Here is a 57,671-nt window from a genome sequence, read left to right as displayed (position 1 = left end):
TATTTCGTCAGCACGCAGGTGCTGTTTTAAGTGGTTTCGAGCTCTTAGTGACCGCAAAGGGGCGGAAGGGAACGGCGAAGACTCCTGCGGGATGAACATGACAGGTGAGGCCCCGGAAGGCGCCAGCCTGAGGAGACTCAGCGCATGCCCGCGGAAAGCGAGCCGTTCCCTGGAGCCCCTTTCTCCACACAATATCTCGAAGTCGAGTCTTACAATAACCGGCTTATTACTTAATAACGGTAATGTTAAGAATAGGATCAAAAAAACCGCACCGTCTATTTTGCTCGGTGCGGCTTTTATAGGCTTTATATTATCGAATGAACTCTTTACCACCCATATATGGACGAAGTACTTCAGGGATCTCTACAGTGCCATCCTCCTGCTGATAATTCTCAAGAATCGCTGCTACTGTACGTCCCAGGGCAAGCCCGGAGCCATTTAAGGTATGAACAAATTCTGGCTTTCCTTTCTCTTCACGACGGAAACGAATACCGGCGCGGCGAGCCTGAAAGTCTTCGAAGTTAGAACAAGAACTGATTTCACGATACGTCCCGTAGCTTGGAATCCACACTTCAATATCGTATTTCTTAGCAGCCGTGAACCCAAGATCACCTGTACACATACTCATCACACGGTATGGCAGTTTAAGGAGCTGCAGAACCTTCTCAGCGTGACCCGTGAGTTCTTCCAGCACCTGATAAGACTCCTCAGGTTTAGCGAGCTGAACCAGTTCCACTTTATTGAATTGGTGCTGTCGGATCAGACCTCTTGTATCACGGCCTGCAGACCCTGCTTCTGAACGGAAATTGGTACTGAAAGCTACAAACTTCTGTGGCAGGTTCTCACTGGATAGGATCTCTTCACGATGGTAGTTCGTGACCGGAACTTCTGCTGTTGGGACTAAGAAATAGTCCCAGTCTTCAATTTTAAATGCATCCTCTTCAAATTTCGGAAGCTGACCGGTTCCTGTCATAGAGGTGCGATTCACAAGTTGAGGAGGAAGCATTTCCTGATAGCCATGTTCATCCGCATGTAAATCCATCATGAAATTTAATAGTGCTCGCTCCAGACGGGCCCCGAGTCCTTTATAGAAAACAAACCGGCTGCCCGTAACTTTCGCGGCACGTTCGAAATCCAGAATATCGAGATCCGTTGCTACATCCCAGTGAGCTTTGGCTTCAAAATTAAAGTCCGGCAGTTCTCCCCACTGTTTAGCTTCCACATTATCTTCTTCATCTTCTCCAACAGGAACACTTTCATGGGGAATGTTAGGAATAGAAAGGAGCAGGGTTTCTAATCGTTCTTCTACCTCTTTTAGTTCAGCATCCAGATTCTTGACGCGATCTCCTACTTCACGCATTTCTTTAATCTTGTCATCCGCGTCCTGCTTTTCCTTTTTCAGTTGAGATATTTCTTTAGAGACTTCATTACGGCGAGCTTTTAACTCTTCCGTCTCTTGAATCAGCTCCCGGCGTCTTTCATCCAAGTCCCCAAAGGCATCCAGTTCGGATAAGTCCTCACCGCGTTTATTTAACTTCTGCTTCACTTCTTCAAAATTCTGGCGTAAGTACTTCATGTCCAGCATGTGGATCCTCCTCATTTAAATTATTTAATATAAAAAGCTCCCGTCCCTTGTAAATAAGGGACGAGAGCTTGATTATGCTTCCCGCGATACCACCCAGGTTGAAGATTGAAGATCAATCTTCCGGCTTAACTCATAACGGTGAGCACCGGTTCGACTTACTACTATTCAGTCGAACACTCAAGGATGGATTCACACATCTTTTTCATCAGTTCTCACCAGCCACTGACTCTCTTAAAGAAAAAGGATGACGCTACTAATTCCTATCATCGCGTTAATTATTAGTTATTGTGTCTAATAACATTAGCGGATATTCAATCATAATGCAAGTGATTTTTTAGACTCTTCCACCATTTTAACAAAATGAGCGGTCATTCGATGGTCTTCGGTCAATTCGGGATGGAAGGAACAAGCCAGATAACCATCCTGCTGAGCAGCTACAATATGTCCATTATACGTAGCTAATACTTTACCGGATTCACCTACTCTTTCAATATAAGGAGCACGTATAAATACGGCATTGTATCCTTCAGCCACACCTTCGATATCGAGATCCACCTCAAAACTTTCGCGCTGCCTTCCGAAGGCATTACGGCGCACATGGATGTCCATCAGACCTAAATGTACGTCATACGATCCATCAATTTCTGAAGCAAGCAGAATTAATCCTGCACACGTACCGAAAATCGGTTTTCCCTGTTTTCCGAAATCATGAAGTGGCTCTAGAAAATTATACTTGTCAATGAGACGTCTCATTGTGGTGCTTTCACCACCGGGGATAATGAGACCATCAATATTTTCAAGCTGTTCAACTTTTTTCACTACGACACTTTCTGCACCTGAAGCTTCGATGGAACGTACATGCTCACGGAAAGCTCCTTGAAGTCCTAATACACCGATTGTAGTCATGATGCATGTCTCCTTTAATCTATCCTAAATCATTCAACGATCGTAAATATAAACAAAGAAGGAACCGCGGATAAGGGCTGTCTCAAAAAACCCTGATCCGCCTGTTCATTATTTATTGACTGCGGTCCTGCATACGCTGATCCGCAGCAAGAGTAGACATTTCCATGCCCTTCATAGCTGTGCCCAGACCTCTTGAAAGTTCGCCAATCAATTTATAGTCATCATAATGCGTAGTAGCTTCTACAATTGCACGAGCAAAGCGTTCCGGGTCGTTGGATTTGAAGATACCTGAGCCCACGAATACGCCATCTGCGCCAAGCTGCATCATCAATGCTGCATCAGCAGGGGTAGCGATTCCACCGGCTGCAAAGTTTACGACAGGGAGGCGCCCTGCTTCACGGATTTCCATAAGCATATCAAATGGAGCTCCATTATCTTTCGCATAAACCATTACTTCATCTTCAGATAAACCGCGAAGATGACGAATTTGAGACTGAACTTGTCTCATGTGACTAACGGCTTCTACGATGTTTCCTGTACCAGGTTCCCCTTTAGTACGAAGCATGGAAGCTCCTTCACGGATTCGGCGTGTAGCTTCTCCCAAGTTACGGCATCCACATACGAATGGAACGGTATAATCGTCCTTTTTGATGTGATAAACGTCATCGGCTGGCGTGAGCACTTCACTTTCATCGATATAATCGACACCTAAAGCTTCCAGTACACGTGCTTCGGTAATGTGCCCGATACGAGCTTTTGCCATGACCGGAATAGAAACAGCATTCATAACGTCTTCCACGATACTTGGATCAGCCATCCGAGCTACGCCTCCAGCTGCACGAATATCCGCTGGTACGCGTTCAAGAGCCATGACGGCTACCGCTCCCGCTTCTTCAGCTATTTTTGCCTGTTCAGCATTTACAACGTCCATGATGACGCCGCCTTTTTGCATTTCTGCCATTCCGCGTTTTACGCGATCTGTACCTGTTTGTGACATAATATATTCCTCCCTGAATCGACTGTATATTATCAATCATTTGCATGATGTGAATCCAAAATTCCTTATTTACTATTGTAACTCAAAAAAGCCTAAAATCCTACCAAATAAATTGGCATTAACTGTTAGAACCAACTTTTCACCATATCTACAGCTCCAGTGAAAATATCGCTAAAGAACTCACCGATTCCGCCTATCATCAGCATAAACCAACTGGATTTTTCAACCGCTCCGGTTGTTACCAAATCTACGGAATTGTGGTTTTCAGATAATAGATTATCATAGGATTCTTCTCCATTGTAAACAAGATAAGCCGAGCCTACTTTGGCTCCTTTTTCAATAGGGGCCACAAGCTTTCCATCCTCATCCAATTGATCTTCCGAAAGGTTATATTCTATGGAGTATTGTTCCTCTTCCCCATTTTTAATCAGCGTTTGAAGATCTGTATTGGTTTCTACCTCTACCTGATCCTCTTTTCCTTTAGCTACTTCAACTTCAGATTCACCTTCCAGTTGATAGCCTGCCTCATACAGCGTCTTCTCCTGGAAATGCTGAAAACCGTAATTAAATAATTTTGCTGTCTGCTGGAAACGGGAAGCTCTTGAATCAGTCTTCATAACCACTGCAATAAAGCGCTGACCATCTTGTTCAGCTGTCCCTGTAAACGTGTTGCCTGCGAGTTCTGTGTAACCCGTCTTTAAACCATCAACCCCGTCGTAACCAAACTGGGATAGTGCGCCTGGCATATCTGGTAACATCCAGTTCCAGTTTGTAATCGTCTGGCCATCAAATTCGGCCGTTGGCTGACTCGAGTAATCTAAAGCTTCAGGATAATCATTAATTAAGTGGTAGGCAAGAAGTGCAGAGGATCGTGCTGAGAGCATATTGGTCGCATCAGGAGCTGTTCCTTCAGGATAATTATCCCCCAGGTGAGAATTATTCAATCCAGTGGAATTAACGAATTCATAATCCGGAAGTCCCATTTCCTTAGCTTTTTCATTCATCATTTTAACAAATTCCGCTTCTGTACCTGCAATCAATTCGGCAAGTGTAATGGTCGTCGCATTATCCGAATTGATGGCCATCGCTTTATACAGATCGCGTACTTTATAATCTTTATTCATTTTCAAGCCGACGCCGGAGAATTCAGGATTAGCTGATATATCGTAAGCGTATTGGCTGATTTGTGTAGTGGTATCCCAGCTGATGCTGCCGTTCTGTATCGCTTCCATAACGAGGTACTCTGTCATCATTTTCGTCATACTAGCTGGAGGTAGAGTAAGGTCTGCCTCTTTTTCATATAAAATCTTTCCAGAATCAGCATCTACTAGAATAGCAGATTTCGCTTCTACATTAACTGTAGCCGCGTATGTATTCCCTGGATTCATCCAGATTGCGGACATGCTCAAAATAAAGGCCATCATGACGGCCAGGGATGTTTTAAAAACTTGTTTCAACTTTCTCGACCTCCACCCACAAATTATGTATTATACCCTCGTTATTTTATCATATGGCTTAACAAAAGAATAGACAGGGAAATAGTCCCTGTCTATAAAAATGACTCAGATTAAATGGAGTAGTTTGGTGCTTCTTTTGTAATTTGTACATCGTGAGGATGGCTTTCACGCAAGCCTGCTCCGGTAATTCTTGTGAATTTGGCATCCGTCCTCAGAGCCTCGATCGTCGGGGTTCCGCAATACCCCATTCCAGAACGTAAACCGCCCATCAGCTGGTGAAGCGTATCCGCAAGAGGTCCTTTGTACGGCATACGTCCTTCGATTCCCTCTGGTACGAGTTTTTTGGCTTCCTGACCACTTTGGAAGTAACGGTCTTTAGAGCCGGATTCCATAGCTCCTACAGATCCCATTCCACGATACACTTTAAAACGGCGTCCCTGGAAGATTTCGGTTTCTCCTGGACTTTCTGACACACCAGCGAGAAGACTTCCAAGCATCACCGCATGGGCGCCTGCCGCAAGAGATTTTACAATTTCACCTGAATATTTAATACCGCCATCGGCGATAACAGGTTTGTTGTATTTCTCTGCTTCCATCGCACAGTCGTGCACGGCAGTAATCTGTGGAATGCCTACTCCGGCCACAACACGGGTTGTACAAATGGATCCAGGACCAATGCCTACTTTGATCACATCGGCTCCTGCTTCAATTAGTTCGCGTGTTGCTTCTGGTGTACCAACGTTTCCGGCGATAATATTCATAGAAGGATACTTGCTTCGAATACGCTTCACTTGGTCGATTACGCCCTGGGAATGGCCGTGGGCCGTATCAATAACTAAAGCGTCCACTCCAGCAGAAACAAGTTTATCAACTCTTGTCATAGCATCTGCTGTGACCCCGACGGCAGCAGCGCAAAGCAGACGGCCTTGTTCGTCCTTCGCCGAGAGTGGAAATTCGATAACTTTCTCGATGTCTTTAATGGTGATTAGACCTTTTAGGATTCCTTCGTTGTCCACTAAAGGAAGTTTTTCAATTTTGTATTCCTGAAGAATCTTCCCGGCTTCCTCAAGCGTAGTTCCAACAGGTGCTGTTACCAGATTTTCGCTTGTCATCACTTCACTGATGGCCATGGAATAGTTATCGATGAAGCGCAGATCGCGGTTGGTAAGGATCCCCACCAACTTCTGTTCTTCCTGGTTATTCACAATCGGTACACCTGAGATTCTGAATTTACCCATCAGGTGCTCCGCGTCGAAGACCTGATGTTCAGGAGTTAAGAAGAAAGGATTCGTGATCACGCCGCTTTCGGATCGTTTTACACGATCGACCTGCTCGGCCTGTTCTTCGATCGACATATTTTTGTGAATGACACCGAGACCGCCTTGTCTCGCCATTCCTATTGCTAAACCGGCTTCTGTCACTGTGTCCATTCCTGCACTGAGAACGGGCATATTCAGTTTTAAGGTGGGCGAAAGCTCTGTAGCTAATGATACGTCACGCGGTAATACATCTGACTTTGCAGGCAGTAGAAGCACATCATCGAACGTTAAGCTTTCTTTCTCAAATTTATCTGCACGCATGCTTGATCTCTCCTTTTATTCAAATAGTTTGGGTAAAGGTGGGGAATAATAACCGATAACTATTTAAATTACTATCTTATTGTTATTTACAATACGACAATGACTGTTGTTTTTCAACCATAAAAAAATACCATAAATCCCCTGTCGGAACTGCTTTCCAGACGCTTTCACGGAGCACGATGTAGGTAAAGCGCTTTCTGCTTTACTTGCAAAAATGAAGATAAACTTGATGAAAGGAGAGGCGCTCCCATGCTTAAGGAAGAAACCATTCTTAATTACTTACAAGTAACCGCTCATACAAGACCATTTTTACTGGCCTGTTACGAACATATAAACAATCCGAGAGCTTCTCACCATGCCTACCAGAACGCTGAAAGATTTATATATGGTTTAAATCTGGGAAGTGACTACTGGGAGTCTGCAAAAGCGACTCCTTTGAGTGTCCAGCCGCTCCTTTTTTATTATGGACTCAATCACTACTTAAAGAGCTGCCTTCTAACGGTAGATCCAGGCTATCCAGCTACAGCCAAGGTTTTAGCTCACGGTTTGTCGACCAGAAAAAGAAAGAAACAGCATTACCGCTTTTTAGAGGATGATATTCGAGTCCAGCCCCATGGACTATTTCCTCATGCAGCAGATCATCTGTTCCAATTTACCTCGTCAAAAGAAAAAATCTCAATGGATGAATTGCTGCGTCCCTTAGAAGCTATGGCTCCCATCTACGCCTTTAAAAACTTAGAGCATCCGCCCGTAAATGAACACTGGCCTCCGCTACTTGCTTACTTTGCCGTTCTGTATAACTTAAGCATGCTAGTTCGCTACGAAGGAGAATGGTGGGGAGAAATGCAGCAAATGAGGGATCGGGAGGACTATGTATTTATCATCGAATTTTTAAAAAGTGCCAGCGACCAGATTCCTATGTTAATCTCCGCATGGTTAAAAAAACAGCTGACATCTGTTCTTTGATATCAGCTGGATCTTTCGTTACTCCAATATTTCTTCTATATGTAAGTGCATATGTTCTTTTAAGTGATAAATTTCTCCATCCTCTTCTAAACGAATCATCGGTCTTGTGGGATGAGTTTGATCTACAAAGACAATTTCCGCTCGCCGATTGTTGGACAGTCTTATATTCGTGCCGGTTGAATAATTGGTCAGTCCTTTCACTAAAACTTGAATCACGGTGTGATCATAGCGTCCGAACTGTTCCTTCAGAATATTCTCGAGGACTTGAAAAGGAGAATGCTTTTGGCGATACACACGTTCCGAAGTCATGGCATGGTACATATCACTAACCGCAATGATCTGACTATAGGATTGTATTTTGGTATGGTCCAGTCCAAGAGGATAACCGGTTCCATCCAATCGCTCGTGATGCTGTAAAATGGCAAGCTTGGCGGGACGGCTCAACGCCTGAATGTTTTCTACCAGACGATAAGAGTGTGCAGGGTGGTGTTTAATTTGTTCAAACTCCCGTTCTGTGAGCGGAGCCTGTTTATCTATTACTCGTTGATCGACTCTGGCCATTCCGGCATCACTGAGTAATCCTGCAAGCCCTACTTGAATCCACTCCCCGTATTCATAGTCCATTTTATAGGCTAGATAAGCGGCCATCACACTCATCGCTACACTATGGTGATAAAGGTAATCCCAGCTTGATGAATAATGATGAAGTCTGAAAATCTCCTGCTTCTCCTGAACCGCACTTTCTAATAAAGGCTCGATTACTTTACGGATAGCCTTAATATCCAGAGATCCTCCTGCCCGCCAATCCGAAAACCATTTCTTATAGGAGTGAACGGCATGTACGTACTGGTCGTGAAAGGTGAGGTTCTCACTTGACTCCATGGATCCATAAGGCTTTGTTTCAATCGGTTCCTCATCTACTGGTTCTTCCGGAACAAAAGGAGAACCATCTGAAAGTTTGTTCGCAACTTCTACGGATTCAATTAGAAATTTCTTTAGCACTTGAATATGTATAGGATGAACTAACGTGTTTTTAGGAATAATTGGATTTTTAGTACGGCCCATCACATCTTTTGTTATTAAAGCGCCCGTAACCAATTGGGAAGGGTGCACCCGCATATCATTTTCCGCCTCTCTTAAAAGGAGTATAGCTATCGTAATCCACTAAAATATCTTAAAAAAAAGCCACCTGCCGTAAATTTCGACAGGCGGCTTGGCATTTCCCAGCAAACGGGGGAGGTTATTCTTCAGGAGTGTCGTCCACTTCGTTAGAATCCTCTGATGATGTTCCGTTATCTTCATTCTTTTCAATGGCTTCTTCAATGATTTCTTCTTCTTCTTTTTCAGACTCCACACGAGCTACCGTGGCAACTTCTTCTCCGTCTCCAAGACGGATCAAGCGGACACCCTGAGTATTCCTTCCGGTTTCAGAGATACTTTCAAGCGGCATCCGGATCAGCACTCCACTTTCCGTGATGATCATGATATCTTCTTCACCATTCACGGCCTGGGTAGCGACCACATAACCATTTTTCTCGGTAAGGTTACACGTAATAATTCCTTTACCGCCCCGATTAGTAATGCGGTAATCCGTTGCCGGAGTCCGCTTCCCATACCCTTTGCTAGTGACGGTAAGTACCTGCAGGTCGTCCTCCAGGATTTCCATGGATACAACGCGGTCGTCGTCTCTAAGTGAGATTCCTTTCACACCCGCAGCCGTACGGCCCATTGCACGAATCTGATCTTCGTTAAACCGGATGAGATAGCCATTTCTAGTACCAATCATGATATCCTTTTGACCATCTGTCAGTTTCACGGAGATCAATTCGTCGTCTTCCCGAAGTCCAAGGGCAATCAGACCGCCGCGGCGGATATTCGCAAATTGGGAAAGGGTTGTCCGTTTGGTGATCCCGTTCCTAGTTGTGAATAGCAGGTACCAGTCATCAACGAAATCTTCTACGGTAATGACGGCGTTAATCCACTCATCCCGCTCAATGTTCAGCATATTGATAATGGGAATCCCTTTAGCTGTTCGGCTGAATTCAGGAACTTCATAGCCTTTAGCTTTATATACTTTACCTTTATTGGAGAAGAACAGCAGCGTATTGTGGGTGGAAGTGGACAGTAAATGTTCCACAAAGTCCTCTTCGTGTGTGCCCATTCCCTGTACACCACGTCCGCCTCTGCGCTGTGAACGGTACGTGTTAGCAGGGAGACGTTTGACATAACCTTGATGCGTCAAGGTTACAATAACCGTTTCTTCCGGTATTAAGTCTTCGTCTTCAATAAAGTCACTGCCGCCCAGCACAATCTCAGTACGGCGTTCATCGTTAAAGCGTTCTTTCACATCTTCGAGTTCTTCCCGGATTATTTCCAGAACTTTCTCTTCATCAGCAAGGATAGCTTTCAATTCAGCAATCAGCTTCATGAGATCCTGGTATTCGTTTTCAATCTTCTCACGTTCTAAACCAGTCAGACGTTGGAGGCGCATATCCAGAATAGCTTGAGCCTGGCGATCAGATAGCTCATAACGCTCCATCAAACCGCTTTTGGCAATGTCTGTGGTTTGTGATTCACGAATGAGCGTAATCACTTCGTCTAAATGATCCAGAGCTACACGAAGTCCTTCCAGGATATGAGCTCTCGCTTCCGCTTTACGAAGTTCATAAGCGGTTCGACGCTTGATCACTTCTTTCTGGTGCTCTAAATAGTATTCCAGGCACTGTTTCAGGTTCAATACTCTTGGATGACCATTCACCAGAGCCAGCATATTAATACCAAACGTGGATTGAAGAGCCGTCATCTTGTAGAGGTTGTTCAACAGCACATTCGGATTAGCATCCCGGCGTAATTCGATCACGACGCGCAGACCATTACGGTCGGACTCGTCCCGAAGGTCCGTAATGCCGTCAATTTTCTTGTCGCGGGCAAGATCTGCTATTTTCTCAACAAGACGAGCTTTGTTCACTTGATACGGAAGTTCCGTAACAATTAAGCGTGCTTTCCCATTCGCCTGTTCTTCGATTTCAACATTTGCCCGGACAGTAATGGATCCTTTTCCAGTTTCATAAGCTTTGCGGATACCGCTTAGTCCAAGGATTTTCCCAGAGGTTGGAAAGTCTGGACCGTAGATGTGGTTTTCCATCAATTCCTGAATGGTAATATCCGGATCTTTACTGACGGCAAGTACAGCATCAATCACTTCACCCAGCTGATGGGGAGGAATATTCGTAGCCATCCCTACCGCGATACCGGAACCACCGTTCACGAGTAAGTTCGGGAATTTGGCAGGCAAGACAAGAGGCTCCTTCTCTGTACCGTCATAGTTGTCATCATAATCAATCGTATCTTTATTGATGTCGCGCAAAATCTCCATGGAGATTTTGGACATTCTTGCTTCCGTATAACGCATTGCGGCAGCGGCGTCGCCGTCTACAGAACCGAAGTTTCCGTGTCCGTCTACGAGCATGTAACGGTAGTTAAAGTCCTGAGCCATACGCACCATCGTATCGTACACGGCCGAATCACCGTGCGGGTGATATTTACCGATTACTTCCCCTACAATACGGGCAGATTTTTTGTGAGCTTTATCTGAGTGCATGCCTAAATCATGCATCGCATACAAAATCCGGCGGTGTACAGGTTTCAAACCATCACGGACGTCAGGCAAAGCACGCGCCACAATAACACTCATGGCATAATCCAGGAAGGATGTACGCATTTCCTGGCTTATATTAATTTCCTGCACGCGTGGGCGTTCGGGTTGATCCACCATTCTATTTACCTCCTAATAACCTATAAGGGGAGAAAAGCTTCTATGAGCCTTTCCCCATCCATTTACACTGTTTCTATTTTTATCGTGACGACCATTCGTTTATTTCTTATATATCCAGGTTCTGGACATATTGAGCATTTTCCTCAATGAAGTTACGGCGTGGTTCTACCTTGTCCCCCATAAGAATATCAAAGGTTTCATCTGCTCCAATCGCGTCTTCCAGACTCACTTGAAGCAGCGTCCTTGTCTCGGGATCCATTGTTGTCTCCCAGAGTTGTTCCGGGTTCATTTCTCCTAAACCTTTGTAACGCTGGACGCCTGGTTTTGGAGAGTTTGGCAGCTCTGCAAGCATGCTATCAAGCTGCTTATCACTATACGTATAATAAACGGCTTTTCCCTGCTGAATTTTATAAAGAGGCGGCTGTGCGATATAAATGTAGCCATGCTCAATCAAAGGACGCATATAACGGTAAAAGAAGGTTAGAAGAAGCGTTCGAATGTGAGCGCCGTCCACATCAGCATCCGTCATAATAACGATTTTATGGTAGCGGGCTTTCGAAATATCGAAATCCTCTCCGATTCCTGTACCAAGTGCTGTAATGATCGCACGAACCTCATTATTCGACAGGATTTTATCCAGACGGGCTTTCTCTACGTTAATAATTTTCCCGCGCAGAGGTAGAATCGCCTGGAAATGCCGGTCCCGGCCCTGTTTCGCAGAACCCCCGGCTGAGTCACCCTCAACCACGTAGATCTCTGAAATACTGGGATCTTTAGACGAACAGTCCGCTAACTTACCAGGAAGGTTGGAAACTTCAAGCGCATTTTTACGGCGGGTAAGCTCACGTGCTTTCTTCGCAGCCATACGGGCTCTGGAAGCCATCAGTCCTTTTTCCACTACAATTCTTGCCATGTTTGGATTTTCAAACAAGAATTTAGAAAAGCCTTCTGAGAAGAGGGCATCGGTAACTGTACGAGCCTCACTATTTCCGAGCTTCGTCTTCGTCTGCCCTTCAAACTGGGGATCCGGGTGTTTGATAGAGATGATCGCCGTCAAGCCTTCTCGAACATCATCCCCTGTTAAGTTCGGATCGGTTTCTTTGAACATATTATTTTTACGTGCGTAATCGTTAATCACACGAGTGAGGCCGGTTTTAAATCCGGATTCATGGGTTCCGCCTTCGTACGTATGAATATTATTCGCATACGAATAAAGATTGCTGGCAAAGCCATCATTATACTGAAGGGCGATTTCAATAGAAATGTCATCCTGTTCACTTTCTATTGAAAATGGTTCGTGGAGCACTTCTCTTGTACGATTCAAATGCTCGACATAGGAACGGATGCCGCCCTCGTAGTAATAACTCACCGGCTCTTCATCTGTTCGCTTGTCTTCAATCGAAATTGTTAAGCCTTTATTCAGAAAAGCAAGCTCCCGTGTACGAGTTGCCAACGTTTCAAAATTATATTCCGTAGTTTCTGAAAAGATTTCCTTATCCGGTTTAAACTGAATGCGTGTACCTGTAATTTCGGTATCACCGATCACTTTCAAATCTTCCTCCGGCACTCCTCGGTGGAAAGCCTGGTAGTGAATCTTGCCATCACGGTGGACGAATACTTCAAGTTTTGATGATAGAGCATTCACAACGGATGCCCCTACACCGTGGAGTCCTCCAGAGACTTTATAGCCTCCGCCACCGAATTTTCCTCCAGCGTGAAGAACCGTCATAATGACCTCTACAGCAGGACGGCCTGTCTTTTCCTGAATGCCTACCGGAATTCCGCGGCCGTTATCGGTCACTGAGATGCTGTTATCTTTCTCAATGATCACTTGAATCTGATCACAATGACCCGCCATCGCTTCGTCAATACTGTTATCTACAATTTCCCACACAAGGTGATGCAGTCCTTTTTCGTTCGTCGAACCAATATACATTCCCGGGCGTTTACGAACCGCTTCCAGCCCTTCCAGTACCTGTATCTGGCTCTCATCATAGGATTCTTTTTCAATTATGTCTTCCTTCATGGTACTCACCTACATTTCTCAAGTGGTTTTACTTATGAACTCTCTCAACGGACGATCTTCTCTTACCCACCTGACTCTTCTGAGAAGTCTTCCAGTTTATTTAACGTGGTCTTCATATTAGCTCTCTTCTTCAACGTGAATACGGAAAGCGGACTGAAATATATATAATCATTTGTGATCACAATGGCTTTCACATGGTCTTCTTCTGTTTCCACCACGCGTCTGTTTTTGCGCTGATTAAAAATCATTTCCTCGATAATAGAGGACGATGACATCAAACTGTGATCAATAATCGCTACTACATCTTTTGATTGGATGACATGATCGTCACCGATATGAATGAACAATTTGCCACCTCATTTCTCTACTTCAATCGTTCCTTCTTTAACATGAAAGATCTCTGCATGCTCCAAAGCTTCATGTTCAATGCCATCTATACTAGTCGTTGAAACAAAGGTTTGAACTTTTCCCTGGATGGTATGAAGCAGATGGGATTGCCGGTGATCGTCCAGTTCGCTGAGTACATCATCCAGAAGAAGAATAGGGTACTCGCCGACTTCACTATGAATGAGTTCAATTTCTGCAAGTTTCAAAGACAGAGCGGTCGTTCTCTGCTGTCCTTGTGAACCATAGGTCTGAACATCTTTTCCATTCACATAAAATATAAGATCATCCCGGTGGGGACCTGCAAGCGTAGTCCCCCTTTCAATTTCCTTTGTTTCAACTTCCGAAAATTTTTCCATGCATATTTTCTTTATTGTGTCCAAATTCATATCCTCTGATACTTTGACACTTGCATTATAGGAAATATCGAGTTTTTCTAGTTTCCGGCTGATTCCTTCATGGATGGGAGTAGCCCATGAACGGAGCAGCTGCATAAACTTGAACCTTCGATCAACAATTGTCGCTGCATGCTCCGTCAACTGCTCCGTCAATACGCCAAGCATCGTCCGGTCAGCGCGTGGCTTGCGCTGCAAATCTTTCAGCAGGTGATTACGCTGACGGAGGATCTTCTGATATTGTCCTAAATGATAGATATACGTCGGTTGAATCTGTCCGATTTCCATGTCGATAAACCGACGACGCACCTGAGGGCTTCCCTTGACCAGGTTAAGATCCTCAGGTGCAAACATAACGACATTCAAAGCACCGATGTAATCACTAAGGCGCTTTTGTTCAATATGATTTAATTTCGCTTTTTTCCCTTTGTTCGAAATGACAATCTCGAGAGGAAAACGGCGATTCCGTTTAAATATACTCCCTTTTATTTTACCATACTCGGCGTCCCATTGTATTAATTCTTTATCCCTCGGGGTCCGGTGTGATTTTGTAAAGGCTAAAGCATAGATCGCTTCCATCAAATTGGTCTTTCCCTGGGCGTTTTCACCAATTATGACATTTATCTTATGATCGAATGTCAGGGACAATTGATCATAATTTCGAAACGACCGAAGCGACAGCTCATGAATATACATAAGTCAGGTTCATTTCACCTTATTCTTCACGTACAACCGTGAAGCTGCCAAACTCTTCTATTTCGACTGTATCTCCCAGGTAAAGCTTGCGCCCACGACGGTTTTCTAATTCTCCATTTACAAAAACTTCAAATTCACTAAGGAATAATTTAACCATTCCACCAGATTCCACAACGTTGGATAATTTTAGAAACTGACCAAGTGGGATATATTCCGTTGATATTTCAATACGTTCGCTCATTTTCATTCACCCTATTCCATGAATTCACCTTCTTTTTATTTTACTAAAGATGAAGGTGTAAGAAAAGTCCAAGAGATTTATTCTGTTTCAGTGGCTCACCATAAGAAAAGGCACCGCTATGATTTTCATAACAGCGCCTCTTAAAACTAGTACTATATTCGAATGATTAACATACCCTTTATACTAACACGATTTTTATAAATCAGTAGGTTCGGACAGGCAGGATCAGCTGAAGAATTTGTTCATCATCTACAGGACGGATTAAGAAAGGACGCATCGCTCCCGTGAATTCTACTTTTACTTGATCGTAATCCACAGCTTTTAAAGCATCCATCATATACTTAGCACTAAAAGAAATCTTTAGATCTTCTCCGTTCACATCATCTGCTGTTACTTCTTCAACCACATTTCCTACTTCAGGTGAGTTACCTGTAATTTCAAGGTGGTTGTTTTCTTTCGTAACTAAACGAACGACGTTATTACGATTTTCTTTTGCTAATAAAGAGGCCCTGTCGACAGATTGAAGCAATTCTTTTGTGTCGATTTTCACGATGGTTTTGCTTTGTTCAGGAATTAAACGCGAGGTCTCTGGATAATTCCCTTCCAAAAGTCTGGATAAGAAGTAAAGGTGCTTGGTGCGGAACAATACCTGGTTATCCGTGACACTTACTTCGATCGTATCTTCTGAATCATCAAGAATTTTATTCAGTTCCGTTAAGCTTTTACCTGGAATGACAACCGGAGGCAGATTCTTGCCTTCTGGATTCTCCAATGGAATCTTCCTGGATGCCAGACGATGGCTGTCCGTTGCAATAAACTCGAGCTCTCCATTTTCGATCCGCACATGAACACCTGTCAAAATAGGTCTGGTTTCAGAAGTGGAAACCGCAAATACTGTTTGACGAATTAAATTCTTTAATAGATCAATAGGCAGTTCAAAGCTATCCTCGGTATGTAACTGAGGAAGCTGCGGATATTCTTCAGGATCCTGTCCATTCAAATGGAATTCAGCATTACCTGAGCAAATGGTAACATTTCTGTAATTGTCACTTTCGATTTCAACCGTGTTCTGCGGAAGTTTACGAACGATATCAGGGAAATACTTAGCCTGCAGTACTAGACTCCCTGGTTCAATGTTTTCCACATAAACGATTCCATCTTCTTCTTGTGGAATGAACGATTCGATCGAAATATCCGAATCACTCCCGGTCAGTTTTACACCTTCTTCACTAACTTCTAATTTCATTCCAGTCAAAATAGGGATGGTCGTTCTTGATGAAATAGCTTTCATGACATCCTGAACGCTTTGCATCAACTGCTCCCGCTGAATTATAAATTTCATGAATACCTTCCTCCTAGTGAACCTATATTATATATTTATTTTTTATTAATAAACCGTAATAGTAATAGTATGCGCTGTGGATTTGTGGATAACAGGTTTCAAACCAAACAACTCATGGTTATCCACATGTGTATAAGCTGTTGATGGATATGGTACGGTTATTCACATTATCCACTTAGGTCTTCAGCTGCTCTTTTATTTCATCCAGTTCTTTTTGAAGCTGCTGATCGGCTGCCACCATTTTAGAAATCTTCTCATGAGCATGGATGACGGTCGTGTGATCACGTCCTCCAAATTCTTCTCCAATCTTCGGTAAAGAAAAATCGGTTAACTCTCTTGATAGATACATAGCGATTTGACGCGGAAAAGCAATGGTTTTAGTTCGCTTCTTTGCTGGAAAATCTTCTAATCTAACATTATATTTCTCTCCAACCATTTCCTGAATGGCTTGAATCGTAATCACTTTAGGCTTAGAGCTTGGAATGATATCTTTCAACGCTTCAGCTGCCAGAGAAGCATTAATATCACGATTAATCAAAGACGAATAAGCGACCACTCGAATAAGAGCTCCCTCCAGCTCACGAATGTTTGTATCGATTTGATTAGCGATATAAAGCATCACTTCGTTTGGAATATCCAGTCCTTCTGCCTTGGCTTTCTTGCGCAGAATAGCAATCCTTGTCTCTAAATCCGGTGGCGTAATGTCCGTAATCAATCCCCATTCAAAGCGGGAGCGCAGCCGATCCTCAAGAGTCGGTATTTCTTTAGGCGGCCGATCACTGGAGATAACGATCTGCTTGCTTTCCTCATGAAGTGTATTAAACGTATGGAAGAACTCTTCCTGGGTCTGTTCCTTACCGGCAAGAAACTGAATATCATCAATTAAAAGCACGTCTACACTGCGGTATTTATTACGGAAGTTGACGGCTTTATTGTCTCGAATTGAATTAATAAATTCATTGGTAAACTTTTCAGATGATAAATAAACGACTTTCGCATTTGGATTATGATCCAGCACATAATGGCCAATCGCATGCATCAGGTGTGTTTTTCCAAGTCCGACCCCACCATAGATAAACAGCGGATTGTAAGCTTTTGCCGGCGCTTCTGCCACAGCTAGAGATGCTGCGTGGGCGAAGCGGTTTCCTGAACCGATCACAAATGTATCAAACGTATATTTAGAGTTCAGCATACTTTGCGGTGTCTCTTCGTTGCCATTGTTTTTCACATCAGGAATCTTCTTCGAGGACAGCTTCACATCATCCATCGATTCTTCTTTCGTTTCCGGAATAATAAATTTTGTATCTAACTCTGCTCCCGTTACCTCATAGAGCGTTTCCGTGATCAATCCCTCATATTGATTCTCAAGCCAGTCTCTGGCAAATTCATTCGGAGCTACAATCGTCAGGGTATTTTCGCTAAGAGAATCAGCTTTGGTAGCCTTCAGCCACGTTTCGAAGCTTGGCTTACTGATTTTTTCTTTAATATGCTCCAAGGTGTTATTCCAAAGTTCGTGTATGTTCTCCAAATTGTGTCACCCCTTTCTCTATAAATGGAAAACAAAAAAACCTTTCGTTCTCTTTTTCGAACGTAGCAAAAGGATCGAAAGGTTGTTGTATAAGTTTTGTATACTCTTTATCGTTAGAAAACTTCTAATTTCAATGTGGATGTGAGATTCGCGACATATAAGACTTATAGAAAGTTATTTTCACTATCCACATTCCTGTGCATAAAAGCATATACAAGCGTGTTAATAAATGTCCACACGTTATCCACAATCTGTGGAAAAGATTTTAAGCACTCAGAAGTCATTCACGCTTAAACACAAATATAATACCAAATAAAAACTGGAGTTGCAATGATTTAGGGGAACTTATCCACAATTACCACACCTTGTAGACAACAACTATCCACAACACTATATTTTGTGAATACCTTGTCGATATTTGGTGTGGACAGTCAGCTGGAGTCGAAAAAAATATACACACAGCCTGTGGATGTTCGCTGAATGTATTTTATTTTCCCTTATTTCACTTAAAAAATCAACGAGGTGTTATAGTACACAAACTGTTATATAACGGAGTAGATATAGGTAGATCTGGAGAAGAACGTGAAAAGGACATTGACAGAATGAAGATACGTTGCTTATAATTATTAGGACTGCCTTTTAGAAGTAAGTTATGGAATTATTCCTCAGGAGGTGTATATATAATGAAACGCACATTTCAACCAAATAATCGTAAGCGCAAAAAAGTACACGGCTTCCGTACGCGCATGAGCAGCCCAAACGGCCGTAAAGTAATTGCTCGTCGTCGTCGTAAAGGAAGAAAAGTTTTATCAGCCTAGGCCACTGAAAACCTCAGTGGTCTTTTTTTCTAGTTAAGATTGTCTTGCGGAGTCGGGTCTCTATAATGAGATCCACTGCGCTTTTCTAATGTTCAGGGCGTGAAGGTCTGACTGGCATTTAGCGCTTTATATTTTTGGAGGGAGTTCTATGAAGAAAGAATATCGAATTAAAAAGAATGAAGAATTCCAAAAAGTATTTCAGCATGGTCAGTCGTTCGCGAATCGGCAACTCGTCCTTTACTATTGGAAGAAAAAAGACCAGGCTCATTTTCGAATCGGCCTCTCTGTCAGTAAGAGGATTGGGCCTGCCGTGGTCCGAAACCAGGTGAAACGTTACTTAAGACAAGCCTTTCACGAACTGGAAGATCAAATTCATCCTCAGTATGACTTTGTGATTATTGCTAGAAAACCGACTAATTCTATGAACTTTCATGAAACGAAAAAAAGCTTGATCCATGTTTTATCAAGGTCAAAGCTATTGAATAAGAAAAAATAAGCCATCATCTTATAGAATTATTCTATGAAATAATGCTACACTGATGTATGGACAGAAAATTAATTTTAAATGAATAGCCAGAGGGATTCAGTAAGGAGGAAGGAACGTTGCGTAACAAAATAATAGCATTGCTTGCTATGGCAGGTGTGCTTACGTTCTTATCCGGGTGTACCCAGGTCAATCAGGATATCACCGAGGATAGTACAGGATTCTGGAATGAATATATTGTTTTTCCATTATCTAAGACGCTCTTGTATTTCGCAGATCTGACAAACGGAAGTTTTGGATTGGCGATTATTATCGTGACCATCATTATCCGTGTATTGTTACTACCGTTAAACGTTAAACAACTGAAAAGTTCAAAAGCTATGCAGGAAATTCAGCCGGAACTTAAAGAATTAAGAGAAAAGTATTCTTCTAAGGATGCACAGACCCAGCAAAAACTTCAGCAGGAAACGATGCAGCTTTTCCAGAAAAATGGAGTTAATCCTTTGGCAGGATGTCTGCCTATTATTGTGCAAATGCCGATATTAATTGGTTTCTACCATGCCATTATGAGAACATCTGAAATTCAAACGCACAGCTTTCTATGGCTTCAACTCGGGGAATCCGATCCATTCCTTGCGATTCTTACAGCTGCCACAACTTTCTTACAGCAGAAACTGATGATGGCCGGCGGAGCCGCAGCGCAAAACCCGCAGATGCAAATGATGATTTACATCATGCCGCTTATGATCGGTACATTTGCTTTCTTCTTCCCATCAGCCCTGGCTCTGTACTGGATTGTAGGTAACATCGTTATGATTCTTCAAACCATTTTTATTCGTAAGCCCATGATGAAAGACGCGACGGGAGGAGCAGGTGAGTGAAGCAAATAACTGCTACTGGCACCACAGTTGATGAAGCGGTCCAATCAGCACTAGAACAATTACAAACATCGAAGGACCAGGTTCAAGTAGATGTCATTGATGAAGGTAAAAAGGGATTTCTTGGTTTTGGTTCAAAACCGGCAATCGTAAAAGTATCTATTCAAAAGAATCCAGTGCAGGATGCCGAATTATTCATCACAGAAGTAGCAAAGCAAATGGGTGCTCCTGTACATGTAAAAACAGAAGTAAAAGACCGCGATATTGCCATGGAGCTTGAAGGTAAAAAAATCGCCATGCTCATTGGAAAACGCGGCCAAACCTTAAATTCACTGCAATATTTAACTCAACTCGCCGTTAACCGGGAATCCGATCAGTTTTACAACGTTATGCTGGATGCAGAAGGTTATCGAGCAAGACGAAAGGAAACGCTAGAAAATCTGGCTAAGCGATTAGCGGAAAAAGCGATTTCTTCCGGTAAAGAAGTCAAGCTCGAGCCTATGCCTTCCTATGAAAGGAAGATTATACATTCGGCTCTTCAAAACCATAAAAAAGTCGTAACTGATTCTGATGGTAATGATCCACGTAGGCATGTGGTCATACGTCCTTCCTAAAGAAGTTACATGTACACTAAAAACTTCTGCCAATCATCGTTGGCAGAAGTTTTTTTGTGGGATTTTTTGCGATAATCCAGTATTATAGAATGGTTCTTTAGAATGTTAGGTGATTAGAATCTTTCAACTAAGGGGCTGTATTGTATAAGAATTGATTTCTAGATATTGTGTGGAGAATGGGGCTCCAGGGAATGACTCGCTTTCCGCGGGCATGTGCTGAGCTTCCTCGGGCTTAACAGCCCTGCGGGATCTCACCGATCATGTTCATCCCGCAGGAGTCTTCGCCGTTCCCTTCCGCCCCATTGCGATCATTGAGAGTTTGAATTTCTCTGCGTAAGCGCCTTCCAATGAAAATGGATAATCTATGATCCAAGGTGGCTTTTCCGTATGTTTAAGTGCAGAAACTCTGTTATATAAGCATTTTAGGCAGATGCAGCTTGGCACTTTTCTGCTATAGTAGGGTCCGTTCTCCCTTATAGAGTTGGGCTGGTGGGGAAATCATGAGACTCCCGTAGGAAAAGGAACTAGGGGAGATCCCGCAGGGAGTGAAACACGACCGAGGAAGCTTCCCGTTCCCCACAGGAAAGCGAATTATTTCCCCACCAGCCCTAGTTCTTTCTAGATAACGTACCCATTTATGTCGAAATCAAGTCTTCAAGTAATGGGAGCTTTTCTTTAAGAATTTATACGGAGCTTTAATTGAGCCGGTTGAATAATGAGTTATACACATGTGGATAATGGAAATAAAGGAAAAACGGTTTTGAGAGGTTGTTGATATCTTTTCAATTACCGGACTGATATGATATTCTATTAAGTTAGTGACTACAATAAATTCTACTTTGTGGATAAATATAAAACAGCAACATGAGGAGGTGAGCGCGTGTGGAAACAGATACGATAACTGCCATATCTACCCCTATGGGAGAAGGTGCCATAGCAATTGTTCGACTTAGTGGTCCTCAAGCTGTCTCTATAGCTGGAGATTTGTTTCGAGGAAAGGATTTAAACGAAGTCGACTCCCACACGATGCACTACGGTAAAATAATAGATCCTGATACGGGAGAGACAGCAGAAGAGGTAATGGTTTCCGTTATGCGTGCGCCTAAGACTTTTACAAGGGAAGATATCGTTGAAATTAACTGCCATGGCGGGCTGGTTTCAGTGAACCGTGTCCTTGAAATCGTCTTAGCGAGTGGAGGACGTCTGGCCGAACCTGGTGAATTTACGAAGCGCGCGTTCTTAAATGGCCGGATTGATCTGTCTCAGGCCGAAGCCGTGATGGATTTGATTCGTGCGAAAACGGACCGGGCTATGAACGTTGCTTTAAAACAGATGGACGGACGGTTGTCGAATCTTATTCAGCAGCTAAGACAGAAACTTCTTGAAACCTTAGCCCACGTGGAAGTAAATATTGACTACCCCGAGTATGATGACGTGGAAGAAATGTCTCACGAAATGATGGAGCAAAAGACGAAAGAAGTCCATGAGGAAGTCTCAAAGCTTCTTCAGACCGCCCGTCAGGGGAAAATATTAAGAGAAGGGTTAGGGACGGCCATTATCGGCCGGCCTAACGTCGGAAAATCGTCCTTAATGAATACACTGGTGCACGAAAACAAAGCGATTGTGACGGAAGTTCCCGGAACGACTCGTGATGTCATTGAGGAATATGTCAATGTTCGAGGAGTTCCACTTCGTCTGATCGACACGGCTGGTATCCGGGAAACTGAAGATATTGTCGAAAGAATAGGTGTTGAACGCTCCAGACAAGTATTAGAGGAAGCCGATCTCATCCTTCTTGTGTTAAACTATGGAGATGAGCTGAATGACGATGATAAGCAGTTATTTGAAGCCCTTCGTGACATGAATATAATTGTTATTGTTAATAAAATGGATTTGGAACCAAAATTAGATATCGATCAGGTGAAAGAATTTGCCGGAGATAACCCCGTGATCTCTACCTCCTTAATTCATGAAAAAGGTGTAGATCAGCTTGAAAATGCGATTGCCGATACCTTCTTTGAAGGAGAACTGGATGCGGGAGATATGACTTACGTATCCAACGTCCGTCACGTGCAGTTGCTCAAACAGGCCAAGCAATCCCTTGAAGATGCCCAGAACGGCATGGAAATGGGAGTACCGCTCGATGTGGTGCAGATCGACGTCACTAGGACGTGGGAAATTCTTGGTGAAATTATCGGAGATACTGTACACGAAAGCTTGATCGATCAGTTGTTTTCACAGTTTTGCTTAGGGAAATAAACAACAACAAAAGGAGAGACAATAAATGACTTATGATGCTGGGCATTATGACGTAATCGTAATCGGTGCCGGCCATGCAGGGGTAGAAGCAGGTCTTGCTGCAGCCCGCAGAGGCGCCAAAACGTTAATGCTTACTCTCAACCTGGATCTGGTCGCTTTCATGCCGTGTAACCCTTCGATTGGCGGGCCGGCAAAAGGAATCGTCGTCCGTGAAGTGGATGCACTTGGCGGCGCTATGGGGAAAGTAATTGATAAAACGCACATTCAAATGCGTCTGCTGAATACAAGAAAAGGTCCTGCCGTACGAGCACTGAGAGCTCAGGCGGACAAACCACTCTATATTAAAGAAATGAAACGTGTGCTTGAGAACCAGGAAAACTTAACGCTTCGCCAGGGAATGGTGGAGAAGCTTCTTGTTGAAGATAATGAAATTAAAGGAGTCGTTACAGAAACAAAAGCAGCTTATTATGCTCCAACCGTTATCGTAACGACGGGAACGTTCATGCGTGGACGCGTCCTGATTGGAGATCTTTCGTATGAGAGCGGTCCGAATAACCAGCGTTCTACGGTTTCTCTATCCGAACAGCTTGAGGAACTGGGAATTAATATGGTCCGTTTTAAAACGGGTACGCCGATGCGTGTAAACAGCCATACGGTGGATTATTCTAAAACGGAAATCCAGCCGGGCGAAGAAGAACCAAGATCCTTCTCTTATGAAACGACAGAGTTCATTACGGATCAAATTCCTTGCTGGCTGACTTATACGAACGAAGCGACTCACAAAATTATTGATGATAATCTAACCCTGTCTGCAATGTATTCAGGCGCTGTGAGAGGTACAGGTCCACGTTATTGCCCTTCTATTGAGGATAAAATTGTGCGCTTTAATGATAAACCAAGGCACCAGATTTTCCTTGAGCCGGAAGGTCGCGATACCGAAGAAGTGTACGTACAGGGTCTATCCACTTCCCTGCCTGAGTATATACAGAACGAAATGATGAGAACGGTACCTGGACTTGAGAATGCGGAAATCATGAGGGCAGGCTATGCCATTGAGTACGATTCAATTATCCCGACTCAATTATGGCCAACTATGGAGACGAAGCAAATTTCCGGACTGTTCACCGCCGGACAATTAAACGGAACTTCCGGTTATGAAGAAGCCGCCGGTCAGGGGCTGATGGCAGGGATTAACGCAGCTGCGAAAGCACTGGATCTAGAAACGTTAATACTCGACCGCTCAGAAGGCTATATCGGCGTTATGATTGATGATCTCGTGACCAAAGGTACCGACGAACCATATCGTCTTCTCACGTCTCGTGCAGAATTCCGCTTGATGCTTCGTCATGACAACGCAGATATACGTCTGCTTGAAAAAGGATACGAGCTAGGATTAATTCCTGAAGAACGCTATCAGCGCTTCCTTAAGAAAAAGCAGCTGATCGAAGAAGAGAAAGCTCGCTTGGATAAAGTCATTCTGAAGGAAACAGAAGAAGTTCAGGCTGTCATTGAAGAAGCGGGAGGCACCCGCCTGAAGGAAGCGGTACGTGCCCTTGATTTACTGAAGCGTCCTGAAATGAAATACAGTCACCTGGAGCGTCTAACCCCTAGTGAGGTCTCATTACCGGAAGATGTGAAGGAACAGGTAGAGATTCAGGTTAAATACAGCGGGTATATCAAAAAAGCGCTCGAGCAAATCGAACGTATGAAGAAGATGGAAACGAAGAAGATACCTGAAAACATTGATTACGATGACATCCACGGACTTGCTACAGAAGCCCGCGATCGTCTCAAAGAAGTACGGCCGTTATCTGTGGGGCAGGCTTCACGTGTTTCCGGAGTTAATCCGGCTGACGTGTCTATATTACTTGTTTATATTGAACAAGGAAAAATCGCTCGCGTATCGGGTGAATAAAACGAAAGGATGGAAGCATGGATATCAACACCTTTCTCGAATCGCTTAAGAACCAGGGTATTGAATTAAGCGAAGAGCAGCAGCAACAGTTCCACAAGTACTTCGAAATCCTTGTGGAATGGAATGAAAAAATGAATCTAACCGCGATTACGGACAAGGAAGGTGTCTATCTTAAGCACTTCTATGATTCTTTGACCGCTTCGTTTTACTATGATTTCACCCAGCCGTTGAGAATATGTGATGTTGGAGCCGGGGCTGGCTTTCCAAGTCTGCCGCTTAAAATTGTGTTCCCGCACTTGAAAGTGACGATTGTCGATTCATTAAAGAAACGAATCACTTTTTTGAATCACTTAGCCCACGAATTAGGGTTGGATGACGTGGTTTTTTACCATGATCGTGCCGAAAACTTTGGTAAGAACGCGAAATTCCGAGAAGGTTATGATCTTGTCATGGCCCGAGCTGTTGCTCGAATGTCCGTACTGAGTGAATTATGTCTTCCTTTAACCGCTAAAGGTGGGCATTTCATGGCTATGAAAGGACCTAACCTGGCCGATGAAATGGAAGATGCAGCGATTGCTATCCAAACAGTCGGAGGAGAGGTGGAAAACGTGTATACGTTCACCCTGCCGGAAGAGGACAGCGAAAGAAATATTGCGATTATTGAAAAGCGCCGGAAAACACCTAAGAAATACCCGCGTAAAGCCGGTACACCAAATAAAGCACCGATTCAGTAAACACATCCCCCTTACGCTCTAAGGAGCCGAAGGGGGATTTTTTTGTCTCATGGTTTTATTAAGCGGGTAGAAGTAAAGAAGAAGGGGGACGCCATGATGAAAATTGTTGTACTATCAGACACTCATATGCCTAAAAAAGGGAAGTCTCTACCAGAAAGATTTGTGGAGGAACTTCCTTCCGCAGACGCCATTATCCATGCTGGAGACTGGCAGACGAAGGAAGTAGTTGAAGAACTGAAAGGGTATGGACCACCTTTATACGGTGTTTATGGAAACGTAGATGGGGAAGACATTCAATCCATTTTTCCGTATAAGAAGACGATTGAGCTGAATGGTTTTCGAATTGGTGTGATTCATGGTCATGGAGAGAAAAAAACGACGGAGAAAAGAGCGGTGGAAGGATTTAAAGAGGAGGAAGTGGATCTTATTATTTTTGGCCATTCCCATCTGCCCCTGACCCGCTACATGAACAAAGTGATGTTATTTAATCCAGGGTCTGTCACAGATAAACGAAAGCTTCCATATTACTCTTTTGGTATTCTCAGGCTTGAAGAAAACATTCACGCCGAGCATGTTTTTTTCACCTAGAGACCTGATAAAGACCTCCTGCTCCCTAGTTCACGGAGCTGGAGGTCTTAGCCTGACAGGTCGGACAGTAGTAACACCGTCTGGAAGCTGCCTTGTATTTAATGATTTCTGTTCCATCTATCCGGCATGGCTGACCTTCGCGATTAAAAACCCAATGCCGATACTGATAACGCTTTGCTCCCTCCGATTTTAAACGGTGAGCAAGTTCAAGATCATTCGTAATTCCTTTATTCTCATAAGAACGCCACATGAGGTCGATGCAGGCTCTGGCTGCTTTTTTAAGCTGTTCTTCTGTGCAATCGGCCGGTCTGAGTTCAGGATGAATGTTTGCACAAAACAAAATTTCACTCCGCAGATAATTCCCGACTCCAGCTATAAAAGCCTGATCTAACAGTAATGAACTCCATTTTCTTCTACGGAACTTTTTATCTTTAAATCGCTCTATCAGTTCTTCAGGCGTAACAGATTCATTTAAAAGGTCTGGACCTACTTTGGCTATAAAAGGATGTTCTTCAACTTCCTCATCCTTTAACACCTCAATATCAGATGCACTGTAAAGCAGGGCCGATTTCTTTTCGTTATGAATGGCAAGCCTTAGCTGCCGGTTGGTCTTCGGGTAATTATAGGCGTTTCGGACGTACCATTTTCCATATAATTGATTATGAGAATAGATGGTGTAGCCCTGATCAAAACGGATCAGCATGGCCTTTCCGCGCGTTTCAACACGCTTGATCATAGCTCCTTGAAACATGTCTTCATAATCCTGAAGCTGCTCAAACGCAAAAGATATCTCAAGCACAGGGCGGCCGGTCAACGCTTTTTCCACGTGATCAGCCGCCCTTCTTATTTCTGGACCTTCTGGCATATACAGTTCTCCTCTCTTCTTGTATTTATTGTGTAAAAGAAGAGAGCTTTTGGCAAGAAATAACGCTCTAGCTGGAAGTGTACAGGCCGCCATTAATGTGGATAAACTGACCCGTCATATACGTAGAATCATCGGAAGCAAGCAATACATAACTGCCTACGTGCTCTACGGGCTGACCAGGGCGTCCCATTGGCGTGTTGGTACCAAACTGTTCTACTTTGTCTTCTTCAAATGTAGAAGGAATTAACGGGGTCCAGATTGGACCAGGAGCTACACCATTTACACGTATTCCTTTATTCACGAGCTGTTTAGCCATTGAACGAGTAAAGGCTACTACAGCGCCTTTCGTTGCTGTATAATCGACAAGCTGCGCATTTCCGGTATAAGGGTTAATGGAAGCTGTATTGATAATGGAGCTTCCTTTCTTCAAGTGAGGAATCGCTGCTTTTGTCATATAGAAAATGGAATGGATATTCGTTTTGAATGTGCTTTCCCATTGTTCTGCTGTAATATCCAGTAAATCCTCGGTTGGATGCTGTTCAGCTGCATTATTTACTAGAATGTCGAGCTGCCCCAGTTCGTTGACTGTACGTTCAACGGCGTCCTTACAGACAGATTGTTCTCCTACATCACCAGGGATTAAAATAGCACGGCGTCCCTGCTCTTCTATTTGTTTTTTAGTGTATTCAGCATCTTCGTGTTCCTCGAGGTAGGAAATCGCAACGTCTGCGCCTTCTTTAGCGTAGCCAATAGCTACCGAACGGCCGATTCCGCTGTCTCCTCCTGTAATTAAGGCTACTTTGCCGACTAATTTATTTCCACTTTGATAGTCTTCATCAGCTTGAAGCGGCTGAGGATCTAACTGGCCTTCCACACCAGGCTGCTTTTCCTGTTCCTGTTTAGGCTGGCCTTGAGTTTGCTTTTGTGAACGATCCATATTAAAAACTCCTCCTTTTGTTTTATCACTATAATATCGTAATACCCTCATTCCACAATTAGGAAAAAGGTAAACAAAAGAAAGGAGTTCTGACATTTCTATAGAAGACTGTTTATATGGTTTTTTATCGCTTTCTGTCGATTTGGCGGGATGCTGCCTAGTTGTCAGCGTCAAGCATCAGGTGAAGTATTCTAATCTGGCTTCAGGAAAGTACTGCTCAATATATCCACCCAGAACTTCCTGCATCTCTTTCTGTTCATCCTTCTGGTAAACATATTTTCCGATTCCATAACGGCCCCATTTATATTTTCGCTTTTCTTCATCCATTTCAAGCTTTGTCATCGGATAATTTTTCTGGATGACACGCTTGGCAGGCTTGGTAAAACGATGCTGAATCAGTTCGAAGGTAAGATCTTTTGTTGCTTTTTCCGGAAGTTTATCATAAAGTTTCTCAAACAGAATCCGGTAACCTTCTTTCCAATCTTCGTACAGATAAATAGGGGCAATGATAAATCCTAAAGGATAACCAGCTTCTGCTACTTTTACGGCCGCTTCAATTCGATCGTCCAGACGGGAGGTACCCGGCTCCAGGTATTTGATTACATAGTCCGCATTCATACTGAAACGGAAACGTGTACGGCCGTTGTGTTTCGCATCAAGCAAATGATCGACGTGGGCGAATTTGGTTACAAAACGTAAGCGCCCATGCTCAGACTGACCAAAATATTCGATCGCCCGTTTTAAGGTATGGGTGAGGTGATCGACACCAACGATATCAGAAGTACAAGAAGCTTCAAATCTTGTTTCTTCCGGCGCACGCTCTTTCATATAGGCTTCTGCCGCTTCAAACACCTCTTCGACATTTACATAGGTGCGGATATAAGGTTTACTTCCCATTGTGGTTTGTAAGTAACAGTAGTGGCAGTGACCCATACATCCTGTCGCAAATGGAATGGCGTATTCTGCGGAAGGTTTGGATGTATCGAATTTCAAAGTTTTTCTCACACCGACTACCAGCGTGGATTTCGCCATCCGGTATTTCTGAAAATCATTTTCTCCTGGTAAATTGCGGACCTGGTTATGGGAGGTGGTCTCGCGAATTTCAATACCCATATCCTCAAATTTTTCTTTCAGTTCTTTACCTAGCGGGTATTTTAGGGCTCCGGGTTCGATGTAAACGAGTTCGGGTACAAATGGCTTTACCACTGCAGTCCCTCCGGTTCAATCCCGCCGCCAAATGTATCATGATAGGCGCGTTCAGCTTCACCTTGAGAGGCATATACAGCGATCTCGGAATCCAGCGGAAAATACGTTTCGTATAGAAAAAGGGCTAAATCTCCTGGATTTTCTGGATCTTTTACAACGGCTGCTTCCTGTACATTGGCCACATCATACGTATGCGGGTTGCGATAGATGACATATACGATATCTCCCGCACGATAGTTGGGTTGTTGAAATTCCATAACCACACCTGCTTTCCATAGTTTGTGTTCATTTTTCCACAAAACCTGAAATTTATTAGACAAGTTGGATTTATTTTCTTAAATTAACTAAATAAAATGGTGTTTCTATCTTCATTAAATTTAGAATAAAATTATTACACAAAAAGGCCGCAGGAAAGCGAGTTGTTTCCGTAGAGACCCTCACCGTTTTTGGCAACGAACCCGAGTTATCTTAAAACAGAGTTTTAAACAAACAGGCTCTTATCTTAAATAATCAATCCTTCAATTTGAATTATAAAGGAGTTTTTTCTATGAATTGGCCGTTAACGACCGAGCGTTTGAATTTACAACCGTATGAAATCTCACAGGCAGAACGTGTATCGGAGCTTGCAGGTGACAAAGCAATTGCAGCCACCACCTTCGTTCCGCATCCATATACACTGGAAGACGCGCAGAACTGGATAAGGATACATAAAGAATGGATCAAGGAAGGGAAAGCTTATCCTATGGCTATGGTATTGAAATCAACAGATGAGCTGGTGGGGACGATGACGCTGCGAGTGGATCATAAACACAAGAAGGGCGAGCTTGCTTATTGGGTTGGAAAGCCTTACTGGGGAAAGGGATATGCCTCAGAAGCGGCTGCTCGAATGGTCGAGTATGGTTTCGAAACTTTGCAGCTGCACAGGGTTTGGTCTGCAGCAATCAGTGAAAACCCGGCCTCTACCAGAGTGATGCAAAAAGCTGGACTAACTTATGAAGGGAAACTGAAAGGGGATATCTACCACTGGGGGGAGCACAAGGATATTGATGTTTATGGCATGACTGTTCAAAACTATCGTGCATGAAAACTTTACATGTGAATGAGGAAACAACTGGTGATTGGTTTTGTATGCCCAGAGCTCCTGGCCCCTCCTCATTTCCTAACGCTTCGTTAATTTCGGAATTGAGACAGCAATGCGATTTCGTATATTTCCCAGGAAATATGGTTTGGTTACATATTTTATCTTTTATTTGCCTTACTTTTTAGGAAGAGGTGATCTAAAGGGAAGTGTCGGGTCCTTATCTCTGTCTATATTAGGTTAAATGGTAAAACTTTTCTCCCGTATCGCCTAGCGATACGGGGCATGGTTTTTCATATAATTTTAGACCATTATTATGCCCAGCGTGATACTCGCATTGAACAGGAAGATATAAAGTGAGCGAACACAAAAGAGAATTAGAATGAACGAGTGATCGTCAAACAGCTAGTTATACAGCAGGAACACGAATGTATTGTACGGGATAACTGATAGGATTGGCTAGAATTTGTCTATAATCTTATTGAAAAGTGCCGATGCCAAACGAATGTTACACAATAATGTTGAGAAAAATCGAACAGGATAGTGCAGAATTAAACATATTTCCCGCACGCTCCATAATTAAAGCAGGAGAACTTCTAGCGAAAGCAGCTGAATTTGGAAAAAACTTAACGAGTCTAATAACAAGCTCCAGCATCGGAATGCCATAGAGGCGTACATAGAAGCCCTTGAACGATAGAGAATCTATGCACCAGCTTTATGGGCATATCCTAACCTCGAATCTGAGAGTGTGTGACGAAGCTCTTTGTCATTGTGCACTATTCAATCTTTCAGACCCCTAAGGAGCAACCTCTTCAGATTACTCATCAAGGGCTGGATAGTGGAGGAGGGGCTATGGCAGGAAGGTAAATAAACGGTCAGGTATGGAAAAAAGAAAGAATTGTGATTAACGTATCTTTTTCTATGGAATAGTGACAAATCCAGGTTGCCAGAATGATATTCAAATTTTCAGGTTGATATTATATCTTATTTTTTGCATATCAACTTATAAAAAAAGAACCCCTCAAATTAAGAGGAGTTCTTTTTAAAATTGATTATTTGTACATTAATACTTTACCTACAGTACCATCTTTACTTTGACCAGTTACTCGGAATTTCAGACCGTAATCAGGAACATCGCGTCCTGCATCTACTAATCCTTCATTCAAGTAGTTTTCGCTGTCATCGAATAATGGTGTGCGTTTCGTGAAGTTATCTTTAATGGTATCCCCGTAGGTACTATTCGTATAGTCGATAAACATTTTTTCTGTTTTATCTAAACTGAAGGCGGCATCATGAACCTGGAAGCGTGTACTAGCTACGTCTCCATTACCCCATTTAACAGTGTGCTGGTCCGCATCGACCACGCCTACAAAGCCATTACCAGGGTGAATACCTGTCCAGTTTTCACTGTATTGCTTATCGATATACCAGACCACTAGCCCATCGTCGAACGTCATTAAGCTGTCACCACGGCGGATGTTGGCAAGGCCTTCATCCACACCATTGTGGCTGCGCCATTCGAGCAGGTAGTAATGGTCAGAGCGTTTAATTCCATCAGTTTTCGTGAAACCATCCAGATCAAACTGAGCATCGCCTTCAGCATCATCGAACACGACTTCTTCTCCATCGACTACGATGGATAGATCATCAGCATACAAGCCAGGATTTGATACTGCACCATCCGTAACGTACTCAATTGCTACTTCTACTTCTTCTCCTGCGTAAGCAGACAGGTCGAAGGAAGCATCAATCCAGCCATCAGATGAACCGGTAATTCCATTTCCAAGGTTAGAATCATATGGATTCTCATTGGTTGTAATATCACTTGCAATTGGCTCTCCGTTAACTGTTACGTAAGCATAATCCCAGTCTTTTTCAATGTCATACCACGTTTTAAAATTAAACTCGGCAGAGGTGGCATCAGTTAAATCTACCGTTTTCGTCAAATAATTATGCAAGTCATCAGCACTTCCGGAGAAATATTCATACTCCCCGCTTGCCGGCTCGTTAATAACTGTTTCTTTTTGCGGCAGATTCACTTTCGTAACGTCATTATTTGTTCCTTTGGTCACAGCTTCATCAAGAAGAACCTCTGTTCCTTCTTCATTGATGTCTTCTACATTTACTTCTGTCCCTGATAACCAGTTTCCTTCTGTACCCTCATTATCTACTACAGCAGAAGCTTGAAGCATTTCTTTCATATACGGGCTGAATCCAGTCGGCATCGTACCTGGGATATCTCCTGCCCAGCTTCCGCTCGACATAATCGACCAGTAACTGACTGGCTCGCCAGCACCGGAATACTGCGTATCGTATTCATCCGGCAGCCCTAAATCGTGGCCAAATTCGTGGGCCATGACCCCTACTGCTCCGTCTTCTGGTTCAATAGTATAATCGTATGCAGCCATAGAGCCGCCCCAATATCCTACAGTAGCTTCAGTATTACTAATCGGAGTCACTCCACCCAGGTTCCAGCGGTGAGACCAGATAGCGTCAGAACCTAGGGATCCTCCGCCTGCTTCTTCACCTACGCCGGAGTGAATAACCATCAAGTGGTCAACAAGGCCGTCTGGTTCCAGGTAGTCTCCATCACCATCTAAATCATAACGATCCCATTGGTCGTAGTCAGCTATATCAACAGAATCATCAGCTGCTGCTGCCTCAAGCGCTTCTTTTACAAGTCCGCGGGCATTGACGTCACTGTCATCTTCTGTCGGATAGTTTCCGCCGTATGCTGCTGCTGGTTGACTTGCCGTGTACCATCCAGCTACTTCCCCTTCGACAGAATAACTGCCGCCGGATTGCTGTTCGTAATATTGTTTCATAGAATCATACGTTTCGCCGTCTGGACCTTCCCAGCCGCCTTCACCGAAAAGCATGTCCTGGTAATGCTCTCTGGAATAAGCGTCTTCGCCATCATAGTACATATCCGTTTCATCAGCACTCATAGAGTTATGAGGCTTGTCTGGATAGTCGACGAGCAGGACAAGCACTTTGTCCGTGCGCATCTCGCCATCATAAGCTTCTTCTGTCACACCCTCTGGTGCATTTTTCTTCGCTTGTCCCAGTTTATTCCCTTTTCCATTGGTTAAGCTGTTATTTTTCATTTCGCCCTGAAGTTTTTCTTTTGCTTCTTTTGCTTCTTCATTTAACTCGCCTTTATCCTTCTTAGCTGCTTCCGATTTAGCTTTTAAGAATTTGTTTAATCCTTTTTGAGCTTCGGAAGGACTTGCATCTGGAGCAATTTTTCCGTCCTCTTTCAACATCTCAATAAGCTTTTCATCATTCGCAATCGCAAGATCAAAAGGTGATCCCTCATGCGAATGTGATTTATGTAAATCATCGCCTGCATCTTGATTTACTGTGCCTGCACTCGCACTCACGGGCCCGAAGGCTAATGTAAGAGCTAAAGCAGATGTGATAATTCTCCCCATTTTCTTCAAATTAATGTCTCCCTCCACATTTTGTAAAAATAAGCTACATTTACAAATCTACCAAAATTACAAAATTAATCAATATATTATTTTTAATTTTCTAAAAATAATGAATAGTGCCCAGAAGCGAATTTAAAGCGTTAAAGTGTAACAGATAAACGCCGGTGAAAATAGCGGATTGGAAGAGAATATTACAATATTCGTAACAATGTGATGTTATTTTACTGTAATAAATAAGTGGGTGAGGTTTATAGGCTGCTCTTAGAGGAGTGGTGATGACTTTCCTACTGTATACTTAAGTCCTACAATAATTACATAAAAAAACAGCGCACCCTTTTTGAGGTGGCTGTTTTCTATGGAAAATGAATAGATTTCACTCATTAACTATCATTTGTTTTGGCCGTATTGGTATGGCAACACCGAGTAAAGCGATAACGGCACAGGCCAGGAACATGGGTGTGAATCCAGCAAGTGCAATTCCGCTGACAGTCGTGAAAATCAGCAAATCAAAACCTGAATCAAGAAGCGATAGCAATGAAATAGTGGTGGCCCGTACGTTAGACGGAATCAGGTCATTGGATAGTTGGGAATAAATCGGGTAGCGAATAGCACTCACTAGTTTTAAGACCACGATCACTCCAAGAATCACCCAGAGATACGTGTTAAACAAAGCGGCTAGTGTAAGCCCTGCTACGGCGAGCATTCCTGTAATCAACAATAAATGAACACGACTCATTTTACTTGTCATCCATCCAATCGATCGTGAAGCCATAAAACCTATGAAACCTGCGATGGCATAAACGATTCCAATCCAGTACACCGGCAGGCCGGCATCGACGAGCAGCTTTTGATCGAATTTCTCAAATATCGCTGTAGCGGGTATAAATACGAGCGATATGTTCATAAACATCCATAATACTTGAGGGGTTTTCCGGATCGCTTTTACCCCTGCCCATATTTGCCGGAGCGGCGCCTGGTGCTCCCCTTCTTGCTGGGGCGGGTTCTTGATCGACAGCAGTAAAAAGAACTGAACCGTCATAAATGCAAGACTTAATCCAATCAGGAGCTGAAATTGCTGTTCTGTTAAGTCTTTAGCGATAAAAGCCCCTATTATAACCGCAATGATCGAGACGATAAACGTAGCTGAACCAATTTGGCCGATCGCTTTATCCATAAATCTTTCTTCGTTGGAAAGTTTAAGAGATTCGTAGATAAGAGCTTCATCTGCTCCACTGAAAAAAGTAGCGGCAAACCCGGTTAAAAAGCTGCTAAGGAAGAAAACCCAGGGTTCAAAGGCGACGAGTAATAGACTATGACTGACTATGGCAAGTGCCGAACCTATTAAAAAAGCTGTTTTGGGTCCATAGCGGTCAGCCAGTACCCCGGTCGGAATTTCCCCGGCAAGGACGCCAATGCTGAAAAAGGTTAAGACAAGCAGAATTAAGGACTCATCAAGACCTCTTTCAAAGTAAAAAAGCGTAAGTACCGGTTGGATGAAGCGTACGCTTCCAAATAACTCGGCCCAAAATAAAAAGCGAATGTTATGAGCGGCTAACGTATTCTTTTGCAAAATATAATCCTCCTGCTATACAGTAGTTCGTCTGGTATAGGTGCAGGAGTTAAAAGCTTGCAGCGACTAGATCAATAATTAGCTTGCTTTCACCCCTGCCTCTGAATGAGAAATTATGATGAAAGTTTTTTGCATGATTGGTTCCTCCCTGGTTCGTTGTCTTTAAATTCAGTTCCCCTTCTGGAAAAACACTTTTCCTTTTAAGCAGAACCTTCAAAGATACATATTCAGCAGGAACACATTTATTCCTGCCTGACTTTGAATTATAAAATGAGCCGGGCAGCTGCTTCCCTTTCATTTTACAACTATGGTTTGAAGGGAAACCCTTGAACAGGTAAGCTATAAGAAGAAATATTTTTCAGGAAAATATATCGACGAATTCTGCTAGGAACAACTGGACTTTTATCAGAAACAAATCCTTATGAAATGCCTTGATCACCTGGTAATCTGTGTTTTTTCGACAACGGAAATGAATAATTCTTCTTTCCTTATGATACTTTTACTAGAATAAATATGATAAAATAGATAAAGAGTGAATACGGCATACTTTTGCGCAGCAGCCGAAAAGCCTGCGGCGCTTTTTCTATTTCAATTTTTAAGGAAAATATTAATGAGCATAAGCTCGATCGTATAAAGGTGGTGTCTGATCGTGTTACATCCTTTTGGTCGTTTGTTCGGATTAGGGGACAAACCGGAACAGGAAGCGGAAGATAACAATAGTGAAGAAAGCTACAGCCCTGATGAAGTCATGCAGGTCCCGGTAGCTCAAATTCAACCGAACCGTTATCAGCCCCGAGCGATTTTCAACGATGAGAAGATCAGCGAACTTGCCCAGACGATACATACGCATGGGATGATTCAGCCGATTGTTCTCCGTCGGATAGATGAGGAAAATTATGAACTGATTGCCGGAGAGCGCAGGTGGCGTGCTGTCCAAACGCTGGAGTGGGAAACGGTTCCTGCTATTCTCCGTGATATGAATGATTCCCAGACGGCGTCTGTCGCTCTTATCGAGAATCTGCAAAGGGAAGAATTGACGGTCATTGAAGAAGCTACGGCTTACGCCAGACTGATTGAACTTCATGAATTAACACAGGAAGCCCTGGCCCAGCGGTTAGGTAAAAGCCAGTCAACGATTGCCAATAAGATGCGGTTGTTAAAATTGCCTGAATCCGTTCAACAGGCGATTATGGATAAAAAAATTACAGAGCGCCATGCAAGAGCCCTTATTGGAGTTAAAGATCCCGAACTGCAGGAAACGATATTGACTGAAATCATTGAAAAGCACCTGAACGTAAAGCAGACGGAAGAGCGGATCGCTAAGCTGAGCGAACCTAAACCGAAAAAGAAAAAGCCGACTCTTAAAGGTGTAAATAAAGATATGAGGATTGCCATGAATACGATTCGGCAGTCTCTCACGATGGTTTCAGATACTGGGATTGACTTAGAAACCGATGAAGAAGATCATGATGATTATTATCAGATTACGATAAAGATTCCTAAGAAAAAATAATGAACGGTTCTCCCCATCTTGCTTTTCGCAGAGATGGGACTTTTTTTAACTCTTCACCCCGTTTTTTCAATAAAATGGTAAAATAAAAGAAAAGTAGACTAAGATAATGACGATCCACCTATTATTTTCCGTTAAACCCGGCTGAGGAAAGTTTCACGTTACGGCAAGTCCGTGATTTTGCATGAACTGCAGTCTCAAGGTGTGGAAGTCTATTTTAGAATCAGCAAAGGAAGTGATCGCGAATGGCGAAAGGGTCAGGTAAAGAGACTCAAGCAGTTTCTCAGGAGATGGAGCGTAAAGAGGAAGAGCAGATTCAGGAAATTCCGGTCCATGCATGCCGCCCTAATCCGTATCAACCCCGAAAGCATTTTACCGATGAAGCCATCCAGGAATTGAAGGAATCGATCGAGGAGCACGGCATTCTTCAGCCCCTGATCGTGAGAAAAAGCATTAAAGGTTTTGAAATTGTGGTCGGTGAACGAAGGTTCCGCGCGGCAAAGCGTGCAAACCTGGATACGGTTCCCGCCCTGGTACGTGTACTGACGGATGAACAGATGATGGAACTTGCCCTTCTTGAGAATTTACAGCGGGAGGATTTAACTCCAATTGAAGAGGCCAAAGCCTACCAGAATTTAATGAATGAGCTTTCTTTAACTCAGGAATCCCTTTCCAAAAGGTTAGGAAAAAGCCGTTCTCATATTGCTAATCTCGTCCGGCTGTTATCGCTCCCGGTGGAAGTAACACGGAAAATAAATGATGGAACTTTAACCATGGGCCACGGTCGGGCACTGCTTGGATTAAAAAGTCGTGAGCAAGTGATCGCTCTTGCCACAAGAATTGAAAAAGAAGGCCTTAATGTTCGTCAGGCGGAGCGTCTGATTTTTGAAAACAATAAAAAAGACCGGACTGATAAAAAGAAACAGTCTGCTAAAGATATCTTTATAAGAGATCGGGAAGAGAGTCTCAGAGAGCGCCTGGGCACGGGAGTTACCATTCATAAAGGAAAACAAAAAGGAAGAATTGAAATTGAGTTTATGGATGAAGAGGACCTGGAACGTATCTTACAATGGTTTGATAAAGACTCATGAAGCAGACCTGGGGAAGCTGACCAGGTTTTTTTGTTGCTTATAAACAAGTGTGTTTCACGTGAAACAAAAAATTATAGGAGAGAATCTCATGGTATTATTAGGTACATTTGTGAATGGGTTATGTATTATTATTGGTACACTTCTGGGGCTGTTTTTCACTAAGATTCCTGAGCGCTTTAAAGAAACTGTTATGAGCGGTGTGGGTCTTGCCGTTATATTGATCGGCCTTCAAATGGCCTTTGAAACAGAAAATATTGTAATTGTACTGTTGAGTTTATTAACTGGAGCGATTATTGGTGAAGCGGTACATTTAGAAGATAAGCTTGAGTACATAGGTAGATTCATTGAACGAAAGTTTACCAAACCCGACCAGGAATCGAGTATGGCCCAGGGTTTTATTACGGCTTCCCTCATCTTTGTTATCGGAGCATTATCCGTCATAGGAGCCCTGGACAGCGGTCTTCGTAATGACCATGAAGTTTTAATAACCAAGGCTATCATTGATGGGTTCGTATCGCTCGTCTTAACGTCTACACTTGGAATTGGTGTTATTTTCTCTGTCGTTCCGGTCGTGTTATATGAAGGTTCTATTGCGTTATTAGCTACTCAGATTAATCGGTGGATTCCCCAGAATATGCTGGATTTGTTCATCATGGAAATGACAGCTACTGGAGGACTGCTGATTGTGGCCATCGGTCTTAACTTATTAAAATTAACGAAGATCCGTGTAGCCAATCTGTTACCTTCCCTCGTAATGGTCGGAGTGGTGTTCTATATTTACCAATGGTTTTAAAAGCTGCTGATAAGTCTTTAAAAGGCTTATGAGTAGCTTTTTTTATTATTTCATGGTTTTAGGCATACGGTTAATGGTGCCTTTAAATGTCGTGATGGGTGCAGATTCCATTGTATGTTTCACACGCTTAGCATCCGACAATTGAATGGCGGCTGCCACTTTTGCGGCCATCTGCATGACTGTATGGAGACGAGTGTTTTGTAAAACAACATGTTCCATAAATCCACTCACATTGACCATCCCGCTAATATGAAGATCTCCGATAGGAGGCAGTTCCTTCTTTAAAGCAGACCCCGGCGAAATGGCCCCCTTCCCAAGCACGACAGAACCCACCGATGCCGACTTACCTAAACACGCATCGACTGCCAGGATATAGGGATGATTGTGAATTCGTTTAATCTGATTCATTCGTTCAATTAAATTAAGGGCATGCAGAGGTTCTTCCAGCGTTCCATACAGGTGAAAGGTTTCTAACGTTTGGTGCTTCAGCATCGAACCCACCAGGGGCCCAAATGCGTCGCCTGTGGAGCGGTCCGTTCCAATACAGGCAATGATGATCTTCTTAGAGGGAGGCAGCCATTCTTTCAAATGCAGACTAAGGGTCTCACTCATTCCAGGATCATCTGTCTTGAGGCGTCTTTCTTCCTTTGAGAACTTGTCTTTAAAATTCATAGCTTCTCCTCCACACACATATTAGTAACAGTATATAAGGTTGTCCGTCGTTCTATACGTGGCAAATACATAGAGGTGGAGGATCGTTCATGATAAAAGCTGGGATTAAATGGATGTTTTTGATTGTAGGAACGATGATTGGGGCGGGATATGCTTCAGGGAGAGAGCTTTGGCAATTCTTTGGACAGGACAGCAGCCTGGCTATCTTTTTGTTTTGCCTCATGTTCATTCTGTGCTGTGCCGTCATTATGAAGATCAGCTTTAAGAAGCAGAGCGGAGATTATTTACCTGTTCTGCGGGCCATTGTAGGAAAACATTTAACAGGAATTTATGATTGGATGATTATCATTTATCTATTCACGATGACCATTATTATGCTGGCAGGAAGCGGAGCCACCTGGCAGGCCTTTCATTTCTCCTACCGCTTTGGAGTCATGGCACTTGTGGTACCTATGATTCTTTTGTTTGTATGGGATGTAAAAGGGATCGTTACGGTAAACAGCGTGGTCCTTCCCTTATTAATTACTGGTCTTGTAGTCGTTCTAATTATTTTCATTAATGATCAGCAGCTTGAACTGTTTGGTCATCTTCATGAGATAACCAATTGGATGTCCGCTTTTCCTTTTACAGCTCTTAATATCCTTCCATTGATTGCTGTGCTCGGTGCAATTGGGAATCAAGTGAAGCATAAAGGTGAGATATGGATTGCCAGTGCTGGGAGCGGTGCTGTTCTCGGGGTCATCTCTTACCTCTATAATCAAAGTTTAATAGAGATTTCAGATGAGATTATGCTCTACGAAATTCCTTTATTCGCCATATTAAAACACTATCCGTATGAAATGATGCTGTTTATGTCGGTGATGCTCTGGATTGCCATTTTCACGACGGCTGTATCTGGTACTCTCGGACTTGCTACTCGCTTCCGGAATTATTTAAAGCAGCCTCTGTGGATTGTGGCGTTAGCGACCGTTGCTGTGATGCTTCCCTTCACTTCATTCGGGTTTTCTACGCTCGTGGAGTACTTGTATCCGCTGTATGGAATCCTGAATTTATACGTTCTTTTCTCCCTTCTTATTTATCCTTTACGTTCGCGATTCAAAATTCGCTGAAAACCTGTTAAAATGAATTTCATATTCATAGTCGTACAGGAGGGGAAGCGTTGAAAGCGGACGAAGCTGTTGAGGAAGCTTTAACCAGGTGGGAAGAAGCAGTAAAGTATGTGACGGGGCCAGAATTATGGACTAATCTAGCTCTAGGAGCCCTGAAAATCATCTTTATACTGGTGATCTCGTTTTTAGTGATCCGCATAGGAAGGCGAGTGATCTCGCAGTTTTTTGAGAATCGGCGGCGGGGACCTTTTAAAATTACCCAGCGCCGGGAAGCTACATTAAAAAAATTGGTGATCAACGCTTTAACGTATGTGGTGTATTTTGTCTCGTTTATTATGATACTGGAAGCTTTTACTTTAGATGTAGGCGCTCTGCTCGCAGGTGCAGGTATTGCCGGTCTCGCGATTGGTTTTGGAGCCCAGAACCTGGTGCGCGATATCATTTCCGGATTTTTCATCATTTTCGAGGACCAGTTTTCCGTAGGTGATTACATTCGGACATCTGGCGTTGAAGGTTTTGTTGAAGAGGTAGGCATCCGTACGTGTAAAGTCAAATCCTGGACAGGTGAAGTTCATATCCTGCCTAATGGAAATGTCACGCAGGTTACGAACTTTTCCATCTATAACAGTATCGCCGTGGTGGACGTAAGTATTGCGTACGAAGAGGACATTGCCCAGGCCGAGCAAGTAATTCTGGATCTGATGAAAGAGCTTCCCGCTCGTTATGAAGCGATGCTCGATGTACCTGAACTTCTCGGGGTACAGACATTAGGGGCTTCCGATGTGGTCATGAGGATTATCGCTGAAACCCAGCCAATGGAACATTGGATAATAGCTCGAGCCATCCGGAAAGAAGTAAAAACCCGTCTGGACGAAAAAGGAATAGAAATTCCATTTCCACGTATGGTTATGTATTCTCGTGAAGATGATAAATCATTACAGGAAGTGAATGAGTAAAAAATGAGGAGGGAACTCCATGGCAGACAAAAATTACGAATTGAATGATGTTGTTCAAATGAAGAAACCTCACCCGTGCGGGGAAAACCGCTGGAAAATCATTCGTATGGGAGCAGACATTCGTATAAAGTGTGAAGGCTGCGGCCACAGTGTCCTCATCCCGCGCAAAAAGTTTGAATCCAAAATGAAGAAAAAGCTGGAACCTTCCGAACAATAAATCTTTAGCCGCGAAAAGCTCCCTGAAATAGGCGGGCTTTTTAATTTTGGACCGAAAAGTTTAACCAAACCTGGAAAATGGCTAGAATGAAAGTAACAATTAAGAAGGAGTAAGCCTTTGCTTTTGCTTTTCCACAGGTTGTTATTTTCAGACACAGTATCTATAATTGATATGACTAGCATGCATGTATGTAAATCCTTAAGGAGTGAAAGTCTTATATGGCACTAACAGCAGGAATCGTAGGTTTACCGAACGTAGGGAAATCTACGCTATTTAACGCAATTACACAAGCAGGAGCTCTGTCGGCCAACTATCCGTTCGCCACAATAGATCCGAACGTAGGAATCGTGGAAGTACCGGACAGTCGGCTGGAGAAGCTGACCGAGCTTGTTAAACCGAAGAAAACCGTACCTACCGCATTTGAATTCACCGATATTGCAGGTATTGTCAAAGGGGCAAGTAAAGGTGAAGGACTTGGTAACCAATTCCTATCCCACATCCGCCAGGTCGACGCAATCTGCCACGTAGTCCGTGCGTTTGAAGATGAGAACGTCACGCACGTGTCAGGTGAAGTCGATCCCATCACGGACATTGAAACCATCAACCTGGAGCTAATTCTTGCCGACCTCGAAACAGTTTCCAAGCGGATGGACAGAGTAGCTAAAATGGCTCGTCAAAAAGACAAGGATGCTGTAGCAGAATACACGGTTCTTGAGAAATTGAAAGAATCATTAGAGGAAGAAACCCCGGCTCGCGCGGTTGAATTCAGTGATGATCAGGAAAAAATCGTTAAAGGCCTTCATTTACTAACTTCCAAGCCTATCCTCTATGTGGCGAATGTCAGTGAGGATGAAATTGGGGAAGGGGATAATGAAAAGGTTAAGCAAATCCGTGAATTTGCAGCAAAAGAGAATGCAGAAGTTATTGTCGTCTGTGCCAAAATTGAGTCCGAGATTGCTGAGCTTGATGGAGAAGAAAAAGAAGAGTTCCTTGAGGACCTTGGTATTGAAGAATCCGGACTGGATCAGTTAATTAAAGCTACCTACAACCTTCTTGGGCTGGCCACTTACTTTACAGCTGGTGAGCAGGAAGTAAGAGCCTGGACCTTTAAAGAAGGAATGACGGCTCCACAGGCTGCCGGAGTCATTCACACGGACTTCCAGCGTGGTTTCATCCGTGCAGAGACGGTGTCGTATGAAGACCTGGTTGATGCAGGCACGATGGGTGTCGCCCGCGACCGCGGCCGTGTTCGTTTAGAAGGCAAAGAGTATTTAGTGAGAGATGGCGACGTTATTCACTTCCGTTTTAACGTATAAGCGAGGATCCTTCCGTTTTAGTATTGTATTTCTTGGACAACTTTGTTATAATACTACATTGTGAGTAATTAAGAATAGATTACTCCTTGCTCCTATCAGGAATAGGAGCCGTTAAGTCCATAAGGAGGTGAAAACGGATGAGTAGAAAATACGAAATCATGTATATCATCCGCCCAGATATCGAGGAGGAAGCTAAAACTGGAATCATTGATCGTTTCAGCAATATCCTTCAAGATAATGGCGCGGAGGTAGAAGAAGTTAAAGAAATCGGCAAGCGTCGTCTTGCTTATGAAATTAACGACTACCGTGATGGTATCTATGTAACAGTCGACTTCAACGGTACACGTGAAGCGATTAATGAATTCGACCGTCAAGCGAAGTTCACGGATGATATTATCCGCCACATCGCTGTACGCGAAGATGACAAATAAGGAGTGGTTCTGATGTTAAATCGTGTCGTATTAGTCGGCAGATTGACGAAGGATCCTGATTTACGCTATACGCCAAACGGAGTGGCCGTCGCCAACTTCACCATTGCGGTGAACCGACCATTTTCTAATAATCAAGGTGGTCAGGACGCAGATTTTCTTAACTGCGTGGTCTGGAGACGTGCTGCAGAAAACCTAGCCAACTTTATGAATAAAGGCAGTCTTGTAGGAGTAGATGGACGTTTACAGTCCAGAAGCTTTGATAACCAGGAAGGCAAGCGTGTATTTGTAACAGAAGTAGTTGCAGATAGCGTACAATTCTTAGAATCCAAAGGAAGTTCTTCCCAGGGTGGAAGTAATCGTGGAGGCTCAGGATACCAGGCAAATCAGAATCAACAACCATCTGGAAATAATTTCGGATCTAACAACAACAATAACAACAATCAACGAGATGAGGATCCATTCGCAGATAATGGAGAGCCCATCGATATATCAGATGATGATCTGCCATTCTAATTAAGAAAGAGGTGAATGCGACATGGCACGTCGTGGACGCGGAAAACGTAAAAAGGTGTGTTTCTTCACAGCTAATGGAATTACACACATCGATTTCAAAGATGTTGATCTACTAAGACGTTTCGTTTCTGACCGAGGAAAGATTCTTCCTCGCCGAGTAACAGGAACTTCTGCTAAATATCAGCGTAAATTGACGAAAGCAATCAAACGCGCTCGTATTATGGCTCTATTGCCTTACTCTACTGAATAGTAGCGTTAATAAAGACCGTGAAGTCTATTTTAGACTTCACGGTCTTTTTTTTGTGTTTTCCATCTTTGGACCAACGTTCTTCAATAGGATAGCTCTCCAGTGATTGTTTGACCTCATTTCAAGCGATAAAGAGTTACCATCTTAAGTAATGTGATGGTGAATAGACAATAGAATACCATTAAGGTATATATTTCCAAATAAGTCGAAACCTATGGTACCCTTAGGTTATCTACATTCACAATAAGGGAAGGTATCTCGTAATTCTGCATAAATGAAAGTGGGATTTATGACGATGAATTAGAAACAATTCCAAAGGAGTAACTATGCGATATTTAATTATTTTTGGTTTAGCTTTACTTGCTATTTCAATAGGATGTGAGCAAGAGACTTCAAACAAACTAAACAACCAAAAAACTGACGCGAGTACCCAAGCTGAAAAGATGTCTAATCAAGATGAATACATAATTGAAAATACCATAGAAGAAGGACAAACGTTGCGAGTTTTTTCTGCCTATGAATATGTCGAAGAGTATGTAAAAAAGGCTGAAGAAACAGTTGAACAAAGTGATCGGCAAAAACTCTGGAAGACCATTGTGATGGACCGGGTACAAGACGCATGCTTGAGGGGTGAGTACTCTCACCTTGTGAAGGAGTATGTGAATATTCCTCCGAGAGAACTGAAGGAAGTAAAAGATGATATCACCATGATGCAGGCTTCAGAACTTGAAAAAACAGTACTCCAAGCTTTGGAGAAGTCTGCTGATACATTACCTGGAGAAGATACAACGGTTTGTCTTCTTCCACAAGGAGAAATGAGTTTCCCGGGGGTGACTGTAGGGGCAGGTAAGATTTCATTGTTCAATGTCGCATCGGTTAGTAAAGACCGATTGAAGCACATTGTTGCACATGAGTACCATCACAGCACGTGGACAGCAGACTATTCCCTAAACGATGAGGAGTGGGACTTACTTGGCAGCATAGTTTTTGAAGGGAAAGCCGAGTACTTTGGATCCCTCTTATATGGAACACCCCCGACAGAGGTTAAATCAAGGATGGGGAAAGAACAGGAAAAAGCGTTGTGGAAGCAAGCGAAGAGTTTGCTGGACTCGAACGATGCTAGTCGTGTGAATCGTGTACTTTACGGTGAGAAGGGTGAGTATCCGCCCGGTTTTGGGTATATGGCTGGTTACCATATAGTAGAAAAATATGTTGAAAATCATCCTGAGTCATCCATTGAAGAATGGACGAAAACGCCGCCTGAACAGCTCTATAGGGAGAGCGGATATGAAGAATCCTTTTAGTGAGAGAGATTAAAAACTACATATCTCGATTTCAACTCTTCCTATATAAAGAGCATTAGTTAAATGAGCTCGACATAAAAAAAGAACTTCCATAAAAAATGGAAGTGCTTTTTTGCTAGTAATCGAAACTGAACAGCTCTTTTTTAGGAAAGCTGCATAAGCGCGCGGAGCTCATCCCTGTTCGAGACAAGATCTTCTAAAGTATAACCGTCCAGCACTTGAAAGAAAGCCTGCAGCGCATCTCTTAGAACATGTCTAAGCTTACAGGCAGGTGTAATGACACATTCATTGGTCTGGCAGTCAAAGCACTCCAGTAGATAAAAGTCGTCTTCCATGGACCGGACAACTTTTCCAATGTTAATGTCTTCAGGCTTATGGGCAAGCTTAATTCCTCCAGAACGTCCCCGCACCGTATGAATAAGCTCTAATTTATTTAATTCGTGAATAATCTTCCCTAAGTGATTTTCTGAGATGTTAAATACCTCGGAAATCTCTTTTTTATTAGCAAGCTGACCTTCTTTCTTAGCAGCAGTGAAAATTAATACTCGCAGAGCATAATCCGTATATTTTTTTAAACGCATAGGTCAACCCTCACTCTTCTTTTATTTAATCTTATCATAGCCATCATTCCAATGTCTTATTTTCAGATTTTTTCAGCACATTAACGGAATTGTCATAATTGATGTATTTATAATACACCTTTCTTATGTATAATAAAGATATATTATAAATACATCTTTTACGGAGGGGTTTATATGTCTACACAAACGAATCAATTATTAAGTGACCATACGATTAAAGTGATCAAATCAACTGTACCTGTGTTAGAGGAACACGGAGAGGCTATAACTACACACTTTTATCAGCAGCTATTTTTGAATCATCCCGAATTGAAGAATATCTTTAATCAGACCCATCAGAGAAAAGGAGACCAGCCCCGTGCGCTGGCTAACACCGTTTATGCTGCAGCTAAGAACATAGAACACCTGGAAGCTATTCTGCCGAGAGTTAAACAGATTGCTGAAAAACACAGAAGTTTGAACGTCCTGCCGGAACATTATCCAATTGTAGGCGAATATTTGCTGAAAGCTATTAAAGATGTACTTGGAGATGCAGCAACGGATGAAATTATACAATCCTGGGGAGAAGCTTACGGGGTTATAGCGGATGTATTCATTCAGGTAGAAGATCGTATGTACAAGGATGTACGCCAACAGACCGGGGGATGGACAGGATTCCGTGATTTTAAAGTCATTCAAAAGCGTGTAGAAAGTGATGTGATTACATCTTTCTATTTACAGCCGGTCGATGAACAGCCTCTAGCCGATTTTAAGCCTGGCCAATACTTAACGATTAAAGCTGAGATTCCTGGAGACGATTATGACCACTTACGTCAATATAGTCTTTCAGAGGCTCCAGGTGCCCCTTATTACCGTATTAGTGTCAAAAGGGAAGAAGGAAACCAGGAGGTACCGGAAGGCAGGGTTTCGAACTGGCTGCACAGTCAAGTTAGCGAAGGCGAAATTCTTCCAGTCAGTGCACCAGCCGGGGACTTTTATTTAGATGCAGATACCGACAAGCCGCTTGTCCTGTTGAGCGGTGGCGTGGGGCTCACACCGATTTTGAGTATGGGCAGAGCGGTTCAGGATTTACAGCCTGAGCGGGAAGTGTATTTTATTCATGCCGCTCAGAACGGATCGGTCCATGCATTTAAGAAAGATATGCAGACCATGGGGGATAAAACGGTAACCAAAATTATTTATGCCCGGCCGACAGAAGATGACCGTTTGCAGCAATCATTTGATAAGGAAGGATATGTGGATCTTCCATGGTTAAAAGAAGCGGTCCCTCAGGATAGCGAGTTTTATTTCTGTGGTCCTGAAGGCTTTATGAGGGCTGTTAATGAGGCCCTGAAGGAATGGGGAGTATCCGAAGATAGCATTCACTATGAATTCTTCGGCCCTCAGGGAGTTCTGTAAGTTTTATAGGCGGTATTAGCTTCCAGCGGGAGCCAGTCGCTGGTCAAGACGGTTTACAAGATTCATAAATCCATGGATAGCCGGTCCACTTAGAAGGGTGATGAGAATGGTTCCCACTCCAATGGCACCGCCAAAAAGAGCTGCCGCTACGACCAAAAGGATACTGATGAGTACGCGGGAAGTAGTAATGGTCCATCCTGTCAGCTTACGGACTACCAGCATCATCCGGTCAAAAGGATTTGGGGCGAAATCGGCCTGAAGATTGATCGCAATACCTAAGCTCGCAAATAAAATACCGGTTAGTAAACAAAGAATTTGAGCCAGCAGGTTTGGTGATAACATCAGTTCGTTGGACCGGATGATCCATAGCCATAAATCAATTCCAATACCGGTTAGAAGTGAGGTCGCAAGCGCCAGCAGTTCAGGACGTTTCCGCTGGGCTGCTGCATTGAAAAGTATAATCGTGAGACCGACCACGATTTCCCAGCTGCCGATGGTTAGACCAAAAGACCGGTATAACCCTACAAGCAGGGCATCAAAGGGAGAGGTGCCCAACTGTGATTCAATGGTCAGGGCAATGCCGAATGTTAATAGAACAATTCCTAAAGAATAATAAAAACCTCTTTGCCAGATTCGTAACATAATACCTCTCCCTTCTTATTATCCGATTTGATGTTATGATGCTAGTCACTATAACGCTCAGAAGCTCATGTTACAAGAAATCTGCACGTAAAAAAGGCCAGGAGGCATGCCTCCTGGCCTTTTACCTATTCTGCTTAATTTTCTACGTGAGCCCACTTGAATTCAAATTCTGGACCGGTAGAGGTAGTGAATACCCCTTTAATGGATGGTCTGAATAATTGAGCTTTAGCATCCTGATAGATTGGAGCAACGGCTTGATCTTCTTCTAGAAGAAGTTTCTCAGCTTCCATGAAGGCTTCAAAACGTTTCTCCGGCTGCTGTGCATATTCTCCGTTAGCTTTTTCAATAAGAGAATCGTATTCTTCACTTGAATAGTTCATATTATTGTTTTGTCCGTCGGTAACATACATGTTCAAGTAAGTGTTCGGATCTACATAGTCAGGTGCCCAAGTGGCAGCTTCCATTTCAAATTCAGAAGCACTATCACGACGTACACGTTCTTTAAATGGTACTTCCATTATATCAATGGTCAGACCATCAAGCGTGGTTTCCAATTGGTTCTTGTAATAAGCCAATGTTTTCTTAGAGGTTCCTGTGTCGTCTCCAAGAAGTTCAATGGTAACTGAATCTGTACCTAGAGCTTCAAGGGCTTTCTGCCAGTGCTCTTTGGCTTTTTCTTTGTTGGTTTCTACAAGTGATCCCTGCGCCTCACGGTATCCTGTATCGCTGTTAGGCATAGATACGAAATTAGAAGGCACATATCCTTCTGCAGGAACGGATCCATCATTTAAAATTTCATTAACCAGATCTTCCCGGTTAATCGCTAATGAAATGGCCTTACGCGCATCTACGTTTGCCAGGGCCTCATTGTTTTCCTGATTAAATTTAAAGAAGTACAAGTATGGTTTTTTCACGACTTCAAAAGCTTCGTCACTGCGATACTGGTCCACGAATTCAGCATTAAGTTCGGTCTGATCGATTTCTCCAGATTGATAAAGGTTTACGCCTGTAGAAACTTCTTTAATGACTTTAGCGTTAATGGTTTCAAGTTGAACCGTTTCAGCATCCCAGTAATCTTCGTTCTTTACAACAGTCCAGCCTTCACCGTGACTCCACTCGGTCATTTTGAATGGACCATTGGCTAGTGTATGTTCAGCTTCTGTGGCGAAGTCTTCGCCTTTTTCTTCTACATAACTTTGGTTAATTGGCATAAATGTAATAAATACAGTCATTGATTTGAAGTAAGGTACTGGTTTTTCCAGCTCTACTTCAAGTGTTTTATCATCTACTGCAGTGACACCTAATTCTTCAGGATCCACTTCTCCATTACTAACGGCAGTAGCATTTTTAATGATTCCACCAAGGAAGTACGGTCCGTATTCAGAACCTGTATCCGGGTTAACCGCGCGTCTCCATGAATAGACGAAATCATTGGCTGTTACTTCGTCCCCATTGGACCACTTCGCGTCACGCAGTTTAAAGGTCCATGTAAGGCCATCCTCACTAACGGTTCCTTCTTTAGCCATTCCTTCTGTAAGGTTACTATTTTCATCTAGACGGTAAAGACCTTCCAGTGTTTCGCCGGCCCATTGGAATCCGACTGAATCGGTAATTAAGGAAGGATCCATGCTTGGAATTTCACTTTTTGCTGTTACGGTAATGGTTTGATCGCCCGAAGCGTTCCCTTCTGAGCTTTCTTCTGTGTCATTTCCACCTTCACTAGACTCTGATGAGCTCTCATCGCCTCCACCGCTGCATGCTGCTAATACAAAAATGAGCATAAGCGTGAAAAGCAACCAGATTTTGTGGTTTTTTCTCAAGTGTAACTCCCCCTAATTTTTCAAATATATGTACTTTTTGAATTATACAGATAATTATGAATTTTTTCAACGTAATTTTTTTGTAAAAACTGAGAAAAAAGCATCATTACTGAAAATTCAAATTAGATTGACAACACTAATTCTTTTGATAGGATAAAGGAATATCATTTCTTTTTCTTATAAGCAAACGACTAATAATAGGAAAAGAGAATAGAATTTGATGAGAAGGGTGGTTCTAGAAATGAACCGGGAATGGGATATATTGCATACACCGGGTCCGACGCCGATTCCGCCAAGTGTCGACCGGGCCATGATCCAGCCAATGATTGGCCATAGAGGACAGAAATGTAAAGACTTAATAAACAGGATTACTCCGCGCGTGAAGTCCATTTTTGGTACCTCTCAGGATGTGCTTCTACTTACAGGAAGCGGTACCTCTGCCCTGGAAGCAGCTGTAGTGAATACCACCAAGCCGGGAGATGAAGTCATCGCTGTAGTTGCCGGTTCTTTCGGTGCGCGCTTTGCGCAGATCTGTGAGTCCTACGAGCTGAATGTTCATCGTATTGAATTGGAATGGGGAAATGCTGTTCACGTTTCTCAGGTGGAAGAAGCGATTAAGGCTCATCCTGAGACGAAGGCTGTCTTTCTGACTCATTGTGAAACGTCTACAGGGGTCATGCATCCCGTTGAAGAAGTAGCCAAAAAAGTCAATAAGATCAGTAATGCGCTAGTGCTTGTAGATGGTGTGTCCTCTATTGGCGGAGCCCGCATTGAAATGGATCAGTCTGGAATCGATCTCTTAGTGACAGGATCTCAAAAAGCTATGATGCTTCCTGCAGGTCTTGCTTTTGCAGCGGTCAGTGATCGTGCCTGGGAGGTTATTCATGATAATGATCGACCACGCTTTTACTTAGATTTAAGAGCCTATAAGAAAAAACTGGGTGATGGCCAGACACCTTTCACCCCGGCTTTATCTCTTTTATTTGGTTTAGAGGAAGTCTTGAATTTAATAGAAGAAGAAGGTCTGGACGATGTGTTTGAGCGTCATCAGCTTATGAAAAACATGACGCGCGAGGCTTGTAAAGCTCTTAACCTACCCTTACTGGTGGATGATGAGAGTGCTTCGACAACCGTTACGTCTATTCAACCTGCTACCTTTAATGCAGAACAATTCAGAAAGCTTGCGAATGAAGAATTCGGACTTATGGTGGCTGGCGGACAGAACCATATGAAAGGCGAAATTTTCCGAATTGGCCATATGGGTTATTGCCGTCCGGCAAACGTTCTTCAGTATGTAAGCATCTTAGAAATTATATTGAAACGATTGAACCACGATTTCAAACCTGGGGCTGGCGTTGTTGCCGCACAGGAAGTGTATCTCGATCACACCAGGGAGGGAAAATAATGTACCGCGTGTTAATCTGTGACCCTTTAAGTGAAGATGGAATTCGTCCTTTATTGGATGCGGAGGATGTGGAAGCCATTGCAGATCCTTCTCTGAGCCATGAAGAGCTGCTTGAGGCCGTAAAATCCGTGCAAGCTATTATTGTTAGAAGCCAAACACAAGTAACCAGAGAAGTGATTGAACATGCTGAAAACCTGCAGGTGATCGGACGTGCTGGCGTTGGCGTGGACAATATTGATCTTGATGCGGCAACAGAACATGGTGTAGTTGTAGTAAATGCTCCTGATGGAAATACCATTTCCACAGCAGAACATACGATGGCTATGCTGATGTCTCTAGCGCGCAATATTCCTCAAGCCTATCATCAATTGCAGCAAAAACGCTGGGAAAGAAAGAAATTCGTCGGGGTTGAGCTTAAAGGTAAAACGCTCGGCGTGGTCGGTTTCGGCAGAATCGGAAGAGAAGTGGCTCAGCGCGCTAAAGGCCAAAGAATGAAAGTCATCGCCTATGATCCATTTCTTAATCAGGAAAAAGCTGATAAAGCCGGTGTAGATCACGGAACTCTGCAGGAAGTACTGCAGCAGGCAGATTTCTTAACAGTTCATACACCTTTAATGGAAGAAACGAAGCATTTAATTGATCGTGAAGCCATTCAGCTCATGAAACCTGGTGCCAGGATTCTGAACTGCGCCCGCGGTGGAATTGTGGATGAAGATGCGCTTTATCAGGCTATTCAAAGTGGAAAAATTGCCGGAGCGGCGCTTGATGTGTTTGAAGAAGAGCCGGCAACCGAGCACCCTCTTCTTTCTCTTACAGAAGTCATTGCAACCCCGCACCTGGGAGCAAGCACGGTAGAGGCTCAGGAAAATGTTGCGACCGATGTAAGTTACGATGTACTGGAGCACTTAAGAGGCGGAACGGTAAGAAACCCTGTCAATATGCCTTCCGTTTCTTCAGAAATGATGGAACAGCTCTCTCCATATTTCAAGCTGTCTGAACGACTGGGAGCTTTTTTGTCCCGTGTAGTGGAAGGTACGCTTGAGCGCGTAAGTGTATACTATTCAGGAGAACTGACAGACGTGGATACCACGCCGCTTACCAGAATTGCAGTTAAAGGAATTCTGCGCAGACACATCGGACAGCGTGTGAATGACGTGAACGCCTTTAAAACAGCTTCTGATAAAGGCATTGTTATCAATGAGCAAAAGTCGACCTCAACCAAAGGGTTTACCAACTTGCTTACCGTCGAAATTGAAACGGACCAGGAGAAACGAAGTATCGCAGGTACTTTGCTAAATGGTCTTGGAGCTCGTATTGTCCAGCTGGATCAATACTCCATTGACGTGGTCCCGGATGGGAACTTGATTCTTATCCACCACAAAGACCAGCCTGGTGCCATTGGACGTGTAGGGAGTCTCTTATCTGAGCACAATATGAACATTGCTACCATGCAGGTAGGAAGAACCAACCAGGGAGGCGACGCGGTTATGGTTCTGACCGTGGACAAAGAAGTGGAGTCCGAGTGTCAGGATCGACTGGCCCAAATTACGGACATTAATAAAGTTCAGTGCTTAACTCTATAAGATAGAATCTATTCCCGGGGACCTGGTCTCCGGGGATTTTTTGTGTTAAAAGTGACGTGACAAGTGTTGGTGCTCTTCTTAAGCGAGTTGTTCAATAATAGGGCCGATTAGTTGAAGACTCAGTTTCGAGATAATTGGGTCCGTTACGTTAAATGGAAGTAGAGGCTGGTGGGGAAATAACTCGTCTTGTTCTATCACCCAGACACTCGAGACATAAGCCGTTCATCAACGGACGGAAAGACCACCGTCCTTTTGATGCTCGGCTTATGCTGGTCGTGTCTTTCGGGGTGATGCCACATTTGAACACTTTCCTATGGGGGAACGGTGAGCTTCCTCGCTCGTTTCACTCGCTGTGGGATCTCACCTGATTCCTTCTCCCACGGGAGTCTCGCCATTTCCCCACCAGCCCCACTTAGTTAAGAGAAACGGGCCCTTCAGAAAAGAAGTGCTTGGCTTCTATTACCTGCCCGAAATGTTTATGTATCGGGCAATTAATCAAAATTATCGACTTTAAAACGCCTTTCACTGCTTCATGTTATTCCCCTGAAAACTGGTACTTTTTGGGTGATTTCGAGTCTCTGATTCGGCCAGGTCCGAAGGGGGACGATGCAGACTTCTGCGGGATGAACATGATCGGTGAGATCCCGCAGGGCTGTTAAGCCCGAGGAAGCTCAGCACATATAAGAAGTTCGACTAAGATCGCCACGTCCTGTGGCAACGTCGAACGACCCTGCATCGTGCAGGGCCGAAAAGCGAAATCGTCCCCCGCAGGACCAAATTCTCACAAAAGTCTCGAAACTGAGTCTTCAACAAAAGGGAGCTTATCTGTAAGAATGAACACAAAAAGTTAAGAGGATCTTTATTAGAACAGATTCCTAGTCCTATAGAATCACCAAAAAGTTTAATTCGTCTTGTTTTTGGTAACAGAAGAGTAGCAAAACTCTTTATAGGAGAGGAAGAGGAGGAGTCGAATTGACCAAGAAATATGATGCTATTGTGATTGGTGCTGGACATAATGGACTAATCTCGGCTATCCAGCTGGCCGAAAAAGGATGGAAAGTACTGGTCCTGGAAAAGTCATCGAAACCCGGAGGTGCATCGAAGTCCCGAGAAGTGACAGAGCCTGGGTATGTTCATGATGTATATGCGATGAATATTGGTTTGTTTTTAGGATCGCAGTTTTATCAGGAATACGAAGAAGAAATGCAGCGCTTTGGTTTTGAACCCGTAATAAATGACAAGCCTTATGCCAGCGTTTTTCCTGATGATACAGGGATAGGAGCTTACCAGAATCGTAAGGAAATGTTCAAAAGTCTGGCCTATCATTCGACTGATGATACGTATGCGTGGAAGGATCTGAGTCATTATTACGATCAAACGACTCCTCACTTTATGCCGCTCATGCAGATGGAGCTTCCCTCCTATGAGGCCTGGAAGCACGTAATGAAGTCCATGAAACAGCTTAAGTTAAATGGACTGATGGAACTGGGAAGCCATTTGCTACAATCACCACGCGAATTTGTGGATCACTGGTTTGAAAGCGATAAAGTAAAAGCGATGGTGGCCCCGTGGGGACTTCATTTGGATTTTGGTCCTGATGTCTCTAATGGCGCGGTCTTTCCATTCCTGGAATCTATTTTAAATCAGCGCAACGGCATGGCTTTTTCCAAAGGCGGCATTCAAAACATGATCGAGAGCATGGTCAAAATGCTTGAAATCCGGCTTGGTGAGATAAGGACGGAAGCATCCGTAGAACGAGTACTCGTCGAAAGGGGTCAGGCCTATGGAGTGGTCCTCGAAAATGGAGAGGAAATCATAGCTGAAAAGGCTGTTATAGGAAATGTAACTCCTACTCAGATGGTGAACCGTCTGCTTGACGTAAACGATGTTCCAGATCACTATCTTCAAGAAGCCGAGAATTACCGCTATGGTCCAGCGACGATGATGATCCATCTCTCCCTGGACGAACCTCTTCAATGGAAAGCAGGAGAGAAATATTCTGAGTTTGCTTATGTTCACATAGGTCCTTATGTGGAAGACTTAGCAAGAACTTACACCCAGGCTATGAATGGAGAGCTTCCGGACAGTCCCCTGCTGATCGTGGGTCAGCCGGATGTTATGGACGAGACCCGCTCACCTGAAGGGAAATCGACGCTCTGGATTCAAGTAAGGGCCCTCCCTTCTCACGTGAAAAAAGATGCGCTGGGTGAAATTGAACCAGATGAGTGGACCAATATTAAAGAAGCTTATGCGGACCGGGTTATAGAAAAGCTGGCCGCCTACACGCACAACAGTACGTCCGCCATTCGAAAAAGGACCGTACTCTCCCCCGCAGACCTGGAGGGGGATAATCCGAACCTTGTCGGTGGAGATAGTGTAAGTGGAAGTCACCACATCTTCCAAAACTACGTATTCCGACCAACACCCGGCTATTCCCGTTACAAGACACCGGTGGATCGCTTATACATGGTAGGAGCTGCAACCTGGCCTGGAGGTGGATTGAACGGAACTTCTGGCTGGCTGCTTGCAAATAAATTATAAGAAACGTGCCCTGGAAGAAATTCTTCCAGGGCTTTTTACATGATGCGCTTCATAACGCCTCGCTCGTTATCTTTTTCTCCATTCAAATTCAATGTTTTGACTTTCGACAACCAACTTGTTAAATTAAATTCCGACCTAAATTATCAACATTAGAAGGAGGTCTGGTAGTGTGTCAGAGAAAAAAGAAACACCATCGTCATCACGAAAATTATTATTTCGAATATTAGATGGCATTGAGTGGCTCGGAAATAAGCTTCCGTCCCCACTTCTGTTATTTGCAATTTTAGCCCTCATTGTTGTTATTATATCGGGCATATTTTCTTCTGTTTCCGTGACGAACCCCACGTCAGGAGAAGTGGTTCAAGTCAAAAACTTATTCAGTCTAAGCGGCCTGGATTACATTTTTAACAGTGCCGTTGAAAACTTTATAGGATTCCCGCCGCTTGGAGCGGTGCTCGTCACGATGCTCGGAATTGGTTTAGCGGAACAAACCGGATTAATTAATTCTTCATTAAAAGGAATTGTATTTTCTTTCCCGAACCGATTGCTCACAGCAGCGCTGGTATTTGCCGGTGTCATGTCCAGTGTAGCCGTTAATGCTGGGTATGTGGTTCTTCCGCCACTCGGCGCCGTACTTTTTCTAGGGTTAGGCCGGCACCCGCTAGCTGGTCTGGCGGCTGCGTTCGCAGGTGTATCAGGCGGATTTGGAGCCAATTTGGCCCTCACTTCCACCGATGCCGTGCTGCAGGAATTAACCGTTGAAGCTACACGAACGCTTGACCCTGCTTATGCAGAAACGATTACCGTAACGATGAACTACTTCTTTGCGGCAGTGTCTGTACTGCTGGTGACAATCGTAGGTACGCTTGTGACCGATAAGATTGTTGAACCTCGATTAGGTCGTTATGAAGGTGAGGAAAACGGAGAGATCGACGAGCTTACCTCTCTTGAAAAAAGAGGGATGCGCTTCGCTGGTATAGGTTTTCTATTTACCTTCCTCTTAATGGCTTATCTATCGTTTGGACCACTGCGCGGTGATGGAGCTTACATCGATTCACCATTCTTTAATGCTCTGGTCTTTGTTATTTTCATTTTATTCCTTGTTCCAGGTCTGATTTATGGAATAGTGGTTAAAGAGATTAAGAACGATAAGGACCTTACGAAGCTGTTAGGTAAAACAATGGCCAGTATGAGTGGATATATTGCTCTGGCTTTTACGGCCGGTCAATTTATTGCTTATTTCCGTGAAACAAATCTCGGAACGGTGATTGCTTTTAAAGGAGCGGATTTCTTAAATTCCACGGGATTCGATGGAATTGGTCTTATCCTGACCTTCCTTGGGCTGACTATGGTGGTGAACTTCTTTATTGGAAGTTCTTCAGCAAAATGGACGATCTTAGCCCCGGTGTTTGTTCCGATTATGATGAATCTTGGTTATTCTCCTGAGTTTACAACGCTGCTGTACCGGATTGCTGACTCAGTGACGAACATGATTACGCCGTTGCTTCTTTATTTCCCGGTTATTATTGCTTTTGCTCAGCGTTATGATAAGAAACTAGGTATTGGAACACTCATTTCCATGATGATTCCTTACTCAGTCGCATTCCTGCTAGCTTGGCTACTTATGCTGCTGGTTTGGGTACTGCTCGGTATTCCAGTAGGACCGGGAGCTCCTATCAGTTATTAATAGGATGACTTACGATTAACAAAGCAGACTTCCTTCTAGAGGAAGTCTGCTTTTTCATTGGCGCTGTAACAACGTAGGGGATTAAATTATTAAACTAACGGGCCGTTTAGTTGAAGACTCAATTTCAAGATATCTTAGGTCCGTTGCTGATATAGAGAGGAGCTGGCTACGGAAACAACTCGCTTTCCTGCGGCCCTACAAGACGTAGGGTCGATCGACGTTGCCACAGGACGTGGCGACTTTAGTCGATCCTCCTTTTCTCAGGCGCCTCCTCGGTCGCTTCACTCCCTGTGGGGTCTCGCCTAGCTCCTTCTCCCGCGGGAGTCTCGTCGTTTCCTTCGCCACCCTATGATGGAAGGGTGAACGGACCCTTCTATAAGCGGTAGGGAGATGCTTGATCCGCCTCAAAAGCTTCTATAGCAGTGATTATCTACACGTATACGCTAATTGTTATACGTTTATCTGAGTCATAAGGCTGGACGTTTCAAACATGATTTCGAGCTCCCTATTTCGCAAGGTCCGGAGGGGGACGATGAAGACTTCTGCGGGATGAACATGATCGGTGAGATCCCGCAGGGCTGTTAAGCCCGAGGAAGC

At 43.5% G+C, this 57,671-nt stretch carries 49 protein-coding genes and 1 other annotated feature; of the genes, 26 read left to right on the top strand and 23 right to left on the bottom strand.

Annotation, left to right across the window (positions count from 1 at the left end):
• Positions 1 to 310: 310 nt before the first annotated feature.
• From serS to guaB, 5 genes are all read right to left on the bottom strand, one after another.
• Entirely contained in the window at positions 311 to 1,585 is a 1,275-nt protein-coding gene (gene serS / locus LCM11_RS14075) for a serine--tRNA ligase (protein ID WP_224894917.1), read from the bottom strand.
• A 53-nt stretch (positions 1,586 to 1,638) separates the two neighbouring features.
• Positions 1,639 to 1,861: a binding site (T-box leader), on the bottom strand.
• Between the two features lie 39 nt (positions 1,862 to 1,900).
• Positions 1,901 to 2,491, bottom strand: a complete 591-nt coding sequence (gene pdxT, locus LCM11_RS14070) for a pyridoxal 5'-phosphate synthase glutaminase subunit PdxT (protein WP_224894916.1) — start codon at positions 2,489 to 2,491, stop codon at positions 1,901 to 1,903.
• A 112-nt stretch (positions 2,492 to 2,603) separates the two neighbouring features.
• Positions 2,604 to 3,488: a pyridoxal 5'-phosphate synthase lyase subunit PdxS gene (gene pdxS / locus LCM11_RS14065; RefSeq protein WP_224894915.1), complete on the bottom strand. Its 885-nt coding sequence runs from the start codon at positions 3,486 to 3,488 to the stop codon at positions 2,604 to 2,606.
• Between the two features lie 125 nt (positions 3,489 to 3,613).
• A complete protein-coding gene (locus tag LCM11_RS14060) occupies positions 3,614 to 4,945 on the bottom strand; it encodes a serine hydrolase (RefSeq protein WP_224894914.1) in 1,332 nt (443 codons plus the stop codon).
• Positions 4,946 to 5,055: 110 nt separating this feature from the next.
• Positions 5,056 to 6,525: an IMP dehydrogenase gene (guaB, locus tag LCM11_RS14055; RefSeq protein ID WP_224894913.1), complete on the bottom strand. Its 1,470-nt coding sequence runs from the start codon at positions 6,523 to 6,525 to the stop codon at positions 5,056 to 5,058.
• Positions 6,526 to 6,774: 249 nt separating this feature from the next.
• Here guaB and LCM11_RS14050 point away from each other — a divergent pair, with 249 nt between their 5' ends.
• Positions 6,775 to 7,491, top strand: coding sequence for a YaaC family protein (locus tag LCM11_RS14050; protein WP_224894912.1), 717 nt, complete (start codon positions 6,775 to 6,777; stop codon positions 7,489 to 7,491).
• Positions 7,492 to 7,509: 18 nt separating this feature from the next.
• Here LCM11_RS14050 and LCM11_RS14045 read toward each other — a convergent pair whose 3' ends face one another.
• The 8 genes from LCM11_RS14045 to dnaA all read right to left on the bottom strand — a co-directional run bounded on the left by LCM11_RS14045 (position 7,510) and on the right by dnaA (position 17,878).
• On the bottom strand, positions 7,510 to 8,610 hold the full coding sequence (locus tag LCM11_RS14045) for an HD-GYP domain-containing protein (RefSeq protein WP_224894911.1): 1,101 nt from the start codon (positions 8,608 to 8,610) through the stop codon (positions 7,510 to 7,512).
• A 121-nt stretch (positions 8,611 to 8,731) separates the two neighbouring features.
• On the bottom strand, positions 8,732 to 11,266 hold the full coding sequence (gene gyrA, locus LCM11_RS14040; RefSeq protein ID WP_224894910.1) for a DNA gyrase subunit A: 2,535 nt from the start codon (positions 11,264 to 11,266) through the stop codon (positions 8,732 to 8,734).
• A 106-nt stretch (positions 11,267 to 11,372) separates the two neighbouring features.
• Positions 11,373 to 13,292 carry a DNA topoisomerase (ATP-hydrolyzing) subunit B gene (gene gyrB / locus LCM11_RS14035; RefSeq protein ID WP_224894909.1) on the bottom strand — a complete coding sequence of 640 codons (1,920 nt, stop codon included), beginning with the start codon at positions 13,290 to 13,292 and terminating at the stop codon, positions 11,373 to 11,375.
• Positions 13,293 to 13,354: 62 nt separating this feature from the next.
• Positions 13,355 to 13,639: an extracellular matrix regulator RemB gene (gene remB, locus LCM11_RS14030; protein WP_224894908.1), complete on the bottom strand. Its 285-nt coding sequence runs from the start codon at positions 13,637 to 13,639 to the stop codon at positions 13,355 to 13,357.
• A 9-nt stretch (positions 13,640 to 13,648) separates the two neighbouring features.
• Positions 13,649 to 14,767 (bottom strand): DNA replication/repair protein RecF, encoded by a 1,119-nt coding sequence (gene recF / locus LCM11_RS14025; protein ID WP_224894907.1) that lies wholly within the window; start codon positions 14,765 to 14,767, stop codon positions 13,649 to 13,651.
• Between the two features lie 19 nt (positions 14,768 to 14,786).
• Positions 14,787 to 15,008: a S4 domain-containing protein YaaA gene (gene yaaA / locus LCM11_RS14020; protein ID WP_014641301.1), complete on the bottom strand. Its 222-nt coding sequence runs from the start codon at positions 15,006 to 15,008 to the stop codon at positions 14,787 to 14,789.
• Between the two features lie 202 nt (positions 15,009 to 15,210).
• Complete coding sequence (gene dnaN / locus LCM11_RS14015) at positions 15,211 to 16,350, bottom strand: DNA polymerase III subunit beta (RefSeq protein ID WP_224894906.1); 1,140 nt, start codon at positions 16,348 to 16,350, stop codon at positions 15,211 to 15,213.
• 175 nt (positions 16,351 to 16,525) lie between these two features.
• Entirely contained in the window at positions 16,526 to 17,878 is a 1,353-nt protein-coding gene (gene dnaA, locus LCM11_RS14010; protein WP_224894905.1) for a chromosomal replication initiator protein DnaA, read from the bottom strand.
• A 683-nt stretch (positions 17,879 to 18,561) separates the two neighbouring features.
• On the opposite strand from dnaA, the gene rpmH reads away from it, so the two are divergent.
• The 8 genes from rpmH (at position 18,562) to LCM11_RS13970 (ending at position 26,168) form a co-directional block, all read left to right on the top strand.
• The gene (gene rpmH / locus LCM11_RS14005) at positions 18,562 to 18,696 is read left to right on the top strand and encodes a 50S ribosomal protein L34 (protein WP_014645390.1); all 135 of its coding nucleotides are present in this window, start codon (positions 18,562 to 18,564) and stop codon (positions 18,694 to 18,696) included.
• A 148-nt stretch (positions 18,697 to 18,844) separates the two neighbouring features.
• Positions 18,845 to 19,192 carry a ribonuclease P protein component gene (rnpA, locus tag LCM11_RS14000; protein WP_224894904.1) on the top strand — a complete coding sequence of 116 codons (348 nt, stop codon included), beginning with the start codon at positions 18,845 to 18,847 and terminating at the stop codon, positions 19,190 to 19,192.
• A 107-nt stretch (positions 19,193 to 19,299) separates the two neighbouring features.
• Entirely contained in the window at positions 19,300 to 20,061 is a 762-nt protein-coding gene (gene spoIIIJ, locus LCM11_RS13995) for a YidC family membrane integrase SpoIIIJ (RefSeq protein ID WP_224894903.1), read from the top strand.
• Positions 20,058 to 20,672 (top strand): RNA-binding cell elongation regulator Jag/EloR, encoded by a 615-nt coding sequence (gene jag / locus LCM11_RS13990; protein ID WP_224894902.1) that lies wholly within the window; start codon positions 20,058 to 20,060, stop codon positions 20,670 to 20,672. Before spoIIIJ ends, jag begins: the two co-directional genes overlap by 4 nt.
• Before the next feature lie 882 nt (positions 20,673 to 21,554).
• On the top strand, positions 21,555 to 22,931 hold the full coding sequence (gene mnmE, locus LCM11_RS13985) for a tRNA uridine-5-carboxymethylaminomethyl(34) synthesis GTPase MnmE (RefSeq protein ID WP_224894901.1): 1,377 nt from the start codon (positions 21,555 to 21,557) through the stop codon (positions 22,929 to 22,931).
• Positions 22,932 to 22,956: 25 nt separating this feature from the next.
• Positions 22,957 to 24,846 (top strand): tRNA uridine-5-carboxymethylaminomethyl(34) synthesis enzyme MnmG, encoded by a 1,890-nt coding sequence (gene mnmG, locus LCM11_RS13980; protein WP_224894900.1) that lies wholly within the window; start codon positions 22,957 to 22,959, stop codon positions 24,844 to 24,846.
• 17 nt (positions 24,847 to 24,863) lie between these two features.
• The gene (gene rsmG / locus LCM11_RS13975; RefSeq protein ID WP_224894899.1) at positions 24,864 to 25,580 is read left to right on the top strand and encodes a 16S rRNA (guanine(527)-N(7))-methyltransferase RsmG; all 717 of its coding nucleotides are present in this window, start codon (positions 24,864 to 24,866) and stop codon (positions 25,578 to 25,580) included.
• Between the two features lie 96 nt (positions 25,581 to 25,676).
• The gene (locus tag LCM11_RS13970) at positions 25,677 to 26,168 is read left to right on the top strand and encodes a metallophosphoesterase family protein (protein WP_224894942.1); all 492 of its coding nucleotides are present in this window, start codon (positions 25,677 to 25,679) and stop codon (positions 26,166 to 26,168) included.
• Positions 26,169 to 26,193: 25 nt separating this feature from the next.
• On the opposite strand, the gene nei is transcribed toward LCM11_RS13970, so the two are convergent.
• The 4 genes from nei to LCM11_RS13950 form a co-directional block, all read right to left on the bottom strand.
• A complete protein-coding gene (nei, locus tag LCM11_RS13965; protein ID WP_224894898.1) occupies positions 26,194 to 27,033 on the bottom strand; it encodes an endonuclease VIII in 840 nt (279 codons plus the stop codon).
• A gap of 67 nt (positions 27,034 to 27,100) precedes the next feature.
• The gene (locus LCM11_RS13960; protein ID WP_224894897.1) at positions 27,101 to 27,970 is read right to left on the bottom strand and encodes an SDR family oxidoreductase; all 870 of its coding nucleotides are present in this window, start codon (positions 27,968 to 27,970) and stop codon (positions 27,101 to 27,103) included.
• A 177-nt stretch (positions 27,971 to 28,147) separates the two neighbouring features.
• Positions 28,148 to 29,176 carry a spore photoproduct lyase gene (splB, locus tag LCM11_RS13955; RefSeq protein ID WP_224894896.1) on the bottom strand — a complete coding sequence of 343 codons (1,029 nt, stop codon included), beginning with the start codon at positions 29,174 to 29,176 and terminating at the stop codon, positions 28,148 to 28,150.
• Entirely contained in the window at positions 29,170 to 29,433 is a 264-nt protein-coding gene (locus tag LCM11_RS13950) for a transcriptional regulator SplA domain-containing protein (protein ID WP_014645378.1), read from the bottom strand. Before LCM11_RS13950 ends, splB begins: the two co-directional genes overlap by 7 nt.
• Positions 29,434 to 29,723: 290 nt before the next feature.
• On the opposite strand from LCM11_RS13950, the gene LCM11_RS13945 reads away from it, so the two are divergent.
• Positions 29,724 to 30,260 carry a GNAT family N-acetyltransferase gene (locus LCM11_RS13945; protein WP_224894895.1) on the top strand — a complete coding sequence of 179 codons (537 nt, stop codon included), beginning with the start codon at positions 29,724 to 29,726 and terminating at the stop codon, positions 30,258 to 30,260.
• A 1,046-nt stretch (positions 30,261 to 31,306) separates the two neighbouring features.
• Here LCM11_RS13945 and LCM11_RS13940 read toward each other — a convergent pair.
• Both LCM11_RS13940 and LCM11_RS13935 read right to left on the bottom strand, forming a co-directional pair.
• The gene (locus LCM11_RS13940) at positions 31,307 to 33,688 is read right to left on the bottom strand and encodes an immune inhibitor A domain-containing protein (protein ID WP_224894941.1); all 2,382 of its coding nucleotides are present in this window, start codon (positions 33,686 to 33,688) and stop codon (positions 31,307 to 31,309) included.
• A gap of 373 nt (positions 33,689 to 34,061) precedes the next feature.
• Entirely contained in the window at positions 34,062 to 35,258 is a 1,197-nt protein-coding gene (locus tag LCM11_RS13935) for an MFS transporter (RefSeq protein WP_224894894.1), read from the bottom strand.
• A 649-nt stretch (positions 35,259 to 35,907) separates the two neighbouring features.
• On the opposite strand from LCM11_RS13935, the gene noc reads away from it, so the two are divergent.
• The 3 genes from noc to LCM11_RS13920 all read left to right on the top strand — a co-directional run bounded on the left by noc (position 35,908) and on the right by LCM11_RS13920 (position 38,652).
• The gene (gene noc, locus LCM11_RS13930; RefSeq protein ID WP_224894893.1) at positions 35,908 to 36,771 is read left to right on the top strand and encodes a nucleoid occlusion protein; all 864 of its coding nucleotides are present in this window, start codon (positions 35,908 to 35,910) and stop codon (positions 36,769 to 36,771) included.
• Positions 36,772 to 37,013: 242 nt separating this feature from the next.
• Positions 37,014 to 37,859: a ParB/RepB/Spo0J family partition protein gene (locus LCM11_RS13925; RefSeq protein ID WP_224894892.1), complete on the top strand. Its 846-nt coding sequence runs from the start codon at positions 37,014 to 37,016 to the stop codon at positions 37,857 to 37,859.
• 88 nt (positions 37,860 to 37,947) lie between these two features.
• Positions 37,948 to 38,652: a DUF554 domain-containing protein gene (locus LCM11_RS13920; RefSeq protein WP_224894891.1), complete on the top strand. Its 705-nt coding sequence runs from the start codon at positions 37,948 to 37,950 to the stop codon at positions 38,650 to 38,652.
• A 45-nt stretch (positions 38,653 to 38,697) separates the two neighbouring features.
• Here LCM11_RS13920 and yyaC read toward each other — a convergent pair whose 3' ends face one another.
• Positions 38,698 to 39,324 carry a spore protease YyaC gene (gene yyaC / locus LCM11_RS13915; protein WP_224894890.1) on the bottom strand — a complete coding sequence of 209 codons (627 nt, stop codon included), beginning with the start codon at positions 39,322 to 39,324 and terminating at the stop codon, positions 38,698 to 38,700.
• Positions 39,325 to 39,413: 89 nt separating this feature from the next.
• Between yyaC and LCM11_RS13910 the strand changes: the two genes are divergently transcribed.
• The 8 genes from LCM11_RS13910 (at position 39,414) to LCM11_RS13875 (ending at position 45,417) form a co-directional block, all read left to right on the top strand.
• A complete protein-coding gene (locus LCM11_RS13910) occupies positions 39,414 to 40,433 on the top strand; it encodes a hypothetical protein (RefSeq protein WP_224894889.1) in 1,020 nt (339 codons plus the stop codon).
• Positions 40,434 to 40,483: 50 nt separating this feature from the next.
• Positions 40,484 to 41,389: a mechanosensitive ion channel family protein gene (locus LCM11_RS13905; protein WP_224894888.1), complete on the top strand. Its 906-nt coding sequence runs from the start codon at positions 40,484 to 40,486 to the stop codon at positions 41,387 to 41,389.
• Between the two features lie 19 nt (positions 41,390 to 41,408).
• Positions 41,409 to 41,606 (top strand): DUF951 domain-containing protein, encoded by a 198-nt coding sequence (locus LCM11_RS13900; protein ID WP_089750468.1) that lies wholly within the window; start codon positions 41,409 to 41,411, stop codon positions 41,604 to 41,606.
• A gap of 218 nt (positions 41,607 to 41,824) precedes the next feature.
• On the top strand, positions 41,825 to 42,922 hold the full coding sequence (ychF, locus tag LCM11_RS13895) for a redox-regulated ATPase YchF (protein WP_224894887.1): 1,098 nt from the start codon (positions 41,825 to 41,827) through the stop codon (positions 42,920 to 42,922).
• Positions 42,923 to 43,059: 137 nt separating this feature from the next.
• Positions 43,060 to 43,353, top strand: coding sequence for a 30S ribosomal protein S6 (gene rpsF / locus LCM11_RS13890; protein WP_014645361.1), 294 nt, complete (start codon positions 43,060 to 43,062; stop codon positions 43,351 to 43,353).
• Between the two features lie 12 nt (positions 43,354 to 43,365).
• A complete protein-coding gene (gene ssb / locus LCM11_RS13885) occupies positions 43,366 to 43,866 on the top strand; it encodes a single-stranded DNA-binding protein (RefSeq protein ID WP_224894886.1) in 501 nt (166 codons plus the stop codon).
• Between the two features lie 22 nt (positions 43,867 to 43,888).
• Positions 43,889 to 44,116, top strand: coding sequence for a 30S ribosomal protein S18 (rpsR, locus tag LCM11_RS13880; RefSeq protein WP_089750462.1), 228 nt, complete (start codon positions 43,889 to 43,891; stop codon positions 44,114 to 44,116).
• Positions 44,117 to 44,439: 323 nt separating this feature from the next.
• On the top strand, positions 44,440 to 45,417 hold the full coding sequence (locus LCM11_RS13875; RefSeq protein ID WP_224894885.1) for a DUF2268 domain-containing putative Zn-dependent protease: 978 nt from the start codon (positions 44,440 to 44,442) through the stop codon (positions 45,415 to 45,417).
• Positions 45,418 to 45,560: 143 nt separating this feature from the next.
• Here the strand turns inward: LCM11_RS13875 and LCM11_RS13870 are convergent, their stop codons facing one another.
• Positions 45,561 to 45,998: an Rrf2 family transcriptional regulator gene (locus LCM11_RS13870; RefSeq protein WP_224894884.1), complete on the bottom strand. Its 438-nt coding sequence runs from the start codon at positions 45,996 to 45,998 to the stop codon at positions 45,561 to 45,563.
• Positions 45,999 to 46,172: 174 nt separating this feature from the next.
• On the opposite strand from LCM11_RS13870, the gene hmpA reads away from it, so the two are divergent.
• Positions 46,173 to 47,396: an NO-inducible flavohemoprotein gene (gene hmpA / locus LCM11_RS13865; RefSeq protein WP_224894883.1), complete on the top strand. Its 1,224-nt coding sequence runs from the start codon at positions 46,173 to 46,175 to the stop codon at positions 47,394 to 47,396.
• 15 nt (positions 47,397 to 47,411) lie between these two features.
• Here hmpA and LCM11_RS13860 read toward each other — a convergent pair whose 3' ends face one another.
• Positions 47,412 to 48,038 carry a YczE/YyaS/YitT family protein gene (locus tag LCM11_RS13860; protein ID WP_224894882.1) on the bottom strand — a complete coding sequence of 209 codons (627 nt, stop codon included), beginning with the start codon at positions 48,036 to 48,038 and terminating at the stop codon, positions 47,412 to 47,414.
• Positions 48,039 to 48,172: 134 nt separating this feature from the next.
• A complete protein-coding gene (locus tag LCM11_RS13855) occupies positions 48,173 to 49,858 on the bottom strand; it encodes a peptide ABC transporter substrate-binding protein (RefSeq protein WP_224894881.1) in 1,686 nt (561 codons plus the stop codon).
• A 241-nt stretch (positions 49,859 to 50,099) separates the two neighbouring features.
• Here LCM11_RS13855 and LCM11_RS13850 point away from each other — a divergent pair, with 241 nt between their 5' ends.
• The 4 genes from LCM11_RS13850 to LCM11_RS13835 all read left to right on the top strand — a co-directional run bounded on the left by LCM11_RS13850 (position 50,100) and on the right by LCM11_RS13835 (position 57,074).
• Positions 50,100 to 51,263 (top strand): pyridoxal-phosphate-dependent aminotransferase family protein, encoded by a 1,164-nt coding sequence (locus LCM11_RS13850; RefSeq protein WP_224894880.1) that lies wholly within the window; start codon positions 50,100 to 50,102, stop codon positions 51,261 to 51,263.
• A complete protein-coding gene (gene serA / locus LCM11_RS13845; RefSeq protein ID WP_224894879.1) occupies positions 51,263 to 52,846 on the top strand; it encodes a phosphoglycerate dehydrogenase in 1,584 nt (527 codons plus the stop codon). The genes LCM11_RS13850 and serA overlap by 1 nt, the downstream gene beginning before the upstream one ends.
• 972 nt (positions 52,847 to 53,818) lie before the next feature.
• Complete coding sequence (locus LCM11_RS13840; protein WP_224894878.1) at positions 53,819 to 55,387, top strand: phytoene desaturase family protein; 1,569 nt, start codon at positions 53,819 to 53,821, stop codon at positions 55,385 to 55,387.
• 169 nt (positions 55,388 to 55,556) lie between these two features.
• Entirely contained in the window at positions 55,557 to 57,074 is a 1,518-nt protein-coding gene (locus LCM11_RS13835) for an AbgT family transporter (RefSeq protein WP_224894877.1), read from the top strand.
• Positions 57,075 to 57,671 lie beyond the last annotated feature (597 nt).

It is taken from the genome of Halobacillus halophilus, from assembly GCF_020171985.1.
Lineage (GTDB): Bacteria > Bacillota > Bacilli > Bacillales > Halobacillaceae > Halobacillus > Halobacillus halophilus_A.
Note: the sequence above shows the minus strand (reverse complement) of the source record. Positions and strands in the feature narration are given on the sequence as shown.

Coding starts and splice junctions, on each gene's coding strand:
- serS (WP_224894917.1), bottom strand. CDS start 1,585: ATGCTGGACATGAAGTACTTACGCCAGAATTTTGAAGAAGTGAAGCAG.
- LCM11_RS13960 (WP_224894897.1), bottom strand. CDS start 27,970: ATGGATCGTTCACAAAAGCAAACTCAAGGCCAGCCTAAACAGGAACAG.
- LCM11_RS14050 (WP_224894912.1), top strand. CDS start 6,775: ATGCTTAAGGAAGAAACCATTCTTAATTACTTACAAGTAACCGCTCAT.
- LCM11_RS13920 (WP_224894891.1), top strand. CDS start 37,948: ATGGTATTATTAGGTACATTTGTGAATGGGTTATGTATTATTATTGGT.
- LCM11_RS13850 (WP_224894880.1), top strand. CDS start 50,100: ATGAACCGGGAATGGGATATATTGCATACACCGGGTCCGACGCCGATT.
- guaB (WP_224894913.1), bottom strand. CDS start 6,525: ATGCGTGCAGATAAATTTGAGAAAGAAAGCTTAACGTTCGATGATGTG.
- LCM11_RS13945 (WP_224894895.1), top strand. CDS start 29,724: ATGAATTGGCCGTTAACGACCGAGCGTTTGAATTTACAACCGTATGAA.
- LCM11_RS13875 (WP_224894885.1), top strand. CDS start 44,440: ATGCGATATTTAATTATTTTTGGTTTAGCTTTACTTGCTATTTCAATA.
- LCM11_RS13910 (WP_224894889.1), top strand. CDS start 39,414: ATGATAAAAGCTGGGATTAAATGGATGTTTTTGATTGTAGGAACGATG.
- rpmH (WP_014645390.1), top strand. CDS start 18,562: ATGAAACGCACATTTCAACCAAATAATCGTAAGCGCAAAAAAGTACAC.
- LCM11_RS13925 (WP_224894892.1), top strand. CDS start 37,014: ATGGCGAAAGGGTCAGGTAAAGAGACTCAAGCAGTTTCTCAGGAGATG.
- LCM11_RS13970 (WP_224894942.1), top strand. CDS start 25,677: ATGAAAATTGTTGTACTATCAGACACTCATATGCCTAAAAAAGGGAAG.
- rpsR (WP_089750462.1), top strand. CDS start 43,889: ATGGCACGTCGTGGACGCGGAAAACGTAAAAAGGTGTGTTTCTTCACA.
- LCM11_RS14045 (WP_224894911.1), bottom strand. CDS start 8,610: ATGCGGGTGCACCCTTCCCAATTGGTTACGGGCGCTTTAATAACAAAA.
- rsmG (WP_224894899.1), top strand. CDS start 24,864: ATGGATATCAACACCTTTCTCGAATCGCTTAAGAACCAGGGTATTGAA.
- pdxT (WP_224894916.1), bottom strand. CDS start 2,491: ATGACTACAATCGGTGTATTAGGACTTCAAGGAGCTTTCCGTGAGCAT.
- pdxS (WP_224894915.1), bottom strand. CDS start 3,488: ATGTCACAAACAGGTACAGATCGCGTAAAACGCGGAATGGCAGAAATG.
- rpsF (WP_014645361.1), top strand. CDS start 43,060: ATGAGTAGAAAATACGAAATCATGTATATCATCCGCCCAGATATCGAG.
- dnaN (WP_224894906.1), bottom strand. CDS start 16,350: ATGAAATTTATAATTCAGCGGGAGCAGTTGATGCAAAGCGTTCAGGAT.
- LCM11_RS13950 (WP_014645378.1), bottom strand. CDS start 29,433: ATGGAATTTCAACAACCCAACTATCGTGCGGGAGATATCGTATATGTC.
- yyaC (WP_224894890.1), bottom strand. CDS start 39,324: ATGAATTTTAAAGACAAGTTCTCAAAGGAAGAAAGACGCCTCAAGACA.
- hmpA (WP_224894883.1), top strand. CDS start 46,173: ATGTCTACACAAACGAATCAATTATTAAGTGACCATACGATTAAAGTG.
- LCM11_RS13870 (WP_224894884.1), bottom strand. CDS start 45,998: ATGCGTTTAAAAAAATATACGGATTATGCTCTGCGAGTATTAATTTTC.
- nei (WP_224894898.1), bottom strand. CDS start 27,033: ATGCCAGAAGGTCCAGAAATAAGAAGGGCGGCTGATCACGTGGAAAAA.
- ychF (WP_224894887.1), top strand. CDS start 41,825: ATGGCACTAACAGCAGGAATCGTAGGTTTACCGAACGTAGGGAAATCT.
- LCM11_RS13940 (WP_224894941.1), bottom strand. CDS start 33,688: ATGGGGAGAATTATCACATCTGCTTTAGCTCTTACATTAGCCTTCGGG.
- rnpA (WP_224894904.1), top strand. CDS start 18,845: ATGAAGAAAGAATATCGAATTAAAAAGAATGAAGAATTCCAAAAAGTA.
- LCM11_RS13860 (WP_224894882.1), bottom strand. CDS start 48,038: ATGTTACGAATCTGGCAAAGAGGTTTTTATTATTCTTTAGGAATTGTT.
- serA (WP_224894879.1), top strand. CDS start 51,263: ATGTACCGCGTGTTAATCTGTGACCCTTTAAGTGAAGATGGAATTCGT.
- gyrB (WP_224894909.1), bottom strand. CDS start 13,292: ATGAAGGAAGACATAATTGAAAAAGAATCCTATGATGAGAGCCAGATA.
- ssb (WP_224894886.1), top strand. CDS start 43,366: ATGTTAAATCGTGTCGTATTAGTCGGCAGATTGACGAAGGATCCTGAT.
- gyrA (WP_224894910.1), bottom strand. CDS start 11,266: ATGGTGGATCAACCCGAACGCCCACGCGTGCAGGAAATTAATATAAGC.
- mnmG (WP_224894900.1), top strand. CDS start 22,957: ATGACTTATGATGCTGGGCATTATGACGTAATCGTAATCGGTGCCGGC.
- yaaA (WP_014641301.1), bottom strand. CDS start 15,008: ATGAGCGAACGTATTGAAATATCAACGGAATATATCCCACTTGGTCAG.
- LCM11_RS13900 (WP_089750468.1), top strand. CDS start 41,409: ATGGCAGACAAAAATTACGAATTGAATGATGTTGTTCAAATGAAGAAA.
- recF (WP_224894907.1), bottom strand. CDS start 14,767: ATGTATATTCATGAGCTGTCGCTTCGGTCGTTTCGAAATTATGATCAA.